Raw genomic sequence first — 53,223 nt, forward strand, 5'->3', positions numbered from 1 at the left:
CTACTCCCCCAGCGTGTCCACAACCTGACCGCCATGGCGCAGGGTGCGGCGGAGACCGACAACCCCGTCACCGCCTCGGCCGTCTACAACCAGGCCGCCCTCCTCGCCTCCGACCTGGGCCTCCCCCAGCTCGCCTCCGAGCTGTGCCACCAGCACGCGCACGCCTACCTGCACGCTGCCCCTCTCAACGCCGAGACCGCGATCCGGGCCCTGGAGCCGGTCGTGAACCTGGCCCGCCTGGAGCTTCGCGCCCAGCAGGGGGACATCGGCCTCGACCTTCTCCTGGGCCTGTTCAACGCGGTCTCCAGCAGCACCGCCCTCGGCTCCGCGGGCGTGATCGTCCCCGCCAACCTCGTCCAGGACGCCACCGCCCGAAAGGAGGTGCGAGCGTGGCTGTGGCGCGTCCTTCTCGCCGACGGCTCCCGCGCCCTCACCGCAGCCGGCCGGTGGAAGGACGCCCTCGACCACGTTCAGGAACACCACGGCATCGGCCGCCGGATGCTCGACGGCCGCCAGATTGCCGTCATCGCCTCGCTCACCAACGGCGAGACCGCCACCGCCGCCGAACTCATCGCCCAAACCGAACCCGGCGACCCCTGGGAACAAGCCGTCACCGCCTGCCTCCGCGCCCTGTGCCTCCGGGCCACCATCGGCCTGGACCAGACCCAGGAGAACGACCTCGTGGATACCGTCCTTTCAGCCCCCAGCGAGCCGGGCACGGTGCTCTTCGGCATCCGACTCGGGCTCGCCGCCCTCAACACCCTCGGCCCCGGCCCGGCCAGCGAGCACCTCGTGCACGCGCTACACCGACGCATCACCAGAGCCCTCGACGGCGCAGCAGCCCGGGAAGCCCATCGCGACGCCGCCTTCAGCGCCCTGGCCACCGACCGGGAGATAGAGAGCTGCCGAGACCTGGTGGAGGCGTGTGGCCTGGGCTCCGGCGAACTCCCGGCGGCCCTGCACCGGGACCTCCTCGGCGCAGTTGAGATCAGCGACCGGGTCATCCGCAGCAGTCTCGCGCTCGCCTGATCTCCCGCTCCGGAAGGTGACCGTCGGCGTTCCCGGGACGCAAGCCGTGCGGAAGGTGTAACGCCTGAGGCCGCCACTCCGTCCATACAGGCGGCCCGGTGCTGAAGCTCCGGCCACGATCTGCCGTCCCGCCCATGGAGGAATCGCCTGTGCCGACCGCCGTAGCCAGCGACCAGCTCTCCTTCGAGGCTTTCGCTGACCTCTTCGCCGAACCCCTGGACGCCGCCCCGCCCGCCACCGCGACCGAAGAAGAGCCCGAGCAGTCGCTCGCCCACGTGTGGATCGTCGCCGCCGAGATCAAGGTCGAGGAGCGGGTGGCGAAGCTCGCGGACTTCCGCGGCAGCTTCACCACGGTGGAGGGCACCCGGATCGACGCCCTTGAGGTCTACTGCCGCAACTGCCGACGCCCCTTTGAGGACGTGGCGGACATCGACTGCGAGGCCCAGGTCGACAACCGGCACCTGATCGGCGGAGACCAGACGGTGCGCGCCAAGCGGAAGATCCCCGAGATGCCGTCCAACGCCCGTCTCATCCCCGGTGGGCAGATCCAGCGCCGCGGAATCAGCGCCTACGTGACCGGGGTGTCCCGACCGCCCCGGTAGGCCGCAAGCAGGCCGAGACGTAAGCGCGGCCGGTTCGTACGGTCCGCCGCGTGAATCCTCCAACGCAGTCCCCGCACCCCGGCCACCGAGCGCCCAAGCGTCGCGTCGTCCGCGACCTCCTCGGCCTTCTCCTGGTCAGTACCGGGACGGTTGGCCTGCTCGGAGCCCTGTACGCCTCCGCTCCGTTGGCCGCCCTTGCCCTGGCCGGCCTGCTCCTCACGGTCGGCGGCGGTGGTGTCCTCTACATCTCCCCGCGTCTACACCCCGCGGTCCGCCTTGTCGGCGGGTACTGCGCCCTGACCGTCGGGCTGTGGATCTTCGTGGGCATCGCCTTCTACCTCGCGCCCTGGTCCCTCCTGTTCGGCCTGCTGCTCGCCCTCGGGGTGTTCCTGAGCAGCGAGGAGGCGTGACATGGCCCGCCGACGCTGGCTCCCCGCACTCCGCTCCCTGGTGACCTCCACGCGCCAAGACACCGAGGCCAAACAGATCACGTGGACCGGCGGCTACACCTCCACCTCCTACGCGGGCACGTCGAACATCTGGAGCACCGAGGGCCGGGCGGACGGGTGGGACGTCGGGCGAGTCGTGACCGAGGGGTACGAGCGAGTCGTCTGGGTGTACAAGGCCATCGACACCATGGGCAAGCACGCTTCCCGCCTGCCCCTGGAGGTCGGTGTCGGACTCACCGAGGACGGCGAGTTCGAGCAGGTCATCGAGGACCACCCGCTGTTGCGCGTGCTCAACGGCCGCGCCAACCCGGTCGAGACCGGCGCCCAGTTCCGCAAGCGGCTGAGTGCCCAGATCCTGCTGTCGAAGCGCGGCGCGTTCGTGGAGGTCACCCGCTCCAACCGGGGCACGATCACCCGTCTCGACCTGCTGCCGCCTGACCGCGTCATGCCGGTCCCGGACCCCCGCGGCGAGTACATCGCCCACTACGAGTTCACCACCCTCCACGGAGAGGTCCGCGAACTCGACCCCGAGCGGGTCCGTTGGATTCGAGACCCGCATCCGACCGACCCCTTCTCCGGCGTCACACCGCTGGAAGCCGCCGGCATCAGCGTCGAACTCGACCACCTCTCGCGGCTGTACAACGTCGCGTTCATCAAGAACGACGCGCGACCTGGCGGCATCGTCGCGGTCGACACCTCCTCCCTCAGCGACAAGGAAATGGACCGCCTGGAGGCGCGGTTCCTGCCCGGCTCCGAGTTCGCGGGCCACGTATCTGTGGTCGGCTCCGGCCCCGGCGGCATGAACTACGTCGACTTGGCGGCCCGGCCTCGCGAGATGGCCTACGAGGCCGCCGCGCAGAACGCGAAGATCGAGATCCTCGGTGCGTTCGGTGTGCCCGAGTCCGTCACCGGCAACGCGGCCGGCCGGACCTTCGACAACGCGGAGCAGGAGGAGTACGGCTTCTGGGTTCACACCGAGCTGCCCCACCTGGAGCTGATCAGTAACGCCTTCGCCTCGGACCTCGGCGGACTGGACAGGGCCATCCGGTTCGACACCAGCACCGTCGAGGCCCTGGAGCTCCCCCGCCGGAAGCGCCGCGCGGAGGCCCGCGAAGAGTGGAACGCGGGCCTGATCTCCGCCGACGAGTACCGTCGGCGAGCCGGACTCCCTGCCTTCGACAACGCTCACACCAGGGCACTGTGGATCTCCCCGCAGAAGGCCCCGGTGCCCGCACGCCCGGAAGACGCAGCCGCCCTGGGCATCGCCGGAGCAGGTGGCCCCGGCCAACTGCCGCCCGGCCAGGCTCCCGCCGACCCGAACGCCCCGCTGCCGCCGGCCACCGACGCCTCCGGGGATGCGGCGGCAGCGGTCGCGCAGGCGCGTGCCGAGTCCGGGCAGGCGGCCGGGGGCCCCGGGGCCGCCGCGGCGGCCGTCGGCGCCGCCCGCTCCGGCGCATCGGCCGAAGGCCAGGCGGGAGCGGCTACCGCAGCAGTCCAAGCCGCGCGCGAGACCGAGGATCAGGTCCCCGGAGACGCTGCGGCGGCCGTGGCGCAGGCCCTCGGCGTAGAGGTGAAGGCCCTTCCCGGGACCTCGTTCGAGGTCACCGAGCAAGACTTCGACCGAGGTCAGGAAGCAGTGGCCGCCGCCCTGGCCCCGCTGTTCGACCGGCAGGAGGGCGTCATCCTCGCTCGGCTCCGGTCGCCGAAGTCCCGCAAGGGCACCAAGTTCTGGAAGGCCGACGGCGCGAGCGACACCCGGGGCGGCGCCGGCCCGCTGGACATCGCCCGAGTCATCGGGACGGATCGCTGGCTGGAGGAGATCGACAGCACGGTCGCCCGGGTCCTGGCCGGAGTCGCCCGTACGACAGCAGAGCGGACGGCCGCCGCCTTCGGTGCGCCCGAACCTCCGCTCCAGGCATCCGGCCCCATCGTCGCCCTGGTGCTGGATGCCGTGGCCGCCGCCGAGCAGACGGCCCACGCCTTCCTGGACACCCTGGCCACCCTCCTGAACCAGGCCCAGGAGTCCACCGACGACGTGGAAGACCTCGTCGCCCTCGTCCGGACCGCGTTCACCGACATGGCGCCGCGCACCGCGGCCTCCATCGCCGAGAGCGCGGCCGTGGCCACCGTCAACGGGGCGGCCGACGCGACCGCGACGTCCCTCGGGCCCGCCATCGTGAGGACCTGGGTGACCCGCCGCGACGACCGGGTCCGTGCCGCCCACTCCGCCGTGGACGGCACAACCTTGCCGGTAGGCGACCCCTTCACCGTGGACGGCTACGCCATGCGCTGGCCCGGGGACCAACTGGCGCCGCTCCACCTGACCATCAACTGCCGCTGCCGCCTGCGCTACCGGCCCGACGGCGGTGAGCTGTGACCTTCACCTACAGCGCGACCGTGATGCGGACCATCGACGGCGACACCCTCGACCTGGACGTCGACCTCGGGTTCGGCATCCACCTGATCCAGAGGGTCCGCCTCCACGGCATCAACACGGCCGAGAAGAGCACCGCCGCCGGCAAGGAAGCGGCGGCCTGGGCCCAGGGCTGGATCGACACGAACGGGCCCGACTTCACCGTCGAGACCCACAGCAAGGAGAAGTACGGCCGCTACCTGGCCACGCTCACCCCCGCCCGCGGCCAGAGCCTCAACGCCGCACTCATCGAGGCCGGGCACGCCGTCGCGTACGACGGGCACGGCCCCCGCCCCGTCCCACCCACCATCAAGGAGACCCCGTGAGACGTGTCGCCCACTTCATCCGAGCCCGCACCAGCGCGATCCTCTGGGGCGCCTGGGTCGGCTTCTTCCTCCTGTACGAGGCGGTCACCCTGCTGAACCAGCGGGACGACGACACCCTCAGCGAGAACACCCGCAAGCTGTTCCGGACCCGGACCTCGAAGGCGGGCCGCGCCGTGTTCACCGTCGCGCTCGCGGGCGGCACCGTCTGGTTTCTGCTGCACATCCTCACCGAGACGATGTAGGCGCCGCCCCGCTTTTCAGCCCGCGACGTTAACCCGTTCGGGTGTGCATGGTCCGCCGCATGCAGATCACGAACGCCGCCGCCCGTATCGCCGCCCGCCTCGAAGCCAAGCGTGCTCGCCGCCCGTGGAACGCCGATCTGCATCCCCGCGACTCGAAGGGCAGGTTCATCGAGACGGGCGGCATCGCCCGTCTCTGGGGCGGTGGCACGGCCCGCGTCCTGCGGGCACTGGGCGGCCGGAACGTGCTCGTGGAGAACCTCACGACCCATGAGCGGTCCACCGTCCACGCCTCCCGGCTGACGATGGTGGCCCGTCCTGACGGCACCGCGCCGACGAAGAGCAAGAAGAAGGTCCGGGACGAGGACGAACGCCGCGGCGCCGACGGCCGGCGGGGCACCGGCCAGGACGCGGAAGACGGCGGCGACCAGGGCGACACCCCCGACGACCCCCACGGCCAGGACGACGAGGGCAACGACATCGGGCAGGACGTCGACGGCGAAGACCTCGGCGCCGGACCGGAGCCGGACGACGACGAGCCGGACGAAGAGCCGCAGCCCGCGCAGAAGCGTGCCCGCCGCGACCCGAAGCGCCGCTTCAAGACCCTGGAGGACGTCCGCGCGCACTGGGCCAGCGGCAAACTCCGCCCCTTCACCGAGGACCGGAAGGCGCAGGAGAGCCACAACCAGTTCATGGCCGGACTGCTGGACCAGCTGGAGAAGCCGCAGCTCTCCCGCAACGGCCACTTCGTCATCGGCCAGATGAAGGTCAGGCGGAACGGCCAGGAGTACACCGGCTGGGGCATCATGCACACCGAGACCGGTGTGCGGCTCTCCCTGCCGGAGCGCAAGGCGGAAGCGCTCGACTTCGCCAACCGCCTGGAGAACGCCGAGCTCGACGGTGAGCCGATCGACTGGAACGACCCCGACTCCTTCGGCCGCCTCGCGACTCCCGAGGGCCGGGCCATGGGTGCCCGCCTCGCCGAGGAGTCCCGGCAGGCATTCGCCCGGCGCGCCGCGAAGAAGCGCGAAGGTGCCACCGCCCGGACGAAGCCGGCCGCCCCTGCCTCCCCGGAACAGCAGGCTGCTCAGCAGGTCGCCGACCGTACCGGCGTGCCCGCGGCGAACGTCGCGGTCGGCCACGTCGGTCCGCAGCAGCCGACCGGCGACGAGCGCGGCCGTCCCCGCAACGACGCCGAGCTGCGCGAGTTCTGGAAGCGCGGCGGCAGCGACGAGACCCCCGCAGCGCAGCGCGACAGCATGCGCGAACTCGCCAACGACCCGAACGTCGTCCTGCACCTGGCCGACCACCGCGGCTTCGCCATCGTGGAGGATCGCCGCGACGGCCGCTCCCGCTTCCAGCTCCGCGCCGTGGGCACCGCGCGCCCGCTCGTCGGGCTCGGCAACGAAGAAGGCGACAATCACCGGTACGGCGAGTTCGAGGACCGCGAGACCGCCAACCGCTTCGCTCTCCACCTCGGCAGCAACCTGCGCGACCAGGACGGTCGTACGGTCGACTGGGGCGCCCCGCGGCTGAACCGCGGCCTGATCCAGTTCCGCGACAAGGACGGGCAGCGGTCCGGCGCGGCCATCTGGCAGATCGCGGGCGAATTCGACCGGCAGCGCGGCGTCAGCGACAGCCCGGCCGCCCGCCTCGGCCGGCGCCCCTCCCCCTCCCGGGAGGACGAGCAGCACCAGGGCGTACCCGAGACTCCCGACACGACGGTGCCGGGCGATGATGTGACCCCGCAGCAGGCCGCTGGCCAGCAGCGCAACGAGCAGGAGGAGCAGGGTGAGCGCGTACACGGCGCTGGTGAAGGCGTACTGGGAGACGTACCGGCCGGAGGCCCTGGCCGCGCTGGCGGAGACGACCCCGCCGGCGACGTTCTTCGCGCAGATCAGCGCGGAGATCGAGGAGCTGATCGCGGACTACAGGGAGGACTTCCGGGAGAAGACGGAGCCGGGAGCGGACTTCCGGGACGCGATCGGGAACGTGAACATGGCGACGATGCGGGCGCGGGAGAAGGCCCTGCACGAGATGGTGTACAGCCTGGAGAAGGAGACGGGCACCGAGGATCTGGAGATGCCGAGGGTCAGCCTGCCGCCGATCGCAGCCGCGTAGCGTTTGGCTCCCGCGAGGAGGAGCAGCGCGCCCCGCAGTACCAGCCGCCGGAGGACGGCCGCAGCCTCGTCCCGAACGGGGTCCTGCCCCGCGTCAAGGCGAACATCGCCGCCATCGAGGTGCTGCGGCGCCTGGAGGACGAGAACCGGCCGGCCACCGCCGCCGAACAGGACACCCTGGCGCGGTGGTCCGGCTGGGGCGCGACCCCGCAGGTCTTCGTTGACGACCCGAAGCCGGAGTTCAAGCCGCTCCAGGACCGGCTTCGGGAGCTCCTGAGCGAGTCCGAGTGGGACGCCGCCAAGGAGAACACCCTCAACGCCCACTACACCGACCCCGCCATCGCGCAGCAGGTGTGGAAGGCCGTACGCGAGCTTGGCTTCGACGGCGGCAACGTCCTGGAGCCCGGCAGCGGCTCCGGCAACTTCATCGGCCACGCCCCCGCCGACGCACACCTGACGGGCGTCGAGCTGGACCCGATCACCGCGGGCATCTCCAAGGCCCTGTACCCGAACGCCGACATCCGCAACGAGGGCTTCGAGCGGACCCGAGCCGCGGACGGCACCTTCGACATGACCGTCGGGAACGTGCCGTTCGGCGACTACCAGGTCGTGGATCTGCGGCACAACAAGGGCGGCCACAACATCCACAACCACTTCATCCTGAAGTCCCTGGATCTGACCCGTCCCGGCGGCCTGGTCGCCGTCGTCACCTCCCGCTACACGATGGACAACGCCACCCCGCGCGGCGAGGACGCCCGCATGGAGATGGCGCGTAAGGCCGACCTCGTGGGCGCCATCCGCCTGCCCACCGGCGCGCACCGCCGCACCGCGGGCACCGACGTGGTCACCGACCTGCTGATCTTCCGCCGCCGGGAACGGGACAAGGACTTCACCTCCGGCCGGCAGCGCAGCGGCGCGATCAAGACGGCCGACCAGCGCAAGAAGGACGACCCGCCGATGTGGGTCCACTCCGTGCGCGTCGAGGACCTGCCTGGCCAGGAGGTAGACGAGGACACCGACCCGCGGACCATGCCGAAGGTCCACGTCAACCCGTACTTCCTCGACAACCCCCGCAACGTCCTTGGCGAGATGGCCGTCGGCCACGGCATGTACGGCCCTGGTGAGCTCCGCGTGGACGGGGACGGACCGCTGGAGGACTCCCTCGCCGGTGCACTGGAGAGGGTCGTGGCCCGCGCGAAGGACTCCGGTCTGTCCTACACCCCCGACACCGGGGAGCGGCGCAAGGTCGAGATGCTGCCCGAGGGCTCCACCCGCACCGACGGACACGTGCAGGTCTCCCCCGACGGCACCTTCACCCAGGTCCGCGACGGCATGGTCGTGCCCTTCGAGGTGCCGCGTACCCAGGTCGAGGAAGCCACCCAGCTCCTCGGCCTGCGCGACGCCATGAAGGCCCTGGTCGCCGAAGAGTCCCGCGCGGACGCCGACGACGCGCTCATCGAGACCCTTCGCGGGGACCTGAAGGCCCGCTACGAGAAGTACCACGCGAAGTTCGGCTCCCTGAACCGCTTCGACTGGGCCACCCGCAAGGGCACCGACCCCACGACCGGCAAGGAAGTCGAGAAGGCGTACCGCAAGCGGCCCCCGATGGGCAGCCTGCTCACCAAGGACCCGACGATGGCCGTCGTCCTGTCCCTGGACTCCTACGACGACCACACCGGCACCAGCACGCCGGCCGCGATCTTCGCCAAGCGTCAGTCCCGGCACCGCACCATCGCCGACCGGGCCAGCAACCCCGAAGACGCCATGGCGATCGTCATGGAGCAGCGCGGCACCCTCGACACCGAGACCCTGTCGAAGGTCATGGGCGTCTCCCCGCAGGTCGCCCGTGAGCGGCTGCTCGCCGCCCGCTCCGTCCACCCGGAGACCGGCCACGAGTACCCGCTCGTCTTCGAACCGCACAACGGCGGCGACCTCATCCCAGCCGCCGACTACCTCAGCGGCAACGTGCGCCAGAAGCTGGAGGAAGCCCAGGCCCTTGCCGGCGAGGACGCCCGCTACGACATCAACGTCAAGCAGCTCGAAGCCGTCCTCCCGCCGGACATCTCCCCCGGCGAGATCGACGCGCCCATGGGTGCCGCCTGGCTCGGCGGCGAGACCGTCCAGTCCTTCCTCCGGGAGCGGCTGAACTCCAACGCGGTCCGCGTCAGCTACCAGGGCGGCTCCCTGTGGAAGGTCGACGCCCCCGACGGCGTCAAGCGCAGCTCGGCGGCCACCGACGTCTGGGGCACCGGCGACTTCAACGCCATCAAGCTCGCCGAGACGATCCTCACCAACGGCCGTATCCGCGTCACCTACCAGGGCGACGACGGCAAGACGTACGTGGACGAGGAAGCCACCGCGGCGGCGCAGACCAAGGCCGAGGAGATGCGCGAGGAGTTCCAGGACTGGCTGTGGGCCAGCCCGGAGCGGGCCGAGCGGATCAAGAAGCTCTACAACGACACTCACAACAACCTGGCGCTGCGCTCGTACGACGGCCAGCGCCGGACCATGCCCGGCCTCGCCGAGTGGTTCAAGCCCCACGCACACCAGCACGCGGCCGTCGCCCGCATGGTCAACGAGCCGGCCGTGCTCCTCGCGCACGAGGTCGGCGCCGGCAAGACGGCCGAGATGACCATGGGCGTGATGGAGCTGCGCCGCCTCGGCCTCATCAACAAGGCCGCCATGGTGGTCCCGAACCACATGCTCCAGCAGTTCCACGACGAGTTCGCGGAGCTGTACCCGGAGTCGGCCGCCAACGGCCGCATCCTCGCCGCGTCCAGCGAAGACCTCCAGGGCCGCAAGCGCAGAGAGTTCATCGCCCGGGTCGCCACCGGCGACTACGACGCGGTGATCCTCACCCAGAACGCCTTCGAGTCGATCCCGATGCGGCCGGAGGTCCAGCTCGAATACATCAAGCGGGAGAAGAAGCACCTCGAAGAGGCCCTTCGCCGCCAGAAGGAGCAGGACGCGCTGGAGGACCCCAGCAAGCGCCGCGACTCCCGGATGGTCAAGGAGATCCAGAACCGGCTGAAGAAGCTGGAAGCGAAGATCACGGCCAAGGTCGAGTCCTCCAAGGACATGGCCGGCCTGTACTTCGAGGACACCGGCATCGACTACGTGGTCGTTGACGAGGCCCACCACTACAAGAACCTGGCCACGAACTCCGGCATCCCCGGCGCCGCGATCGAGGGCTCGAACCGGGCCTCCGACCTCGACATGAAGCTGGAGTACCTCCGGAAGAACACCAAGTCCGGCCGCGTCGTCACCTTCGCCACCGCCACGCCCATCTCCAACAGCGTCACCGAGGCGCACACCATGCTGCGCTACCTGCGGCCCGACCTGCTGGAGGCCGCCAGGGTCCTGAACTTTGACGAGTTCGCGTCGACCTACGGCAAGATCGTCAACGGGATCGAGCTGGCGGCCGACGGCTCCGGCTTCAAGGAGGTCAGCCGCTTCGCGGCCTTCCGGAACATGCCGGAGCTCCTGCGGATCTGGCGGACCGTCGCCGACGTGAAGACGTCGGAGGACCTGGCGGAGTACCTCGACACCCCAGACGTCGCCAGCGGCAAGGCCATCACCGTCTCCGTCGAGCCGACGGAGCAGATGCTCGCGTACCAGCGGGAGCTCGCGGCCCGTGCCCGCGCGGTCAAGCGCGGTGAGGTCGAGCCCACCGAAGACAACATGCTCAAGATCTCTTCGGACGGGCGGAAGGTCAGCCTCGACCCGCGGATGGTCGGCCTGGACGAGCAGGGCAACAAGCTGCCCAAGGCCGCGGACAACATCGCCCGGATCTACGAGGAGACCAAGGACGCGGTCTACCCGACATCGAAGAACAACCCGACGCCGCACGACACTCCTGGCGGCCTTCAGATCGTGTTCCTGGACATGGGCACCCCCCAGGACCCGGGCAAGAAGAAGGGCAAGAAGGGGGACACCGGCCCGACCAGCGTCGAGGAGCTGTCCGCCTCGCGCTTCCCGGCCTACCAGGAGCTGAAAGATCTCCTGATCGAGCGCGGCGTGCCGGCCGAGAAGATTCGTTTCATCCACGAGGCGAAGAACGACGCCGAGAAGGCCCGCCTCTTCAACGATGCCCGTACCGGCAAGATCGCTGTGCTCCTCGGCTCCACGAGCAAGATGGGCACCGGTACCAACGTGCAGCTGCGGGCGACCGCGCTGCACCACCTCGACTGCCCGTGGCGGCCGGCCGACCTGGAGCAGCGCAACGGCCGCATCATCCGCCAGGGCAACTTCAACCCCGAGGTCGCGATCTTCCAGTACGTCACCGAGCAGTCCTTCGACGGCTTCTCGTGGCAGACCGTGGCCCGGAAGGCCAAGTTCATCCGGCAGATCATGAAGGGCAACCTCACCGACCGGACCGTCGAGGACATCCCCGACGGCGTGTTCAACGCCGAGCAGGTCACCGCCATCTCCACGGGCAACCCGTACCTGCTGGAGCAGGCCAACGTGAAGGCGTCCCTCGCAGTCCTCAAGCGAAAGCTCAAGGGCCACCAGCGCACCATCGAGGGCTACAAGTCCACGATCCTCTCCGCCGAGAGGATGAGGCAGGAGACCGACAAGCTCGTCGCCCAGCTCCAGGACGTCATCGGGCGCAGGAAGAACACCCGCGGCGACGACTTCAACGCCACGATCGGCAACAACGACTTCACCAAGCGCGCCGAGGCCGCGAAGGCGCTGTCGACCGCCGCCCAGGCCGTCCTGCGCCAGGGTCAGCAGAACCCGTACCGGGCCGGCGGCCACCCGAAGGTCGTCATCGGCAGGGTCGGCAACATCGAGGTCACCGCTCAGTACCGCACCGCCTGGGGCGACTTCGGGCGCGTCCACCTGGTCGACATCAGCATCCCGGACATCCCTCGGAGCCGGCACTCGTACACCGAAGAGGACATCAAGAAGGACTCCACCCTGCCGATCACCCGGCTGGAGGACTCCCTCGCCGACGTCGACAAGATGATCGTCCGCGCCGAGAGCCGCCTGCGGCAGGAGGAGCGGGCGGCCGACACCGCGCGCGAGCGCGTCGACCGGCCCTTCGAGCAGGGCGCCGAGCTGGAGGCCGCGGAGCGCCGTGCGAAGCTGGTCGGCGCGCTGATCAAGGAGCAGAGCCGCGAGACCAGCAGCCCGGATGCCCAGCGGGAGAAGCACGCCCGCCTGGAGGCCCTTGAGCACCAGCTCCGTGAGGCCCGCCTCGCCGCGGGCGAGGACTCCGCTGACGTGGACGACCCGGCCGCCGCCCAGGACACCGACCTCCTGCCCCGTACCCCGGCCGCTCCGTCCATCAGCACCGACGAGAAGGGGCGCCCCCGCATCGTCTGGCCGGACGCCGAGGCGAAGAAGGCTGCCAAGGAACGGGAGAAGCGCGAGAAGGCGCAGCGTGCCCGGGAGGAGCGCGGCGAGACCACCCTCGACCCCGAGGAGGTCCGCAACGAGCTGGGCTCGCTGCGCGAGGCATCCCCGGCCGAGGACGACGACGGCCAGGAGCAGCGCGAAGAGGACAGCACCGAGGCAGACACCGGGGCATCTGCGGGTGAGAGCGCCCCGGACGGGGAGCCGGACGACTCGGTGCGGCTCGACGCCGAGCAGGTGCGTTCGGAACTCGATGCCCTGGGTGAAGAGGCGGCCGAAAGTGACAAGACGTCCGACTCCCCGGAGCCGGACGCCAACGAGGAATCCCCTGAGGACCGGTCTGACGACGGCGCCTCTGTGGAGGAGCCGGCCGGAGTCCCGGAAGACACGGAGGACTCCGAGCCGGACAACGGCGAGCAGCAGGAACCGGAGGAAGAGCCCGCCGAGGAGTCCACCGGGCCGGGCGTCGACTTCCCCGCCGACGGTGAACAGGTCATCACCCCAGACGGCCCCGGCGAGGTCGTGGCCGTCAACGACGACGGTGCCGTCCTCGTCCGCGGTGAGCAGAGCACCCGCGTGCACGCCCTCAAGGACGTCACCCGGCCCGACGGCACCCCCTTCGGCAAGGAGCAGGGGCAGGAGGCCGAGAAGGCGCGGGAGAACGCCGAGCAGATCGCCAAGGCCGCCACCCCCGAAGGCGTCGAGCTGTCCACCGGCCACCGCCTTCGTGACCTCGACATGGAGGCCGGCCACGGCACCATCGTGGACCAGAACGGCCGGACGGTCGGCTGGGTGCGCGCCCGCACGGGCGATGACGGCCGCCGCTGGTGGTGGGGGCAGGACGCAGACGGCGGGGCTCCTGCCGACATGCAGTGGCACGAGGAGATGGCTGCGCAGGCCGGAGCGGCGCCCCTCCGTGCCGCGTCCATCGTGCGCGACGGCCTCGACTTCATCCGGCAGAAGTACACCGGGCGGTACGACGAGAACGGTCGGCCCGAGCAGGAGCGCCGGCGCCCGGTCACACCGGACCGGGCGATCACCGAGATGACGCTCACCCCGGCACAGGTGCGGGAGCTGGGCAAGCTCACCCTGTCCGGGCAGTACGCCGACGGCACGCCGATCGACACCCTGCCCTGGAATCCTGGGCACCGCCGGTACAGCCCGTACTCCGCTCAGGCCGGCGCTCTGGCCGCTGCGGCACGCGAGGCGGCGGCCGAGATGGACCAGAGCACCCCCGAAGGCCGCCGCAACAGGAGCGTCCTGCTTGGCGCCGCCCGGAAGATGGAGTTCCAGGAGTACGACTCAGCACGTCGGGCCGGGTCGATCCCGCCGCCGGGACAGCCGGACGAGTACGACAAGCCGTACGAGCCCCGCGCAGAGGACGACGAGACCACCGAGCCGGGGTCGGCATCCGAGCCTGAGGGCACCCCCGAGCCGGCCGACGAGTCGCCGACGACGCCCGCCCCGGCCACTGCTGCGGAAGACCCCGCGGACGGCGCCGAGGGTGGCCAGTCCGCCCCCGAGGACGTGGACGACTCCGAGGTGCTCGACCCCGATCAGGTGTCGGAGGGCGACTACGTCCGGGTCGAGACCCAGAACACCGCGGGCAACGCGGTCGTTCGCGAGGGATTCCTCCTGGCCGCCCCAAAGCAGGTCACGGCCAGCCGGGACCGGCAGCGCATCAAGGCGTGGCGCCTCTACGTCGGCAAGGAGGGCGAGCAGCCCACGCCGCGCAATGCAGTAACGATCCTTCTGGACGAGAAGGTCGAACGCCTGCCCGCTCCCTCCCCGGACCTGTCGGCGGACAAGCAGGAGGAAGACGAGCAGCACACGAACACCCTTGGGTGGAAGGGCCCTGAAGAGCAGCGCGAGCAGGTCGGCGAGCACGACGGGAAGCCCTTGGAGGTGGGCGAGCTCCACGTCCGAGGCAACCAGGTCGAACGCGTCGTCTATCTCGACGGCGAGCCCATCGGCCGACTGCACGGCGCCAATGGTGCCTGGGGGGCGATCTCCTCCGGGGGAGGCCGCATCGGCAACGGCTGGTTCTCGGCCTACGGCCACCGCGAGAACCCGACCCGCGCGGCTGCCCTGGCCATTGCCAACGCCCACCAGAGCGGGAACCGCTCCCCTCTCCGCACCGAGTACAGCGACCCCCAGATCCCGCAGGAGCAGGCCGAACGTGCTCTCGCCTCCCACCTCGACCCGAACCTGAGGGCACGCTGGAGCGTCACCGACCACCGCGGTGAGGCCGGCGTCTACGTGGACGACAACTGGGCTGGCGGTATCAAGGCCAATGGGAAGCAGTGGCAGGTCATCGGAGAGGACGGCAAGCCCGGCGGCACGCTCTACCCCACGCGTGAAGCAGCCGCGCAGGCCGTGGCGAAGGACTCGCCGCTGCTCAATGTGACGCCCAACCCCTCCTTCCACTTCCCTCAGCACCCGCGGGAGGTGTCCGAGACCCGGCTCGACCAGTGGATCGCGGAGTCGGAGCGGTGGCTGGCGGAGGACGCCCCGAGCCTCCCCGACACCGCCCGGACCCCCCACTGGGTGCGCAAGAACCTGGAAGAGCTGAAGAAGCACCGCGAGCAGCGTGAGGCAGGACGAGCCCGCGACGCCGAGTCGCTGGGCGGCGAGGAGCGCATCAACGCCCTCGTGGCCCGCGCCACGCTGGAACCGACCGACCGCTCGCAGCCCCAGGCTGATGGCGAGGAGTTCCGTGTCTTGGTCGACGGCGAGGACGCCGGCGAGGTCCACCAGTTTGGCGGCTTCTGGCAGGCATCGGCGAACGGCCGCCATGGGACCGACTTCTACGACCGGAACCAGGCCGTCGCCTTCCTGGTCACGTCCCACGACGAGCAGGCGAACGACGGCGGAACGTCGTCCGATCGAGACGGCGACAGTGAGCAGAACGAGGCTGTTCCCGCGCCCGGACCGGAGGCGACGGGTGAGGACGAGGCGCCGCCGCTGAGCTTCCCCAACGATCGGGCCGGTCGTGCCGATGCGATCCGTGAATGGGCTGGTGTGTGGGCGGAGCCGCAGCCCGCCGGGGTGCGCAACGTGTACCTCGACCGAGCGCTCGCAGAGCACAGCGAAGGGTGGGTCACCACAACCGATCCCTGGGGCGTGAGGCAGTGGATCTCCACGATGGCCGACATCGAACCCCTGGCCCAGTACGACGAGAACGCCCGTCGCATGCTGGAAGAGGCGCCGGAGGAGGCCCGCCAGTTCCTCTCCGACATGGCCGACGAACTGCGCGCGTCCGTTCGACAGATGGGTGAGGAGCTGCGCGCGGACATCCGCCCTGTCCTGGTGGACCACATCGCCACCCGGAACGGTCGCAAGAGGGCCATCGAGCTGCGGAACCGGATGGCCGAGGAGCGTGTGCAGAAGGTCCGCGAAGCGGTGCGAGCACAGATCGCCCGTGCCCGTGCCAGCGCTTCGGAGCACGGCTTGTCCGAGCAGCAGGCCGAGGACTTCATCGTCGGCGTGACCGGCGGCGACAATCCCGGCCAGAAGACGTACGGCATCCGCGGCGAGTTCCCCGAGGCCATTCGTCCCCTCAACGCCGCCATGTCGGACGCCGCGGGCTACTGGTCCGCCTTCGCCGGTTGGGCCACTCAGGACGACAGCAACAACTGGGCCGGCATGCACTGGGCGAACATCAGGCGGGAGAGCGTCGGCGCGCCGATGTCCCCCTCCGCTGATGCTCGCACGGGGACCGGCGAGATGGAGATCGGTACCGCGGAGCTGCCCAAGGGCATGCGGTGGGCGCGCGGTTCCGAACTCCGTGACGGCGACATCTTCCACACGCTGCGCCACCCGAAGGATGACGACGTCTTCAACGGCATGGAGCCGCCGCAGTACGTCATCCACACCCACCGCGACGGCCGCGAAGGGGAAGTCCGCTCGGTGACCCTGGACTCTGACCGCGGGGGCAACACCGTGGCGCGGGACCAGTGGGTCGTGCTCGTGGAGAACCCGGAGCCGGCCGTGCGGAAGAGGGCTCAGCACCGGGCCCGTACGGACGTCTTCACCAACTGGGAGCTCCCGAAGGACGACCAGGCGTACGAGCTCGGCGGCCCCGAGCGGGTGAAGGATCTGGTGGCCCGAGCTGAGGTGACCGCTGACGACGACGACAAGCCGGGCCTGAACCGGGAGTGGACCGTCAGGGTCGACGGTGTGGTGGTCGGCCGGATCGACAACACCAACAAGGACAGGGTGCTGGAGTACGTGAGCGTCACCCCCGACGGGGAGCGTCGCGTGTGGCACGGCAAGGATCTCGCCACAGCTGGCCTCGTGGTCGCGCACGACAAGGCAAGCGGCCGGGATGAGCAGGACGACGAGCCCGAGGACAGCGGGCACGACCCGGAGGGGGAGCAGAGCCAGGACGACGCCCAGTCGGAAGGCGGGAACCGCAGTCGTCGGCGCAGTGACCGTGATGGTGCTGCACCCGACGAAGCAGGCGGTAGCGGCGGCGACGGCGGCACGCCCAGCCCTGACGTCGAGGGCGGTGACGACGAAGGGCGTGACCGCGAGACGGATGGCGTCGGCGAAGATGCCGACAACGAGGACCAGGACGAGCAGGAGTCCGAGCGGGAGGACGACCGTAGGAGCCGGCGCCGTCGTCGTCGCGATCGGGAGCGGGAACGGCCTGAGTCCGGCGGTCCTGGTGCCGGTCTGCCGGGCGTTCCGCACGTGCCCAACCAGCGTGACCGGGACGATCGTGGGAACGATGACGAGGATCGTGCCGGAGACTTCGGCGATGGGCGCCTCAAGGGCCTGAAGGAGCGGTACCGCTCCGGCAAGGCGCCCGCGCCCCGCGGCGCGGACCCCCAGCGTCACGCCGAGTACCTCCGTGGGCTCGCCGGTAACGACAGCCTCACGCTGTCGCCCGGTGGCAGCCTGGTGACCTGGACCAACACCGACGACAACGGGACGTGGAGGTTCGGGCACGCTGCCAGTGGCCTGCATCTCGAAGGGTGGGAGGTCAACGGTGCGGCGATCGGCGGCCGGGAGGGCGCCCGTCGTCTTGCCGGGGCCTACGAGCAGATGCTCGCCGCCGACGGCGACGGCATCGACGTGGCCGCACCGGTGCTCGACCCTGTGCAGATGCGCGCGTGGCGCGACGCCGAAGGCCGGCCGCTGACTGACGCCCTGGCCCGCGTGCGGCAGGAGATGATCGACCAGCACCAGGATGGTTCCCGCCCCTCGGAGCCGCGGGGCTCCAGGGACAGTGCGGACGAGCACGCCACCGAGACCGGTGTCGGTCGGAGCGCCGACGCAGGCGACGAGCGCGCAGCGGACCCGGGGGAGCCCGACCGTATGGACCGCGCCGGCTCGGCCGGTACCACCGTCGGTGCCGACGGCGACAGCGGGTCGGGTGACCAGGGCGACCAGAGCGGTAGGGCCGACACGGCCTCCGGCGAGGCGTCGCAGGGGCTGCGTCCCGTGGACGACGAGGAGCAGCACCGGAAGTACGCCTTCTGGCTCCGGCAGCGGATCAGCCACGCCCGGGTCGTGCTCGGCGATGAGCCTCTGCTGTCGCCTGAGGCCGAGGCCGACGGGATCTCCGTCGAGGAGGTGTTCAGCGACGCGTCCCTGACCGCGGACGACGGCTGGCAGCGCTACGCCTCCGACGCCCTGAAGCAGTTCTTCACGTACGCGCCGGGCCGCCGGGACTTCGACCAGTGGTCCGCGGGCGGCGAGGGCGGAGAGCACGGTGGCGGGGCCTTGGCCACGAACACCCCGCAGGACGGGTACGACCCGACCACGCCCCGGTTCCGAAACCTTGATGCCCTCCGTGAGCACATCCGAGGTCTGCGGTTCGACCCGTACGGACCTCACGATGAACCGTCCTGGTGGGCGGCGGCCCGCGCCATGGGCCAGCCCTGGAAGGAGATCGTCAACAGCGACAAGCTGTTCCTGTCGCCCGGGAAGCGACTCGTCGTCCTGCACAACCCGGAGTCGACCTCGAACACATGGCAGGTCCGAGCCCCGGGCAGCATGAGGCGTCTGATCAACGAGGGCCTCGGCCAGCACGGCAGCGGCGAAGGCTTCAGCTCCAAGAAGGCCGCGATGCGCGCCGCGGTCGCGCTCGAAGGGGTACGCGACTCCGACGGGAATCCGTTCCCCTGGGACGCTCCCGATGTGGTCCAGCGTGCTGCTGAGTTCCGTGACACCGAAGGCCGCAGCCTGTCCGAGGCCATGGCCGTGGCCCTCGCGGAGCACCCGCCCTACCCGCAGTACGCCGGGCGGTACCAGCAGCGCGCTGAACAGATCGGCCGCGAGATCGGCCTTCGCCGCGACGCCGAACAGCAGGCACACGCCGAGGGGTACAGCGTCGCCGTGCGTCCCGGCACCGGCCCTCTCAAGGCCGGTGACGAAGTTCTGGTCGTCGGCAGCAGCCCCGGCGACGACCGGTCGAGCAACCCGAAGTCGAAGGGCATCATCCGGGGCCGGTTGGCCGAGGACGCCCAGGAGACGATTCAGCGAGGCGGCGTGGCCGCGCTCGGCTCGGACACCCGGCGGCGCCTGGTGATTGAGGACGGCGAGTGGACGGGCCCGGACGGGACCACCATGCCCTTCAGCGGCACGGCATTCGTCTCCGCGCCTGATGCCAGCTACCGGAAGCCGCGGCCGGCCGAGGGGGACCTCGCCGACGGCGAGGCGGACGACGAGTCCGGTGGGACTGCCGCGGACGCCGCCTCCGACCGGCCGACGCCCGCCGCCGACGCCGGTGCCGTCGCGCGGCCGACTCAGAGCGGCGAGTTGGCGGGCCAGGGACAGCGCACGGCGGCGCCCCGCCGGCCGCGCGACGGTCAGGCGAGCGAGCCCGGACGCGACAGCGATGAGCCGGAAACGCCCGCCGCGCCCGAGCCGGTGGGCGGCCGACCCGCGGAGTGGGTCAAGGTTGGTGACCTCGGCGTCGGCGACCTGGTCCGCATCGAGGGCATCACGAAGACCGGAACGCCGCGCACCCTCGCCGGGTACGTGGTGGACGGGCCGAGGGAGGTGTCGACCGTCCGGGCCCGCCGCGTGCAGGGCATGTACCGCGCGGTGATCGCTGAGAACCCCGACGGCCGCGGCGAGCGTGGCTCGGTCTGGGTGCTGCCGGACGCCACTGCGGCGCGAGCAACCCGGGACGACGCGGACCAGGTCGACGGCGCGCCGCAGTCCGGCGCGGACTCCGATGTCCTGACCGGCAGGATCTCCGGGCGCGTTCCCACCGACCGCGCCGGCCGCGGCCTGTTCCCGGGTTCCGTTGTCACTGACGACGACGGCCGCGAAGGCGTCGTCACGGGCGCGACCGCGAGCAACGCCCGGGTGCAGTTCGGCGATGACCGTTCCGACGACACTCACGCCCCGACGAGTCTGACCGTCACCGACGGCGGCGCTGCGCGCCCCAGCGGCTGGACGCCGGACGGCAACCGTGTCCGGACCGGCAGCGTGGTGGGAGACCGGAACGGCGCCATGCTCGGCACCGTCGAGGACGTGGATGGCGACACCGCGACCGTCGCCACCCCGCAGGGCATGGAGGAGCTTCCCGCTGCCGACCTCCGAGTCATCGGAGATGTCGAGGAGCCTGCGACCCAGCAGGCCAAGGTCGGTCGACTGGAGCGCGTTCCCGCCTCGGACCTCACGCCGGGCCGCGACTCGATCCTCGTGGACGGGCCGGACGGCATGACCGCGGCGCAGGTGACCGGCAAGGAGGAGGTGTCCGAGACGCACACCCGGATCACCGCCGTGGACACCACCACCGGCGAACTGCACAGCCTCGACGGCGGCCCGAACGCCACGTACACCCGCCTCCTCACCGATGAGGGCGAGCCTGCCGAGCTCGACGCCGCCGACGCTCCCGACAACGCCGGGGAGATCACCAGCCACGAGCCGCTGCCCTCCGTGGACCCGGTTGCCGAACCCACGGTGGAACCTGAGCTCTCCCCTGAAGAGCGCGACGCCATCGCCGACCGCGGCGAAGCGCCGACCGACTCCCCCGAGGCCCAGCAGGCCGCGGCCCGCATCGCCAACGACCTGCCGGTCACCCCCGCGCAGGCCAGCGCGCTCGCCGACGACCTCCGCGAAGGCGCGGACAGCTCGACCCCTGAGGGTCGGGCCGCCCTCCGTGCCGCCGACCACCTCGACGGCGCGGCCGGCAACGACGTGGACGAGGTGGGGCGGCCGGAGCCGGGAACCGTCGGCACCATCGGCGTCGGCGACACCATCACGCTGCCGGGCGAGTTCGACTCCAGCACCATGACCGCGTTCCGGGTCGTGCAGATCCAGGACGCCCCCGGCGGTATCCGGGTCCTGACGATCGAGGACGAGGACGGCATGCGCTTCAAGCGGGCCCTGCCGGCGGGCGAGCCCCTGTACCAGCTCCCCGAGCCGGACGCCCCGGCCGCCGATCCCGACGCCGAACCGCGTGACCCCAACCCGACGCCCGACGCCGACAAGCTCCGCTCGGACTACGCGGACGACGTGGTCCGCGCTGTCATCGACAGCGCCGTGCAGGGCACCACCACCCCGGGCAGCATCCACCAGCTTCGCGAGCAGATCGCGCAGCAGCTCACCCCCGAGAGCCTGCGCGCAGCCATGCGTCGGGCCCGCAACGGGGCGCTCGCCGCGATCACCAATGCCGGGATCGAGGGCGACGAGCGCGACGAGCTGGTGCGCTCCCTGCGCCAGGAGGCCAGCCGCGCCCGGATGGACGCGATCCGCGCGGCCCTGCGTACGGTGGACGACCTCGAACCGCTCGACGGCGAGGCGGAGGAAGACACCGCCCGTCGGGCGGCGGACCTGCTCCGGCTGATCCCCGAGGCCCTGCGCAACCGGCCGGACGGCACCGAGCCTGCGGCCGACGGCAGCCACGTGGACCACGCCGTGGCCCAGCACACGGACGACGCCGTACGCGAAGCACTTCAGGCGGCGGCCGACGGCGGCCCCCTTACCGAGGAGCGGCGCGCCGCGATCGTGGCGCAGCTCGCCGAGCGCATGGCCGCCGCCCGAGAGGGCACCGCACGGCGGATCGCGGCCGGCGTGCCCGAGGGCCGCCGCCCGGGTGTGATCGCGCACATCCTCGCCGGCCTCGTCATGCTGGCGCGCAAGGTCATCGCGCTGGTCGCTGCGTTCCTGAAGGCCCTGGCCCGGATGTGGCAGCGCAGCCGGGAGGGCCTGCGCCGGATGCGCGAGCGCATCGCCCGGTTCCGCCGCAGCCTCATGCAGCGCATCCGGTCGTGGCCTGAGACTCGGCGCCTGCGCCGCCTGGCCGCCGCCGCAGACCTTCCGGAGCAGGCTGACGGCCTGCCGCTCAGCGATCGGATTGCGCACTGGGCGCGGCTGCTCCCCGCTCCGGGCCGCTTCGGGCAGGTCTCCCGCCGGGCCCGCTGGTACCGGCCGACCAACCGGTCCTCGCTGGCCGCCGGACAGCTCCCGCCTGTGCAGGATGGCGTGCGCTGGACGATGGACCGTGCGGTGGACGGTGGCCCCGGCCCGCAGGCCCTGCGGCACCTGGCAGCCGTCCGCGCCGCCGGCCAGGACGTGGACACGGATGTGGTGACCCGGCTCTCTGCCGCCGCACCCGAACTCGGGGACGATCCGCACGGCACCGTTCGCCACGCCTCCACCTACGCCGCTGACGCCGAGCGCCGACTGCGCGATCTCGAAGCGGCAGCCGCTGGTGGAGCTCCGGACGCTGACCTGGAGATCGCCGCGGCCCGCGTGGAGGCGCAGGCCGCACGGCAGGAAGCCGCCCGGCTTCGGCAGGCGTACACAGCAGCGCTTCCCGGCGCTGTGCGGGACAGCCTCGCCGAGGTGCGGGAGATGGGGCCCGGTACCAGCGCCACGCTGGTCACCACCCCGGACAGCTCCCCGGACGCCGTGCGCGCGCTGACGGGCGTCGCCCAGTTCGTGCCCCGGGACTGGCTGTCGCCGACCGAGGCCCGGTTCATCGCGGCTCGTGACGGTGATGCCGGCGCCTACGACCCGGAAAGCCGGACCGCGACGGTCGCGGACCTGGGCGACGGCGGTCAGGGGACGGCGGCGTACGCACTTCTCGCGCACCTTCAGCAGCACTACCCCGATCTGCTGGCGGCCCAGGAGGCGTTCCACTTCACCCGGACCCACACGGGACGGACCGGAGCCCGGCGCCGCACCAGCTTGGACCGGCTCCTCGCCCGGCTCTTCCGCGGCCGTGCCGGGCAGGGCGACACCGGCGGCATCGTGCCCATGGGGCTGTCGACGCTGTTCTCCGGCGACTGGTACGAGGACGACGACCTGCGGGCTTTCCTCCTCGGACTGCTCGCGACCCGGTAGGAGGAGGACAGGATGAGGGTGACGGGGACGCTGGACGACGGCGCCGCCTACGACGTGGAGGTCACCGGTCGCGAAGACCGGCCGGTGACCGGCTCCCGCCGCGTGCGGGCCTTGGTCGACCAGTACAGCGGGCGGCCGGTGCTGCTCGGCCCGCTCGGGCCGCGGCGCGCCCTGACGGGTGCGGACACCGCGGCCGTGGTCGCCCTGCTGCGGCAGCACACGGTCGTGGTGGACGTCAGACCGTGATCGCGAAAACCCACAGATGGGCGTCGGGGCCGGGCAGGATCACGTAGTGGACGATGGCGGTGCGCGTCGTTATGACGCGCACCGAGTCGTCCATCTCGTACTTGTCGGCCTGTGGCCACGACCACGGATCGGAGCAGGCTCGAAGGACTGCCTCGTGGAGCTCCTCGCGCTCAGGCACAGGCAGGTCACGGATCGTCCGGCCGACGTTGGCCGCGAACCGTGCGGGAACAGCGGTCACCGGCCGAAGACCTCGTCCATCGTCATCGCGTCGGTCTCCGGGCGGCCAGCGGTGTTCCACTGCTCGTACGAGCCTCGGGCGAGCTCCAGGGCCAGGACTTCGCGGTCACGGCCGCCAGGCGTCTGGGCGGCGCGCAGCACAGCCGTCACGTAGTCGGGCACGGGCAGCCCGTGCCGTTTGGCCTGCTCTTCGACCTCTCCCGCGAGGGCGTCGTCCATGTTCACCGTCAACACCGTCATGCGTCGAGGGTAGCGACCGGTCGGCCACCGCGGCAGTGGATCGGCCCGAGACGTAAGGGCATCCGCCCTCAGACGCTCCGCGCCGTGGACTACGCATACGCCGTGAAGAAGCTGCCCCAGCCCGACGACCTGGCACCCGAGGAGCCGATCGAGACGCCGCCCGAGCCTGAGCCTCCGCAGCAGGATGACGCACGGCCGTGGGCTGGTGACCTGTACGACGAGGGGGACGAGACCGATCCCGCGCAGGCGTTCGCCGCCTTCTCGGGTCAGGAGGGCGAACAGGCGTGGCTCGACAAGGCTGAGGACGGCACCCTCACCGGGTGGGTTCGCGACGAGACCGGCCAGGTCTGGCGGTACTCAGATCCGGACGCCTGGGCCATCGACGTGGACGACGCCGCCATGGCGCAGACCGGTGGTACGGGCGGCGCTGCTGGCGAGCAGGGCGCTGGCCCGGTTGAAGGCGAACAGCCGCCGACAGTTCCAGGTGCCGCCCCCGCTCCCTCCCCTGTCGATGGCGCTCCCCCGCTGGAGTTCGGGACCGCCGATGAGGTCGTACCGGTGGCCGGCGAGGCCGCTGCTGAAGAGCCGGCCGCGGCTGCGGCCGAGGAAGAGAGCACCGAAGAGGACGCCGCTGCGGAGGACGAGGAAGACGAGGAGGAGCCGGCCGACGGCCAGGGCAAGAAGAACAAGCTCCCCTGGAGCTGACCGTGCGCGAACGCCCTCGGGCCGAAGAGCACGGGACACAAGCCCTCGCGCAGGGGCACGGTGCGGGCCGCCGAGAAGCCCGCCAGGAGGAACAAGCCGTGCCCCGTACGCCGCCGTCGCCCAACTCACCGTCCCGACGCCCCGCGCAGAGCAGGGGGATCGTCCGCGCCATCTATGCCGTGACCGGCGTGGTGGACGAGGTGCAGGACCTCATCGTCCCGGGGGCCTTCTCCCGGACCCTCGCCACCCGTCGGGTGAAGGCGGCGTGGCACCACGAGTGGAAGGACCCCGTGGGCACCGTCGTGGACGTGGAGGAGTGGAGGCCCGGCGACCGCCGCTTCCTCTCGATCCCCGGCGGCGCGGTCTGGCCGCGCGAGGCCGGGGCTCTGGTGGCGACCGTGCAGTACAACCTCCGGACGACGCGGGGTCGGGACACCTACGAGCAGGTCAAGCAGTGGCACGAGAACGGCGAGGCTGCCTTCTCCATCGGCTACAAGGTCGTCGCGGGCGGAGCATCCAAGCGGCACGACGGCGTGCGCGTGATTCACGATCTCGACCTGTACGAGATCAGTCCGGTCCTGCACGGCGCACACCCGATGACGCGCTCGCTGGAGGTCAAGGCTGCCGCCCGCACCAGCACAGACGAGCTGGAGCGGAAGGCGACGTGGTCCGCCGTGGAGCTGAAGGCCGCCGAGGCTCAGACCGGACGGGGCGCGATGATCGCGCTGCGCCTTCCTGCCGATGTCGCCGCCGGGATCGCTCACCCGGAGGGAACTCCGGCTGAGCACCTGCACATCACCCTCGCCTACCTGGGCGACGCAGCAGCCCTCGGCGGGCACCCCGATGACCTCCGCGACATCATCGCGCCGGCCGTCTCCGGCCGTGAACGGCTCCAGGGGACCATCGGCGGAATAGGCCGCTTCCCGGACACCGGAGAGGGCGAACCGACCTGGGTGCCGGTGGACGTGCCCGGCCTGGCCGAACTCCGCCAGAGCATCGTGGATGCTCTAGGCACCTCCGCGTACTCCGACAAGCTGCGGGCCGAGCACGGCTTCACCCCTCACGTCACCCTCGGCTACGCCCTTCCGGACGTCGCCCCGGTCCCGGCCACGCCGGTCACCTTCGACCAAGTCTCAGTCGTCCGCGGCGGCGACACGAAGTTCGTCCCGTTGGGCGAGCCAGCCGCCGCACCCGCGCCGCAACCACCTCCGGCCCTCGTGGAATCGAAGTCCGCGGCCCAGATCGTGGTGGAGGCCAAGTCCGCCGGCCCGGACGCGAACCGCGGGAACGCCGAACACCTGCGGCAGTGGTACGCCGAAGGCGAGGGAGCGGCACAGATCACGTGGGGATCGCCCGGCGACTTCGACCGGTGCGTCGCCATCGCCTCGAAGCACATGTCCCCCGACGACGCCAAGGGCTACTGCAACCTGCGCCACCACGACGCGCTCGGCATCTACCCGGCGACCCATGCAGCCGAGCAGAAGTCGGCCGCACAGGTCGTCCTCGAAGCCAAGTCCGCCCAACCGCTTCCGGAGAACCCGATGCACACACCGATGCCCGTCTCCTACGAACAGCTCCGGGCTCGGCTCGGAGACGCCGCCCGCGCACTCCTGGCGTCCGACGGCGAGGACTGCTTCGTGGCGGTCGAGGCGACCTACCCGGATCACGTCATCGTCTCGCAGCACTCCGGAGTCGACCAGACGACGACGTACGCCATCCCCTACAACGTGGTCGGCCGCGAAGTCGACCTCGGCACCCCCACGCCCGTCGAGCTCACCACGGTGGCGCTACCGGTCACTGGTGACTCCCACGCAGTCGAGGGAGACGAGGCGATCGACGCGCGGTTCGTGCGGCCCACCGCCGTCGCCCTCCAGGACGCCACCGCGCTGATCGAGGTATCCGGCGCACAGGCGGAACACCTCCAGCACCTCAACCCCACCATCACGAACCTGCTCACCAGCCTTGCGAAGAAGGGTCTCCCCATGAGCGACCGCAGCAACGTCCCGGCCGGCTCGTCCCTGAACCTCTGGGACGACGACTACGAGATCACCGACGGCTGGGACGAGGACGACGAGCCGACCGGCGGGACCGAGGAGACCCCGGGCGAGGCTGCGGGCGGGACCGGCACCGCGCCTGTTCCCACTGGGAACACCGGCGGAGCCAACACCGAGACGGTGCCCGCCGAGGACGACCAGGAGGACGAGCAAGTCCGCCTCGACGCCGACGAAGTGAAGGCGATGCTGGCCGCGCTAACTCTTTGACCTGCGAAAACCACGGGCTCCTGGGCGCACGCGACTTCCGTGCCCGGGAGCCCGAGACGGTAGCCCTGCGGCTCCCATTCCATGCGCCTCGCGTTGAGGCGTCCCGGTGCTGGCCGGGCGAGCGACGCACGCCATCGCCCGTCCAGCACAGGAGAGTGCATCCCCACCATGGCTACCGCCACCGACCAGAGCCTCATCCGGTCCCTGAAGTCGCAGCTCGCCGAGAAGTCGGCGGAGGCCGAGCGCATCGCCGGCACCTTCAAGGAGGAGAACGGCGCCTTCGTCGTCTCCACCGAGCAGCGCAACGCGTATGTCAAGGCCGTCAAGGACGCCCAGGAGATCAAGGGCCTTCTCGATGCCGCCCAGGGCGCCGACAACCTGATCGGCTTCCTCGATGCCCCTGACGGCGGTTCGGCCGCCGCGGCGTTCTACGGATCGCGCGGCGGCTCAATGGAGGCCAAGAGCCTCGGCGACATGTTCGTGGAGTCCGAGGCGTACAAGCGGGCCGCAGCCGCCGACTTCAAGGACCGCCCCTTCATCCGCGCCGAGATGGAGGGCAAGTCGATCTTCTCGCTCTCCGCCGGCACCCACACCCACCAGGCCCTCGGCGGCGTCCAGGACCTCGGCATCACCGAGGCCCAGCGCCGGAAGTGGCACATCCGCGACCTCTTCCCCTCCGCCAAGACGAAGAACGCGGTGCTCCTGGGCATCCGCGAGACCGGCTGGGTCAACAACGCGGCGCAGGTCGCGGAGCGCAGGGCCGCCGACGGCGTGTCCGCGCCGACGGGGCTGGACAGCGACGTGTTCGGCCGGGCCCCGCGCTCGAAGCTGAAGCTGGAGCCCGTGGCCTTCCCGATCGCCGAGATCGCGCACATGATCGACGGCCACAAGAACATCCTCAGCGACGAGCCGCGCCTCAAGCAGTTCATCAACTCCCGGCTCATCGAGGGCATCAAGTTTGCCGAGGACTACGACCTGCTGCACAGCGTCGGCGGCGACGGCACCTCCATCACCGGGCTTTTCAACACCCCCGGTGTCCAGACCTACACCGGCAAGAGCACCGACAAGTACTCGATCCAGATGCGCCGGGCCATGACCAAGGCCCTCCTGGCCGAGTACGAGCCGACGGGCGTCGTCCTCTCCCCGACCATGTGGGAGGAGGTCGAGGTCGAGACCGACGACCAGGGAGCCTTCCGGGTGGCACTCCAGGTCGCCGTCGGCGCGCAGAAGAAGGTCTGGCGGATCAACGTGGTCGAGACCACGGCGATGCCGGATGGCCAGTACCTGCTCGGCGCGTTCGGAATGGGCGCCCAGCTGTACGACCGAGAGAACGTCTCCGTCACCGTATCGAGTGAGAACTCGGACAACTTCGAGCGCGGCGTCTTGACTTTCCGCGCCGACGAGCGCCTGGCCCTGGAGGTCAGCCGGCCTGAGTCGTTCGTGATCGGCAACTGGACCACCCCCACGGTCTGACCGCCGCCCTGAGCGCAGACACAAAGCGGGGCCGGGCCGTACGGTCCGGCCCCGCCCCCATTGCAGAGAGCGAGGACTGCCGTGGCAGACACCAGCGGGCTGATCACGGCCCTCACCCAACTCGTCGAAGCCCCGGCCGGCCCGCGTGGGCCCCGGTGCACGGTCGGCACGATTCTCGACACGCTCGACGCGGACACCACCCGGAAGGTCCGCGAAGTGCTCGATAACCCGGGGATCTCTTCCACCCAGATCGCCGACGTCCTGACCGGCAGCGGCCACCGTGTGCAGGCTCCCGCAGTTGCCCGGCACCGACGCCGAGGCGGCTCCAACGGATGCAGGTGCCCGCGATGAGCCTCACCGACGATCTCAACGCCCTGCTCGCGCCCGCCTCCCCAGGGCAGAGCGCACCGCCGGAGACCACCCGCCCTGCCTCGACGGCACCGAAGGGCTGGGAGCCCGGTATCCGCTACGAGCCCGGCGGCAGCATGCTCGTCACCGCCCCGGCCGCCGACGCCCCACCCCAGGACGAGACCGGATGGCGGGCCCGCGTCGAGGCCCTGGGCCTGGCCGTACCGGACGGCTACCGGGTCCGCCTGGTGGAGGCGCGCCACGACCCGGCCGCGTGGCACCGTGACGCCCAGGGCGAGGACGCCGTCACCCGGCCCGTGTGGCGCTGCCGCTTCCTCATCGAACCCACGGTTCCTGGCTGGGCCTCCGCCGACGACCTCAACACCTTGGTCCGTGACGTGATGCGGCGCCGTCGCCAGCCACGCACTTCCCCAGAGCAGTCAGCTCGCGCCCTCGCGGTCGTGTACGCCGACCCGCAGGCCGGGAAGGTGGGCAGGGACGGCGGCACGAAGGAGCTCGTCGGCCGGGTCGCCGAGCGGTTCGACCGCCTGGATGACCACCTTCGCGACCTGGCCAAGATCGGACGTGCTCCGGACTCGGCGTACTGGCTCGACGCCGGCGACTGCGTGGAAGGGTTCGAGAACGTCGCCAGCCAGGCGTTCACCAACGACTTGACCCTCACGCAGCAGGTTCGCGTCCACCGGCGCCTCACCTTCGAGGGCCTCGATCGGCTTGCCACGGCCTTCCCCCGCGTCGTCGCGGCGACCTGCGGCAGCAACCACGCCAGGGTGCGCCGCGGTAAGGACGCCGTCGGCCCGCCGGAGGACGACTGGGGCATCGAAGTCATGTCGCAGATCGCAGACGCCTACGCCAGGAACGCTGACGCCTACGGGCACGTCTCCTTCGTCACCCCGGAACCGTGGCGTGACACCGTCTCCCTCGACATGGCCGGGACGATCGTGGGCCTGAATCACGGCCATCAGTACGCCCGCCCGGAGAAGGCCGCGGACTGGTGGCGGGGGCAGACCTTCGGCCGCCAGCCGATCGCCGACGCGAAGATCCTGGTCTCCGGCCACTTCCACCACTTCCGCGCCCAGCAGCTCGGCGCCGGACGGCTGTGGGTGCAGGCCCCCACCCTCGACAACGGCAGTGACTGGTACGCCATGCGCTCCGGAGAGGTGTCCCAGCCGGGCCTGCTCGTCTTCTCCGTCACCGCAGACGGCTGGGACGACCTCCGCATCCTGTGACCGCGACCCAAGCCGTTCCCGTCCGCCAACCTGCCCACCCGAACACCGAGAAGGAGCGAACCCCATGGGCCTGTACAACGCGGCTGGCACTCGAATCACGAAGGCCGGCTTCCCCGCCAGCGCCGTCAGCGACCCCCTGCTGAAGGTCACCGCGGACGTGTACGCGACGCGTACGCACGACGAGGGCACCCGCCCCAACGACAGCCGGGACTCCGTACCCGAGGGGTCGATCAAGACCCTGAAGTTCAAGGCGGGCGCGATCCTGCGACAGTCGCAGATTGACGCGCTCTTTCCCCCGGCGACGATCGCCTCGGTGACTCCGGCCACCGGGCCGGTCGCCGGCGGCACCGTCGTCACCATCACCGGGTCGAACCTGGACGGGGTGGCCGACGTCAAGTTCGGCGCCACCGCCGGAACCGGTCTCAAGGTGCTCTCGTCCGGCCGCCTTCAGGTCACCACCCCGGCGGCCACGGCCGGGGCCGTGAACGTCGTCGTCGGCGACGAGGCCGGCGCCGTCACCAAGACCGCGGGCTTCACCTACGCCTGATCCGCAGCGCCGCGCGCCGTTGCTGCCCGAGCGGGCGGCAACGGCGCGACCTAAGCCTCCTCGCCGGTCCACAGTCTCCGCCCACGCCCCCAGATGGCAGGAGGAACTGTGCCGCCCCGCACCCGCAAGACCACCTCGGACGACGCCGAGCCGACACCCGAGATCATCCCGGTCACCGACGAGACCGCCGAGGCCCCCGAGAACAAGGCCGTCCCCGCTCCCGCGGAGACGAAGATCCCGGACGTCGCTCCGCTCGAACCGCCCGCGGAACCCGAGCCCCTTCCCGAGCGCGACCCGCTGACCACCGCGCAGCAGCTGCTGCCGGCCGAGCTCGGCGACCGCATCGTGGACGACGCCACCGGGGAGCCGCCCGCCGACCCGGACAGCGTGTTCGTGCCCGTGATGCCCCACGGCAGCACGCTGCGCTGCACCGTCCGCCTCATCGAGCACGTGGGCCTGGGGGCGTACCGGACGCCCACCACCCGCCTGCTCGTCCCGATCGGTGCCGAGCTGAAGCGCGGCCAGGCCGCCCGCGTCGTCGCCAGGCTGCGCGACCAGCTCAGCCCGACCCCGGCGTCGGAGTAGGGAGCCCGGTGGCGGTGTACACCCACACGACGGCCCCGCGGCCCGTCGGCCCGACGGCTGAGGGGGCGGGCACATGACGATCCCCTCAGGCATCGCAGCCGTACGGGTCACCGGGCGCTTCCGGCGCCCGGACGGAACCCCCTATCAGGGCACGGTCACGTTCCAGGCGCCGGTCATGGTCGAGCTGGAGCAAGCGCTCACGGTCATCGCCGGCCGGGCCACCGCCGACCTCGACCACAACGGCGAGTTCTCGCTGCTGCTCGTGGCGACGGACAACCCGGGTATGGACCCCACCGGCTGGGTGTACACCGTCACCGTCGTCCTGGACGACGGCACCGCCCGCACCGGCTCCGTGGCACTCTCCTCCTCGGTCACCGAGGTCGACATCACCAAGCTGTTGCCCGCCGACCCTGCCCAGCTCAACTACGTGCCGGTCAAGGGAGCGCCCGGGGCCAGCATCCTGTCCGGACCCGCGAAGCCCACCATGGCGGAGGGTGCCGCAGGCGACTACTGGATCGACACCACCAAGACCGACGGGTGGCTGCTCTACGGCCCCAAGACGGCTTCCGGCTGGCCCCAGTCCAGCCTGCCCCTCGGGCCCGTGACCACCTGGCGGGTCCGCGACCTGCCGGACCCCGTCACCGCGGACGCGGTCCACGCCGGGCCCCCGCCCACCATCAGCGCCGCCCAGACCAGCACCCCCACCCCTGGGCACATCAAGTACGCCCCGGCGCCCGTCGCCCTCGCCGGCACCGACCGCCGCGGCACCTTCACCTGGGCCGGCGCCGGGAACTTCGCCATCGGCGTCGGCACCCCGGACAACACCTACGTGCTGCCGCTGTCGAGGTTCCCGAACACGTACACGTCCGGCCAAGGCAACTGGTCGTGCGAGTTCGCCACCGACAGCCAGGTGCTCCAGCTGCGCTTCAAGCACATCTCCCCGTCCACGATGTTCCGGCTGTCCATCGACGGTCGGAAGGTGACCGACCTGATGCAGCCCTCTGGTGGGGCAGTCGCTGGCCAGGGCCTCTCCCACCTGCTGACCATCGACTTCGGCAGTGCCGCTCCTCGGCGGCTGCGGTTCGACTTCGCGACCATGCCCTTCGGCGGGATCTACCTTCCGCCCACCGCCAACATGTGGGAGGTGCCGCTCCAGGGCGGCCGGTTCATGGTCCTCGGAGACTCCCTGTCCGACGGCTCGGCCCACAACGCGGGCGCCGGATGCGGAACGTGGGTCGACCGCGTGGGCCGGATGCTCGGCTGTACCGACGTCTGGCGCGAGAGCCGCGGCAGCACGGGCTACGTGGCCGCGGGCACGTTCGCCAACTTCGGCACCCGCGCCGAGGTGGACGTGATCCCCTGGGCGCCGGATCGGCTCGTGATCTGGGGCGGCTACAACGACGCTTCCTCCAACCAGGCCCAGATCGCTGCGGCAGCGGCCACCCTGTTCGACCGCATCAAAACCGCGCTGCCGCGCTGCCAGGTCTTCGTCATCGGCTGCTGGTCCCCCACCGGCAACCCTGCGGCGTCCCTCGTCAACACGACCAACACGCTGCGCACCGCAGCAGCGAACGCCCGCTTCCCCTTCGTCTCCCCACAGACCGGCCAGATCTACGACGCCTCGGGCACCCTCGTGGCCACCCACGGCCCGTGGATCACCGGCACCGGCAACACGGGGGCGCTCCAGGCCGACGGCAACGCGGACCTCTACATCGGCAGCGACGGCGTCCACGCCACGGACGCCGGCCACATCTACCTCGCCCGTCGCATCCTCGGCTTCCTTCGCGCCGCGATGCCCGCCTGAAAGGGGGCCCCATGGGCACCTACACCTACCAGCCGGTTCACGCCGGCCTCGTGTGCGATCCCGAGTCCGACGGAGGCCAAGTCGTCAGCCTCGTGCTGTACCCCGGGCCCGAGCGCGAGGGGGCACCGACGGCCGTGTCGACAGGCGTGTCCCGCCTTGCGGACGGCTCGTACGCCTTTGCGCTGCCGGACGGACTGCCCGACGGCCGGTACTGGGGTGTGGCCTCCTTCATCCCCGCCCAGGGCGCGCCGCCCGTCACCGACCGGACCGTCCGGCTCGATCTCCCTACCGGTGGCGGCCTGCTCGTCTCCCCGGAGCAGGTGGCCGACGAGCTGGGCGTGCCTCTGCCCCTGACCGCAGCGCAGCGCGAGGCGTTCCGCACCGACATCGCGAAGGCGCAGGCCGACGTCTCCGGCTACCTCGGGCGCCCGATCATCCCCCGGCCGGAGCGTCTGCGGTCCGTCCTTCCGCTCTTCGGCTACGCCCTCTCGGATGCCCGAGCGTGGCCCGCCGCCTCCTACGACGACATCACCACCGTGCTCTCCTACGCCCCGGCGGCCGACGGCCGGTACGACGTACGGCTTCTGATCGGTCTTCACGCAGCGCAGGAGGAGCCCATCGTGCGGTACGTCCTGGCGCACGCCGCCGAGACGATCCGGAACAAGCCCGGCGCGAACAGCGAGCGGAGGGTCACGTCCGTCTCAGCGGAAGGCCAGTCGATCAGCTACGACACGGCCCCCGTGGCCGGGCAGGCCGGTGCACTGCCCGCCCTGGATTCGCTGGCCGGGTACAAGAAGCGGCTGTACCGCCCGATCGTCGGCGCGCCGGCCGTGGCCTGGCCGTACGGCCGCGGTCGCCGGTACAGCCGGTGGTGAGGTGACCATGGCCGTTCTGCTGCCCGACCGGGTCGTCACCGCGTACGTCCTCGCGCACCCGTGGGGCCGGGATGCCCACGGGGTGCCCGTTCCTCCCCCGCCGGACGCCCGGCCGGCAGCCCGCGGAGCGTGGCCGGGCGCCGCGAACGAGCAGGCGGACGGATCGTGGACGCTGCGCGTCGACCCGGCCGCCTGGCCGCTCGAAGCGGGCGACGTCCTCGGCGATGGCACCCGCATCTGGACCGTCGTGTCCGCACTGCTCAAGCAGGTCCCCGGCTACGGCGCCGCCGACTACATCGCCGTGGTCGCCACCCTCAACCCGCCGGAGGTCCCCTGATGGCCAAGTTCCACGTCGAACCGGGTTTGGAGGAGAAGCTGGCCGCACTCATCGCGCCGAAGATCTACGAGATCGCGCGCGAGGTGGAGCGGCAGGCGAAGGTCTTCGCGCCCCCCACCAAGAAGTGGGTGACGGTCGCTGACGACAAGGTCCGCCCCACACACATCGCCGCGCACGGGCAAGAGGTACCCGCCAACCTCCGCTTCAAGATCAACTCAATGCAGTGGGACCGCGACCACCGCGGCGTCGGCCCGCTTACCTACATGAAGGCGCCCCGAGACGAGTCATCGCGGGCCGTCGCCAACCTGAAGAACTGCCGGTGCCACGCCCGCACGATCCCGGACGGCATCTCGCGGCACATCAACACCCGGCCGCCGGTCGTCACCGGAAGCACCGTCACCGTGAAGGTCGTCGCTGTCGGCGAGTGGGTGATCCCCGCCGAGATCGGCACCGTCTACCCCGGCAACCTGGAGGCGAAGGGCGCCTACTACATGGCCCGCGCCGCCGCGGCCGTGGCCGCCCGGCACTGACTGTTCCCACTGGGAACACCACTGGGGACACCACGCGACACAAGCCGTCTGCTCCTGCACTGTTCGGCCCCATGACGAACACCAGGAAGACCAGCACCCCGACCACCGAGGCGGAGATCGAGGCCACCACGGCGGCCGAGCCCGTTCTCGGCCCGCCTCTCCGCGACGGCCAGGCGCCGGAGAAGGTGACCTTCGCCCACCACCTTCGGATCGGCGGTCGCGACTGCCTGCCGGGCGAGACCGCTCTCCTGTCCCCCGACTACGCCCGCCAGCTCCGCGGCAACGGCTACCTCGCCCGCGGGCGCGGCTGACGATGAGCGACGCCTACGCCATCGCGGACGCTGACCCGGTGGCCGTTGTCCTCGCGTGGCTCGCCAAGCACCCCAAGGTGACTGAGGTGCTTGGCGGGCCCGGCCGCGTCTCCGGCGCCCGAGAGGCTCCGTGGCCACACCTCCGCGTCGCCCTCGGCCCCGGCGGCAGCCTGGGCGATCTGACGTGGCTCACCGAGCCCGAGGTGACCTTGGAGGTGTACGGCGACCCTGGTGGCTGGCCGGGCCCGGCTGCCCTCGGCCGCATCCTCAAGATCTGCGCCGTGGCCGCCGCCGAACTCCCCTCCGCGCCGACTGCCGGCGGGCACCCCGTCGTCAGCGGGGTGCGCCCCTCGGGCGCCCTGATCGAATCCCCTCTGGAGACCGGCCAGCCCCGATGGGTCATGGGCCTGCTCGTCTCCCTCCACCCCAACCCGGAGACCACGTGAACTTCACCGGCCACGCCACCGTGTCCCTCGCTCCTGTCGGCACCCACCCGGATGACGGCGACGCCTGGACGACAGTCGGCACCGTCACCGACGTCCAACTCGACAACGGACCGAACAGCACCCCGGAGGCCGGGCAGTGGGAGTGGCCGGCAGCGACCAGCGTCACCCGACCGGTTCGGCTGCTGCGGGCGTACGTGCCCGCCGACTACTTCCTCCCGAAGCCGTGCCTGAGCACCTGGGCCGAGATCGAACAACACGCTCAGCGAGCCCGCGTCGGCCGCCTCCTCGCCGACGCCCGCAGCCGGCCCGCGCTCCTCCCGTGCCCACGCCCGATGTGAGCCCGGGACGGTAGACGGACGCCCTCCCCATCGTGGCCCGGCCTTATCCCCTGGCCACGAGGAGCACACCGCCATGGCTGGCGAGATCACCAACGCCACACAGATCGTCGTTCCCGCACGTACCCGCATCTGGCTCGCGCCGGTGGGCACCACAGCACCTGCTGATGCCACCGTGGCGATGCCGTCGGGCTGGTACTCGGTTGGCCTGACGACCGAGGACTCCTTGAAGTTCAACGAGGAGCCGCAGTTCGAACAGGTCAAGAGCGCCCAGACCGACTTCCCCTCCCGCACCTTCCAGACCTCGGACAGCGCCACCATCGAGGTCGATCTCCAGCAGTGGAACTCGAAGAACTTCAAGGCCGTCTTCGGCGGCGGCACGATCACCGAGATCACCCCGACCGGAGGCGCGGCCGGGGCCAAGCACTACAAGTTCGCGCCGCCGCGGATCGGTGGCCGGTCGGAGGTCGCCGGCTGCATCGAGGTCATCGACGGCGAGAAGGTGTACCGGTACGTCATCCCGCGCGCGATGCAGATGGAGGGCGTGCAGACCGACCTCCAGAAGTCGAAGGAGGCCGTGTTGCCGCTGCGCCTGGCCGTCCAGGGTGGTGACGACGCGGACGCCTGGTACCTGATCACCAACGACCCGGCCTTCGCGAACGCCGCGTAGTCTGAGCAGGTACGACAGAAGGCCCGTACCGGGCGCGGGAGCTGAGGACTTCCACGGACAGTACGGGCCTTCGCTGTCGCCTAGCGACCCTACGCGGGTTCGAGGTCGTTGAAGCCCAGCGCGGTCGCCAGCTTCTTGTAGTCCTCCATCGGCGCCGAGGACGGGGCGAAGGCGGGGACCGTCGCCTGCAACCGGTGCTGTCGCGGGATGACGTCCGTGTACCGGATCTTGTGCAGGCTGAAGTTCTCGCCGTACTGCCGCTCGATGGCCTCGACCGTCTCGGCGTACTCGATGCCCTTCTTCTGCGAGGTCGGGGTCGAGCACATCACGATGTTCTTGATCGTCGGCGCCGGCCGTCGGCTGCGGGTGGTCATGTTCTCCACCATCTCGGCCAACTCCTCGAAGGTGTAGCCGAGGTCTTCCTCCTCCTTGTTGGTGACGAGGACGGGCGGCAGGACCTCGTCGTCCTCCGTCAGCGGGAGCAGCGCGGAGACGGTCAGCTTGCTCAGGCTCGCCGGCAGGTCGAGCAGCCACACGTCGTCTTCGCCGTCGTACTCCCGGCAAACCTTCTCGAACCAGCCCACAAGCATGCGCTCGGGTGCGACCGCAGCCTCGGTGTCGAAGTTCTTCACGTGCCGGGAGCCGCGAACGAGCATGAGGTTGGGGATCTCTGCGAAGGCGTCGTCGTCCCAGCCGTCGCCCACGCGGAACCGCGCGGGCACACTGGCCTCTTCGAGGCTGGCCTCGTCCCGGATCAGGTCCCAGATCGTCGGGAACTGAGCGTCGTCCAGATGCTTGGCGCAGAGGATGTGGCTCAGGTTTCGCTGCTGGTCGAAGTCGAAGACCCGCACCTTGTAGCCGCGAAGAGCCAAGATGGTGGCCAGGATGCTGATGGTCGTGGTCTTCGCACTGCCGCCCGAGATGATGAGCGCGGCGATGATGAGGGGCCAGTTGCGGCCGTGGGGGCGCAGGTTGCGCCGGGGCAGGGTTTTCGAGGACAAAGTGTGCTCCAGTCAGGTTCAGACAGAGGCCATGTCGGCGGCTTCGTCGGTCGGGTACGCCACGGAGAACTTGTCGAGCTGGTCGCGTTCCCACTGGGTCTGCGGCCGGTAGCCAGCAGCCTGGATCAGGAGCTCGACGTGCGCGGCATCGTTGCGGTCCCACTGCCGACGGTTGTCCTTGGCCCGGATCTCGCTCGCCGCGAGAGCCGTCACGAAGGTCGCGAGCTGGATCAGCCCGTCGTTGCCGGATGAGAGTACGGCCTGGAAGTAGCTGTCGCTATCGCTCACCCCAAGAACTTCACGACCGGCTTCGCGGAGCCACGCGTGGCCCCGAGTCTTGGCCGGCCCCTGCTGGATCGGCGAGAGGAGGGTGCGCGCGAACAGGGCGGCAAGCTGCTTGTCGTCCGGGGTGAATCCGCTGCGGATCAGGTGCAGGCATGCCTCGGTCCGGTCTGCTGCGGCGTTGTTCCGCTCCCGGGCGGAGCGATCGGCGGCCGAAATGACGGGGGCCGGTGCGCTGGCCGTCTTTCGCGGCGCCGGCTGCTTCGGTGCTTCACCGGTGCCGTCCGCGTCCTGCCCCTGCGTGGACTGCGGTTCCTCCTCCCCGGCTGCATCGGCAGCAGCACGCTGCGTACCCGCCGCGGTCTCGGACCGCTGCTCGGGAACGTCGGCCGCCTCGCGATCCGGTGCAACCTGGACAACGTGACCGTCGGGTGTGTAACCGGAGGTGATGGCTTGGATGGCCGCCTTGACCGTGAGGGATCGCTCAGGATCGCTCATGAGGCGCCAGGCCGCCTCCCGTTCCTCCGGCGTCTCCAGGTTGTCGAGGAGCTGGGTGGCGTTGGACGCGGCGAGCTCGCCGGCGTCGACCTGGAGCTGGAGTTCCTCCGGGAGGTTCAGCAGCTTCATCCGGCGGCTCACCTGCGAGATGGCAACCTTGATGGCCTCCGAGATTTCCCGGTAGGAAAGTCCCTCTTCGGTGTTCAGGCGGTGGTAGTTCCGGGCCTCCTCCATCGGCGTGTATCCGACGCGCTGGAGGTTCTCGATGAGCAGGACCCTTCGGATCTTCTCTGCCACCGAGTTGTTCAGGACGGCGCGGATCTTGGACAGCTCCGCCTTGGCTGTGGCGCGCCACCTGCGCTCTCCAAAGGCGATGACGTACTTGGTGGTGATGCTCTCGGCCTGTTCCGGCCAGACCTTGGCGAACTCCGTGGTGTGCATGACCACGATGTCTTGGAGGAGTCCGTCTTCCTTGATACTCCGGGCAAGGCTGTCCAAGTCGCCCATCGAGCGGAGGTCGTTGAAGGGGTTCGGCGAGATGTCCGAAAGCGCGATTTCGAGCGCGGCACCGTCCTCTTCCAGGCGGCTGTAGAACTCCTGGGAGGGCTTCGGACTTGCCGGGGCGGTTCCCTGGCCGCCTACGCCTGCCCCCCTCCGGTTCTGGGGCGCGCCCTTGAGTGGCTTCATGAATGCGTCTCCGATGCTCGGACGATAGGTGCGAGATAGAGACTAGCCGTCAGCCCCCAGGGGGCTGGTGACACATGCGCGTTTTGCGCACCCACGGTGTTCCCACTGGGAACAGCTCTGGAGCCGGACCCTGGGTATCAAGGTTGATTGCAAGGGCCCGGCTCGCGGGCGGTGCCCGGCAGCCCGAGACGCAAGCAAGGCGGACTTCCTACCTTCCCGGGGCTTCGTCACCCACCGGGAGGACCACCCCCATGAGTTTCGCCATCGACCTCGACGCCGAGCGCCGCGAGGTGCAGTACCCGAACGGCATCCCCGTGCAGCTGCGCGGTGAGCAGTTCATCTTCCCGGCCGAGGTACCGGCGGACGCGCTCGATCCGCTCTTCTCGCCTGAGCTGGACCTGATGGGCATCCTCGGCGACATCGTCAACGTCCAGGGCACCACGACGACCGGCGAGATCATCGACCTGCTCTTCCGGCGGCCGTCCCTGCCGATGCGGTTCGTCGCCGCGGTGAAGGACATCTACCGCGCCCTGCTCGGCGACGACGCGTTCGCCGCCTTCGCCTCAGCCCGCCCGTCCATCGGGGACTACGTCCGCCTGTCCAAGCGCCTCGTCGCCATCTACGGGGTGGACCTGGGAAAGCTCTACAGTTCGGCCGGCTCCTCCGCGAGCGGTGGGCCGACGTCGAATCCGACCTCTCCCGATATCACCAGCTCGACGCCCGAGGCGTCTGGCTCCGCCCCGGACAGCCGGGGTTCATCGGCCTCCGCCGACTGATCGTCCTCCTCGACGGCCTGCCCGAGCAGTCCCGGGTCGCGTCCTCGCCGATCAACGGCTGGACGGTGCACACCGAGCTGTTGGTGCAGCTCATCGAGGAAGTCTCACTGATCGCCGCTGACCGGCGCCGTGAAGCACCTCGGACGATCAACCGCCCGTACGACACGGCCGCGGCTGTTCCCACCGGGAACACCGAACCGGCGCAGCAGCCCGCCCCCATGAACGGGCACCGCAAGATGCTCGCGGCTGCCGCCCGGAGAGGAATGGTTCGCCCCGATGTCTGAGGGTTTGCAGGCCGGCCGCCTCGAAGTCACGGTCGTCTCGGTGCTCGACGGGTTCGCCCGCGAGCTCCGGACGAAGGTGGAGACGGCCGCCGAGGGCCTGGCCGCGAAGGTCAAGATCGAGGTAGACGACAAGGGTCTGCGCCGGCGGCTGAAGAACGCGGTCAAGGAGGCGTCGAAGGGCCTCACCGCCAAGGTGAAGGTTCGCGTCGATCACGACGGTCTTCGCGGCGAGTTGGACGAGGTCGCCCGCCGCGCTGCGGACAGCGACATCCGCGTGCCGGTACGGCCGGACGACGAGGAAGGCGGCGGGGGCGGCCTGCTCGACCGCATCCGTCGGCTGTTCAGGCGCGCCCAGAGCGAGGCGGACGAGACACCGGTCAACGTGCCGGTGCAGTTCAACATGCCGGGACGGGGCCGGGGCCGCCGCGGCATGTTCCGCTCGCTGGCCCTGGGGGCGATCGTCTCGCTGGCCCAACCGGCCATCGCCGCGATCACCCAGTACGCCGCGGGACTGACCGCGATGGTCGGCGCGGCGGCGCCCGCCGTCGGTGTCCTCGGCGCCCTCCCGGGTCTGATCGCCGCGACGGGCACGGCGGCCATCGCCACCAAGGTCGCCTTCGGCGGCTTCGGGGAGGCCCTGAAACAGACCCTCAAGGCGCAGAGCCAGCTCGCCGACGGCACCAAGCTCACCAAGGCGCAGCAGGCCGCCCTCGATCGGTCCCTTCAAGGCTTGTCGACGTCGGCCCGCGCGACGGTGAAGACGGTCGCCAGCCTGAGCGGTGAGTGGCGCAAGATGCGCCAGTCGGTGCAGGAACGGTTCTTCTCGCAGGTCAAGGACGAGATCGAGCCGCTTTCCTCGGCCGTCCTGCCGCTCCTTCGGGACTCGCTCGGGGACGCCGCCGGCCAGATGGGCAACCTGGCGAAGCGGGGCGCCCAGGCGATGCGCAGCGGGCCGTTCGCCAAGGACTTCAAGACGGTCGCCGCGTCCAACTCCAAGGTCATCGGCAACGTCAGCGACGGCGTCGCCAACCTCGCCGCGGCCACGGGGCACTTCTTGGTCGCCTCCGGCCCGTTCGTTGAGCGGGTAGCCGAAGGCGGCGAGCGGTTCACGCGGTGGATTCGTGCTTCGGCGCAGGCCGGCCGCGAAACCGGATCGCTGGCGCGCTTCTTCGACCACGCCGCCGAGAAGGCCAAGCTCCTCGGCCGTACGACCCTGAACCTCGGCAAGGGGCTGGCCGGGGTCGCGCGCGCCGGAATGGACACCGGCAACGCCCTGCTTACCGGGCTCGAAGCGTCCATGCTGCGGTTCAACCGCTGGGCCAACTCCGGTGAGGGCCAGAAGTCGATGAAGAAGTTCTTCAGCGACGCGGCCCCCACCTTCCACGAGCTGAACAAGCTCGTCGGAGACTTCGTCCGCGGGCTGGGCCGGATGTCCAAGGACAACGGCATCCGGGACCTCATCGTCCAGATCCGGACCGAGCTGATGCCCGCCGTCGGGCGCTTCCTGGACGCCATCGGCGGAACGATCGGTCCGGCGATCATCGGGCTGATCTCCAACATCGCCAGCCTCTTCGCATCCTTGTCGTCGGCCGGGTCCGGGCTCGGCGTCATCCTGGGCTCACTGAACGGCCTGCTCAACATCGTCAACGGCCTGCTGAACGTGGTGCCCGGCGCCGGAACCGCGATTGGCGTCTTCCTCGGAGCGATCCTCGCCTTCCGGGTGGTCAGCGGTGTCGCGAACCTGCTCACCGGCCTCGGCACGTCTATCCGCAACGTGGGCACCATCTCCACGACCACGGCGGCCGGCGCAGCCACGCAGACCACCCTGTGGCAGCGGATGGGCACCGCCTACACGACCGCGGCGGCCGGCGGAGGCCGCCTGTCCGGGGCGATGCGCGGCGTCCAGGGCGCCGCCCGCGTCATGGGCGGCGCGATGACCGGCCTCATGGGAGCCCTGGGCGGCCCGTGGGGCGCGGCCATCGCCGCCATCACCATCGGCATCGGCCTGCTCGCGAACCAGCACGAGAAGGCCGCGCGGGCGGCCGAGCAGCAGCAGAACCGGATCAGCTCCCTCACGCAGGCCCTGCGCGACTCCAACGGCGCCATCGACGCCAACGTGCGCGCCCAGGCGGTGCAGCTGCTCCAGGAGTCCAAGCTCGGTGACGGGAAGACCAAGCTCGTGGACAAGCTCCGCGACGTCGGCGTGGGCCTGACGGATCTGACGAACGCCTACCTCGACCAGGGCAAGGGCCTGGACGACCTGGAGGGCAAGCTCCGGAAGCTCGCCGACGCCAAGCAGCAGTACATCGAGAAGGGCCGCGACGTCTGGGTGAAGGGCGACGGCCCGGAATCAACGAAGTACCGCCAGGCGGCCGACGCGCTGAAGAGCCTCAACGGCGAGCTGAAGACGAGCATGCGGGACGCCAAGGAGGGCGCCGCGGCGATGAACGACGTCGGGAACAAGGGCACCGACTCGTTCTCCCGGCTCAAGACGGCAGTCGAAGGGATGTCGAGCTCGACCGCGACCGCCGACGACCGGGTGAACAAGCTCAAGGTCGCCCTCGACGCCTTGACCGGCGGCACCCAGTCCTTCCACGACGCCCAGACCCGGGTCAACGCCGCGGTCCTCTCGGTGAACGACGCCATCGCCAACAACACCGACAAGCTGAAGGACGCCAACGCCGAGCTGATCAACCAGGACGGCTCCCTGCGCACCGTGACCCGCGCCGGCCAGGACTACAACTCCCACCTGACCGAGCTGCGGGACTCCTCCCTGGGCGCAGCCAACGCCGCCTTCGAGATGGCCCGCGCCAACGACATCACCCTCCCCGAGGCGATGAAGAAGGCCGAGGCCGAGGTGCAGAAGGCGCGCGATGCCGCGATCCAGTACGGCATGGACCTGGGCCTGACCAAGGACCAGGCCGCCGGCCTGGCGAACCAGATGGGCCTCATCCCCTCCTCGGTCTCCGTGCTGCTCCAGTCCAACGGCATGGAGAAGGTGACCGCCGACCTCCTCAGCCTGTCCACCAAGCTCCTCAACCTGCCCAAGAACGAGACCATCACGGTCGACGCGCCCACCGGCGCTGCCGTCACCGCCTTGCAGAACCTCGGCTTCCAGGTCCAGATGCTGCCCGGCGGCAAGCAGGTCACCATCTCCGCCCCGACCGACTCGGCGCGCGCGAACCTCGGCGCCCTCGTCGGCGACCTGGCCGCCACCCCCGGCAGCAAGACGGTCACCGTGCAGACCCTCGTGCAGCAGGCCACGACCGACCTCACGAACGTGCAGAACCAGGTCGCCGGCATGAAGGGCAAGACCATCGAGGTCGACGCGCCCACCGCCCTGGCGCGCCAGGAGCTGGAGAACCTCGGCTTCAAGATCCGCGACCTCAAGGACAGCAAGAAGGTCGAGATCACCGCCCCGACCGGCACAGCCATCAGCCAAGTCCAGTCGATCCAGGGCAGCATCAACTCCCTGACCGGCAAGACCGTCAACGTCACCATCAAGTACTCGACCGTCGGCCAGCCCTACGTCTCGCCGCAGGCCGACGGCGGCATCGTGCGCTTCGCCAACGGCGGCATCCACCGCGCCACCGAGCGCATCAAGGCGTTCGCGAACGGCGCCGAGCGGCACATCGCACAGATCGCCCGACCCGGTGAGTGGCGGCTGTGGGCAGAGCCCGAAACCGGCGGCGAGGCGTACATCCCCCTCGCTCCCAACAAGCGGAAACGCAGCGCGGCCATCCTCGACGAGGTCGCCCGCATGTTCGGCGGCCGAGTCGTGTACTTCGCCAACGGCGCGCTGCGCCAGTACGCCCAGGGCGCGGTCTCCATGCACAGCAGCTCCACCCGGACCTCTGCCGCCCGCCGGGCGACTGTTCCCAGTGGGAACACCCCTGCGCTCGTCGGCGGCGACCTGAACCTGACCATGACCGGCGCCCCGATGAGCCCGAGCGAAGCACTGGGCGACGCCCTCTTCGAGCTGCGCCGCATCCGCCGAGGAGGTGCCCACGTTGGATGAGGGCGAGTGGAACCTGTCGTACGGCTCGAACGGCATCTACCCGGGGGCCAACTTCACCTTCGGGACTGTCCGGAGCGGGTTCTTCCTCGTGGACCCCTACGAGATCAGCACCGGGGACACCGACACGGGCGACACTCCCATGCCCCGGCAGGACGGCATCCGCTTCGGCCAGGACTTCAAGCCGGCGGCCACGGTCACCTTCGAGCTGGCCGTGGACACGGTGGGGGCCGGGATGACGAACGCCACCCGGCACCGCGAGAACCTGGCGGCGCTGTCGGTGATGAAGCAGGCGTGGGACGCCGAAGCGATCCGCCGCCGCTTCGCCGCCCCCGCGGTTCTGCGCACCGTCCAGGGCGGCCGGGCACGCAGGTTCTACGGCCGCCCGAGGAAGTTCGCGCCAGCGGCTTCGCGCCTGACCCGCAAGGGCCACACCCCGGTCGTCGCGACCTTCGCGTGCCTGGATGACACGGCGTACGACGACGTCGAGCAGACCGTGCGCGTCGACCTGGTCCCGCCGCCCCACCGGGGGCTTGTCGGCCCGCTGACGACTCCGCTCACCATGACTGGTACCTCGACCTCCCGGGCGCCGGGGCAGGTGACCGTGGGCGGAACGAAGCCGACGTGGCCCGTCATCACGATCTACGGCCCGATCAGCCAGCCGGTGTGCGAGGTGATGGGGAAGTGGAAGGTCAGCCTGGACCTCTCCCTCGGCGAGAACGAGCGGGTGATCATCGACCCGCGGCCCTGGGCCAGGACGGTGCTGCGCAACGGCAACGCCTCGGTCGCGGGCTCCCTCTACCGCAGCTCCCCGCTCCTGCCCGAGCTGAGGCTGCCGCTCGGCACTCAGGACTTCGTACTCCGCGGCATCGACTCGACCGGCAGCGCCTTCATGACGGTCGCGTGGAGGGACGCCTACGCCTACCTCTGACCGTCGGCCCGGGACACAAGCACCACGGCGCCTACAACCTCCCGCTCGTCGTAGCGCAAGAGCAGCGGAGGGATCAGTTCAATGCCTTGGGACAGCGTTCCGTGGTTCACCGAAGGCGGCGCCGAGCACAGCTCGGAGGTGGCCCGCCTCCTCGCATACAGCGCCTTCGGCGGTGCCGAGGGCATCGTCGGGGCCGGTGACCTCCAGGTGCGCGCCCTGTCGTCGCCGGCCGCCGCGATCCGGGTCACCACGGGGGCCTGCGCCATCCTCAACCGGGCGCCCGGAGCCTCCTACCAGGCGTACGCCGGCCGCATGCCGACCTCGGACCAGGTGTCGATCGCCGCGACCGGGGTGTCGGCTCGCTCCGACCTGATCATCGCGCGCATCGAGAATCCGTACGCGGCCGGGGAGCCGTGGGCGAACCCGTCGAACCCGAAGGTCGGCCCCTACATCTACACGCGGGTCATCTCCAACGTGCCGAAGACCACGACCTCCGTGAGACAGGTCCGTCCGAACGACAGCGCCATCACCTTGGCCCGGATCGACATCCCCGCGAACACCAGCAGCATCACTCAGGCGATGATCAAGGACTTGCGGGAGATGGGCCGCCCGCGGCGCGACCGCCGCCTCTATACCGCTTCCCCGTCGGGAGACGAGAACTGGGGCGGCAACGGCGGCTCCTGGGTGAAGTGGCCGCCGTCTGCCCGCTGGTCAGTGGAGGTGCCCTCGTGGGCCACGAAGGCACGGATCGTGATGAACGTGGCCGGCACCCAGGTCCTCAACGGGGGCATCTGGTGCGCGAGCGCCTGGCAGCTCGGCAGTTCCATCCAAGGTCAGTCCGTCCAGATCGACACCGGAGCCTCGGACCGCTCCGAGCGCATCCACATGATCTCGGCGGACACGCGCGCCCTGCCGAGTTCGTACCGGGGCACCGTGCAGGAGCTAAGCGCGCTGATCTGGCTCGAATCCTCCGAGCCCGGCGTGCTTCAAGCCGACGTCGCCACCACCGCCATCGCCGACGTGGAGTGGGTTGAGGACCCGTACGAGGACGAGACCTGATGCCGGCCGGCTGGCGGTTCATCGCCCAGCGCGCCTTGCCCACCGAGGTCATCCTCGACTGGGACGTCCCCTTCGCGCTCACCTCCAACCCGGTACGGGACCTGAGCGGACCTGGCTCGATGACCGCGACGATCGAGCCCGAGTACGCCCGGATGCTCGGGGCGGACGGCGAACCGATCCTTCAGGAGTGGGGCACCAAGGTCTACCTGGAGGTGGACGGGGACATCCGCTGGGGCGGCATCGTCACCAAGACGTCGTACGACGGGCCGAAGGCCACGGTGGTGTGCGAGGGGCTGAGCAGCTATCCCCACGGCATCCCGTACGAGGACTACATGGTCTCGGGCCCTCTCATCACCCCAAAGGACCCATATGAGGGAAAAGATAAAAATCATGACGGCTGGGTGGACGGCCAGAAGGGCAAGGTGAAGGTCCCCCCACCGCCCAAGCCGTACGGCGGTCCGCGGTTCGACACCTACCACGCGGTCCGCAAGATCTGGGAGCACGTCCAGAGCCGCCCCTACGGCAACATCGGCCTGAAGATCGACGGCCACAACCACGGCGAACTCCTCGGCGCGCAAGACGGGAGCGACCCGTGGGAGTTGGCCTGGTGGAACAACCCGGACTGTGGGCAGGTCCTCGACACGTTGGCGCGCAACGCCCCGTTCGACTGGATCGAGACCCATGCGTGGAGCGGCGGCGGCAACGCGATCGAGCACCGCATCCGACTGGGCACCCCGCGGCTTGGCCGGAAGCGGACCGACCTCCGCTTCGCGGACGGCGAGAACCTCGCCGCCATCGCGAAGCCGGAGGGCATGGGCGACGACTTCGCCAACGAGGTCATCGTCCTGGGCAAGGGAGAGGGCAGGAAGATGGCCCGCGCCCAGGTCCACCGGTACGAGGGCAACCGGCTCCGCCGGGTCACCACCGTCACCGATAAGACCCTGTCGTCGGCTGCGGCGCTGACTCTGCGCGGCAACCGCGAGCTCGCGGGGCGCACCCAGGCCCTCCAGATTCCCGCGATCCAGGTGATCGACCATCGGAACGCTGAGTTCGGCTCCTGGGCGTTGGGAGACGACATCCGCGTCCAGGTCCACGTTCCCTGGGTCGGAGATGTCGACGTGTGGCACCGGATCGTGAGCGACGAGGTGAGCGCTGACGGCACGTGCGTCCTCAAGTTGAAGCGGTCCGACTCCTTCCACTACTGACCTGGCTCGCGGGTGTTCCCAGTGGGAACACCCGCTGCCCCGGTGCCCGGGACGCAAGGGGCGCCGGCCGCACAGCCTCCGCGGATGGTCAACTTCCTCGACACGGGCTCGGACGCGGAGAAGGTCGCTCAGCTCCTTGCGGACTACGACCGGCGCCTCCAGGCCCTTGAGCGGTCCACGCAGGCGTCGTACACGTCCATCGAGGGCGGGTCCATCGACATCTACGACGCCGATGGCCAGCGCAAGGGCAGCGTCGGCGTGCAGCCCGACGGTGGCGTCGCCCTGGTGCCGATCAACACGGCCCCACCCCCGACGCCGACCGCCCCAACCGTGCAGCCCGTACTCGCCGGGCTGCTCGTCGGGTGGGACGGGCTCTGGGACGACTCGTACACCACGCCCACCGACTTCTCGCTGATCCAGGTCCACGTCGGGCCCGCCGCGGACTTCACCCCCGGGCTGTCCACCCTCGTCGCCACGATCACCGCCCGCCTCGGCGGCACCGTCACCATCGCGATCGAGGGCTACGCCCCGGCGTGGGTCCGGCTTGTGGGCGCGAACACCGCGGCAATCACCGGCCCTCCGTCGGTCGCCACGCAAGGAACGCCCCGCCAGGCCGTCCCGAAGGACCTGATCGACGGGATCGTCACCGAGACCAAGCTGGCCCAGAACGCGGTCACCGAGGCGAAGATCGCCCTCGGCGCGGTCGGCTCCACCGCCCTGGCGGCCGGCGCGGTCCTGGAGGACAAGCTCGCCAAAGCCGCCGTGACGCTCGACAAGATCGCCAACGGCGCCGTCCGCATGAACGCCCTCGGCGGCGCGCTCTCCGACTCCGCGGCCCAGCGGTACGTCGACGCGATGGGCGATCCCGCCGCCTGGCAGGTACTGGCCACCGGCACCGGCGCCACCTGGGAGCACCTGTCGGGCATAGCCGACGCGCCCACGGGCCGGACCGTCGGCCAGGCCACCGGGTTCGTCCGGGCACGCGGCACCGCCGTGATCCCGTACGAGCCCGGCACGCTCTACCGGATCAGCGCCCGTGTACGCATGACCGGCCCGCCCGCGGCCACGGACTCCTTCTACGTCGGCGCGCTCGGCCTGGCCGCGGACAAGACCACGTTCGTCAACCGCACGGGCGACCCCTCGGGCAGCAGCCACTACTACGCCGCCGCCTCGAACCAGCCCATCACCACGGCGGACGGCTGGGTGACCGTCGTCGGCTACCTCAAGGGCCGCGCCGCCCCGGGAGCAAGCGGCTCAGGCGGCCCGAACCCCGACCCCCGGGCGGCTGGCTTGGTCCACGACGGCGTCCGCTTCATCTCGCCCTACCTGTGGCTGAACTACACCTCGGCCGCCGCCCCGACCCCGTCCAGCGTGATGCAGGTCGACGCCTTCACCATCGAGGCCCTGAAGACCGGCCTGGTCGACAGCACCAACCTCGTCGTCGGGTCCGTCACCACCGCCGCACTGGCCACCGACGCGGTCACCGCGGGCAAGATCGCCGCGGACGCGATCGGCGCCCGCGAGATCCAGGCCGGCGCCGTCACCGCGATCGAGATCGCTGCCGGGTCCATCACCGCGGACAAGCTGACCATCGCCGGCGGCGCCAATATCCTCTCCGACCCTTCCTTCGAGGGGGCGTACACCGCGGCGGTCGCCGAGCGCTTCAACGCATTCGCGACCCAGGACAAGACCTTCGGCAACGGCTCGTCGTCCAGCCTGAAGATCGACTCGACTTCGGCCACGGCCGCCTGGCGGGCGGTGGAGCTGAGCCTGCTGCCCGTCTCCCCGGGCGATCAGCTCTACATCGCGGCGGACAGCTTCGTACCGGCGGCGTGGGCCGGCACCGAGGTCAACATGCACGTCCGCTGGGAGGCCGCGGACTCCACCGTCCTCGGCTTCGGCAAGGCCGCGGCCACCAACCCGGTCCGGGACGCCTGGACGCGGCTGTCCGCCACCGTCACAGCCCCGGCCGGAGCCTGGCGGGGCCGCGTCCGCGTCGAGGCGAACGGCACGGCCGGGGCGGTCTGGTGGGACAACGCCGTGTGCAGGCCCGTGATCGCCGGGGTGCAGATCGCGGACGGCGCTGTGACGGCGCCCAAGATCGTGGCCGGTTCCATCACCTCGGACAAGCTCGTCGCCCTGGCCGTCACCGCGGAGAAGATCGCCGCCCTGGCCGTCACCACGGACAAGCTCAGCGCCCTGTCGGTCACCGCCGACAAGCTGGCCGTCAACAGCGTCACCGCCTCGAAGATCGAGGCCGGAGCGATCGAGACCAACCACCTCAAGGCCGGGTCCATCACCGCGGACAAGCTCTCGCTCGGCACCGACGGCAACATCATCGCCGACCCCGGGTTTGAGGGCCCGGTCACCGACCAGCGGCTTACCGGCCTGACGTACTGGGCGGCCGTCACTCCCGGGAACGGTTCGCCCCGCGCGATCCAGGTAAACGCCTCCGCTGCAACCGCCACCACCCGCACACACACCCTCGCCTTGGCCCCGGCCGTTCCTGGTCAGCGGATGTTCTTCGCCGTCGACTACCTGGCCACCAGCGACTGGAACGGCGACCGCATCAGCATCTACGCCCGCTGGGAGGACTCTGCCGGCGCCAGCCTCGGCTACAGCACCGTGACAACCGGGACCGGGAAGGCCATCAAGGGCTCGTGGCAGAGACTCCAAGGGGTCGCCGACGACGCGGCGCCCCTGAACACCGTGCGCGCCCGGGTCACCATCTCCACCGTCGATTCCACGGCCGGAGCGGTCACGTACGACAACGCGGTGGCCCGCCACGTCATCGGGGCGGACCACGCCGGCGGGCGGGCGGAGCTCTCCCCGCTCGGCCTGACCCTGTACAACGGCGACGGCGAGGAGGCCGTGGCTCTCGTCACCGGCCGTCCGAACTACCTCACGTTCTCCAGCAACGGGCAGGCCGTCGCCACGATCGACCAGAAGGGCAATGCTGGCTTCGGAGACGTCGCCGTCGCTGGAACCCTCACCGTCGGCGGGGACTCGCTCAACCACCTCATCTCCGACGTCGCCCGTGGCATCGTCGCCGTCGGCTTCCAGAGCACCGCGGTCACCGGCGCGACCACCGAGTACGGCTTCTACGAACTCCCCTTCACCGCCGACCCCACCCGGATGTACCGGGTCGTCCTCGACTGCTACGCCGACGCCTCGACCTCCGGCGGCGAAGTCGTGGTGATTCTCCGGGACGGCGGCAACGGCACCCCCAGCATCAGCTCGCCGCAGATCCAGAGCCGCATCTTCCCCGTCGGCGGCGGGTGGCAGCCCATCCGCCTGGAACTGGTCAAGGCGGGCTCGGCCTTCGGAGCTGGCACGCGCCGCCTGCTCACCTCCTTCTGGGTACAGAACGGGCCCGCAGGCCAGACCGTGCGCCTCTTCGGCGCCGGCCACTACCCGGCCTTCATGTACGTCGAGGACATCGGGCCCGCGATCAGCGGAACCGGCCAGTTCAACACCGGTGGCGGCAGCACCACACCGCCCGTGCAGCAGTACACCAAGACCTACGCCGCCTCCTGGTCGGGCTCCTACGCCAACCGCGGGTCGTACAACTCGTACTACGGCAACCAGATGATGTGCGGCTACTACAGCTCCACCAACGGCATGCAGGCGTCCTTGGTGGGCTTCCCCGCGGCTCTCGGCTCAGACCTGGCCGGAGCCACGATCAACAAAGCGGAGATTTATCTCTATTTCGACCATTGGTACGCAAATACGGGTGGAACGGCCGTCATCAAGGCGCACGGCCACGGCTCACGGCCCGGGTCCTTCTCCTGCGACTCCGAGGCCACGTCCATCTCCTGGGCCCGCAACCAGGGGAAATGGGTGGACATCACCAGCGTCTTCGACTCCACCTCGTGGCGCGGCATCGCCCTTGACCCCAACAACAGCAGCTCGACCTACTACGGCAGCGCCCGCGGCGTCGGCGAGGACTACCCACCCCAGCTTCGCGTCACCTACACCAAGTAGCCCAGGAGGCCACGATGCCCGTATCCACCCTGCTGAACGAGCACGAGCTGATGCGCGACACCAAGTTCGCCGCCCGAGTCCGTGCCGCCTTCATCCGAGAGGCCCGCGTCGTCCTCGAAGAAGACCCCGCCACCCCTGGGAACCCCTTGCGTGTGGCACTCGCCCGGCAGGTCCTCAATCCCGGTGACTGGACCACCCCGGGCCTCGCACCGGTGATCGCCACCGACAGCGAGGTCGCAGCCGCAGCCGCAACCGGGTCCACCGGCACGGCGGAGAGCGCCCAGGCCGCAGTCACCGACGACCTGATCCTCAGCGCCGTCCGCCGGGCCTGGAACGTCACTGCCGGCGTCAGCCCGAGTCCGGCTCCGTAGTCCGGGCCGCCGAGCCCGAGACGGTAGCCGCCGCGGCCTGCACCGTACGACGCGCGGGGGCCGGAGCCACTCGGCCCGGCCCCGCGCAGCCCAGCAAACCATCACGAGGAGGCGCCATGGACTGGCTCACTTCCGCGGCGCCGATCATCGCTCCCGCCTTCGGCGCCCTCGCCGTCACCATCGGTGCCGTCTTCAGCTACCGGCAGGTCAAGCGCAAAGGCGACGCCGACGAGCGCGTGGCTGCCGTCACGGCCAAGGCCAGCGCCGAGGCCGCAGAGGGGCAGACATACGTCGAGGCGATGAAGACCGTCACCGCCGGATTCAGCTCGCTCCTCGATCAGCAGCGCGGCATGCTCGACCAGCAGCGCGTCCTCTTGGACCAGGAGCGCACGATGCACGCGCAGACCGTGGAGCGCGTGGCCATGCTGGAGGCCGGACAGCTGGAGCTGACCCGGGAGGTGCGCCAGCTCCAGGAGGAGCAGCGCAAGGACCGCCGGTGGAAGGCCGCCGCCCTCGACTACATCCGCGACCTTCGGGGCCTGGTCGCGAAGGCGCTCGGTCGGCCCGCCCCCGAGCCCCCGGAGGAGATCGCCGCGGACATCGAGGCCACCGACCGGTGACCGGCGCCCCGGGACGCAAGCAGCGCTCGGGGTGCACAGTCCCGCCGTCTCATCACCGACAGACGGGATCACCACCATGTCCACGCTCGACTCCATCGCCGCCGGCTCGGCCGTCGGCGCTCTCCTCCCGCTGCTAACTGCCGTCGTACAGCGCCCACAGTGGTCCGTGCGTACGAAGAAGATCGTCGCGGTCGTCACGGCCCTGTTCGCCGGCGTCGTGACCGTCGCCTCCATCGGCGGCCCGGAGCAGTTTCAGCAGGGTCTGCCGACCCTCGGCACGCTCGCCGCGGTCCTGGCCGCCTCCCAGAGCGCCTACGACCTCGTCTGGAAGCCAAGCACGATCGCCCCGGCCATCGAGTCCGCCACGAGTCCGAAAGTCGCCCCAACGGCCGGATAGGGCCGGTGCGTAGCCGCTAGGCGGCGCAGCGCGGGTATCATCCGCACTGAGGTGGCCACCGTGCTGCCGATCTCACCGTAGTAGGAAGTCACCCTCCGCGGTTCTTTTCCTCCCCGGCCTCGCGCCGGGTTGAGAAGGGAGCGTTGGCGCGGGGGCGCGTGAGCCAAGACAGGCCGGGTACTGGCTGCTACCCGGGATGATCCGGCCCACGGGGGGATCGGTCGCAGGGTGGCCACCTCAGCCCGTACGTCCTGCCGGCAACGACCGGCCACGAGCGACTCCAGGAGGGCCAGCCTTCATGGCGGCAACGCAGCAGAACGGCCCGGACGAACCGGGCTCGCGCCAAAGCCGCTGGACGGAGCCGGACCCGGACTCGGTCGCGAGCAGGATCGCAGCCTTCCTCAAGCTCACCAACCGCGAGTTCGCCGCGGAGCTGGCAGCCTTCATCGCGTCCTCGGAGGACGATCGCGTCACGGCATACGCCGTTCGGTCTCCCGAGCTGGCCCGCAAGGCTCGTCGGCTGGTCGCCGAGCTCATTCAGAACCCCGACAAGTACCTTGCGGCGCCCGCCGGGGAGAGCAAAAACCACCACCGGGAACGCCTCCGTCGGTTCCGGCTGGACGCGGAGCACGAGGCTCAGCTGCTCCACAACGTGACGGCCGGGATCATCGCCCGGCGTGGGCACCTGCCGCCAGAGGCCAACCCGCGAGCTCGGGCACGTCGCCGCCTCGCCGACGAGTTCCCAGAGCGCTACCTGGAGCTCGTACGCGAGGAGCAGGAAGCCGACGTCGCGCGCGCCGAGAAGGAACGGGAGACGCGGGCCGCAGAGAGGGCGGCCAGCAGGTAGCCACCACTTCCTTCGAGTCGAGGGCGTACCCCAAGAGGGTGCGCCCTCCCTGCTTTCCCGTCGGGGTTCGCGGCCCGGGTTCGCCGACTCCGCGCACGAGGTACGGGGTGCGGCGTCCGGGCAGGTTCGGGTGCGGGGGTTCGCCCGCCGCGGGGGTTCGAGTCCTCCGGCGTTCGCCCGCCGCGGCGGTCCTCAGGGGTTCGGAGGTACGGGGTTCGGGGG

The 53,223-nt window shown here is 70.6% G+C and carries 37 protein-coding genes; 33 read left to right on the forward strand and 4 right to left on the reverse strand.

Features of this window, described 5'->3' with window-relative positions:
- The 8 genes from EF903_RS01565 to EF903_RS01600 form a co-directional block, all read left to right on the forward strand.
- Positions 1-1,029: hypothetical protein (locus EF903_RS01565; protein ID WP_312845875.1), on the forward strand; the 1,029-nt coding region annotated here is incomplete at its 5' end.
- A gap of 149 nt (positions 1,030-1,178) precedes the next feature.
- Entirely contained in the window at positions 1,179-1,631 is a 453-nt protein-coding gene (locus EF903_RS01570; protein ID WP_260614698.1) for a hypothetical protein, read from the forward strand.
- Positions 1,632-1,681: 50 nt separating this feature from the next.
- Positions 1,682-2,041: a hypothetical protein gene (locus EF903_RS01575; protein WP_125540790.1), complete on the forward strand. Its 360-nt coding sequence runs from the start codon at positions 1,682-1,684 to the stop codon at positions 2,039-2,041.
- Position 2,042: 1 nt separating this feature from the next.
- Positions 2,043-4,457 carry a phage portal protein gene (locus tag EF903_RS01580; RefSeq protein WP_125540791.1) on the forward strand — a complete coding sequence of 805 codons (2,415 nt, stop codon included), beginning with the start codon at positions 2,043-2,045 and terminating at the stop codon, positions 4,455-4,457.
- Complete coding sequence (locus EF903_RS01585; RefSeq protein ID WP_125540792.1) at positions 4,454-4,819, forward strand: thermonuclease family protein; 366 nt, start codon at positions 4,454-4,456, stop codon at positions 4,817-4,819. The genes EF903_RS01580 and EF903_RS01585 overlap by 4 nt, the downstream gene beginning before the upstream one ends.
- Positions 4,816-5,061, forward strand: a complete 246-nt coding sequence (locus EF903_RS01590; protein WP_260614699.1) for a hypothetical protein — start codon at positions 4,816-4,818, stop codon at positions 5,059-5,061. Before EF903_RS01585 ends, EF903_RS01590 begins: the two co-directional genes overlap by 4 nt.
- 59 nt (positions 5,062-5,120) lie before the next feature.
- On the forward strand, positions 5,121-22,847 hold the full coding sequence (locus EF903_RS01595) for a helicase-related protein (protein ID WP_125540793.1): 17,727 nt from the start codon (positions 5,121-5,123) through the stop codon (positions 22,845-22,847).
- Between the two features lie 12 nt (positions 22,848-22,859).
- Positions 22,860-23,093, forward strand: coding sequence for a hypothetical protein (locus EF903_RS01600; RefSeq protein ID WP_125540794.1), 234 nt, complete (start codon positions 22,860-22,862; stop codon positions 23,091-23,093).
- Here the strand turns inward: EF903_RS01600 and EF903_RS01605 are convergent.
- A complete protein-coding gene (locus EF903_RS01605) occupies positions 23,083-23,271 on the reverse strand; it encodes a hypothetical protein (protein WP_125540795.1) in 189 nt (62 codons plus the stop codon). The two genes, EF903_RS01600 and EF903_RS01605, sit on opposite strands and share 11 nt — an antisense overlap.
- A gap of 56 nt (positions 23,272-23,327) precedes the next feature.
- A complete protein-coding gene (locus EF903_RS01610; RefSeq protein ID WP_125540796.1) occupies positions 23,328-23,570 on the reverse strand; it encodes a hypothetical protein in 243 nt (80 codons plus the stop codon).
- 84 nt (positions 23,571-23,654) lie between these two features.
- Here EF903_RS01610 and EF903_RS01615 point away from each other — a divergent pair, with 84 nt between their 5' ends.
- From EF903_RS01615 to EF903_RS01685, 14 genes are all read left to right on the forward strand, one after another.
- Positions 23,655-24,275, forward strand: a complete 621-nt coding sequence (locus tag EF903_RS01615) for a hypothetical protein (protein ID WP_125540797.1) — start codon at positions 23,655-23,657, stop codon at positions 24,273-24,275.
- A gap of 179 nt (positions 24,276-24,454) precedes the next feature.
- On the forward strand, positions 24,455-26,536 hold the full coding sequence (locus EF903_RS01620) for a 2'-5' RNA ligase family protein (RefSeq protein WP_125540798.1): 2,082 nt from the start codon (positions 24,455-24,457) through the stop codon (positions 26,534-26,536).
- Between the two features lie 168 nt (positions 26,537-26,704).
- A complete protein-coding gene (locus EF903_RS01625; protein WP_125540799.1) occupies positions 26,705-28,009 on the forward strand; it encodes a phage major capsid protein in 1,305 nt (434 codons plus the stop codon).
- A 347-nt stretch (positions 28,010-28,356) separates the two neighbouring features.
- Positions 28,357-29,604 (forward strand): hypothetical protein, encoded by a 1,248-nt coding sequence (locus EF903_RS01635; RefSeq protein ID WP_125540800.1) that lies wholly within the window; start codon positions 28,357-28,359, stop codon positions 29,602-29,604.
- A gap of 64 nt (positions 29,605-29,668) precedes the next feature.
- The gene (locus EF903_RS01640; protein ID WP_125540801.1) at positions 29,669-30,151 is read left to right on the forward strand and encodes an IPT/TIG domain-containing protein; all 483 of its coding nucleotides are present in this window, start codon (positions 29,669-29,671) and stop codon (positions 30,149-30,151) included.
- A gap of 108 nt (positions 30,152-30,259) precedes the next feature.
- Positions 30,260-30,736, forward strand: coding sequence for a hypothetical protein (locus EF903_RS01645; protein ID WP_125540802.1), 477 nt, complete (start codon positions 30,260-30,262; stop codon positions 30,734-30,736).
- A gap of 73 nt (positions 30,737-30,809) precedes the next feature.
- Positions 30,810-32,540 (forward strand): SGNH/GDSL hydrolase family protein, encoded by a 1,731-nt coding sequence (locus EF903_RS01650; RefSeq protein WP_125540803.1) that lies wholly within the window; start codon positions 30,810-30,812, stop codon positions 32,538-32,540.
- Between the two features lie 11 nt (positions 32,541-32,551).
- A complete protein-coding gene (locus EF903_RS01655) occupies positions 32,552-33,415 on the forward strand; it encodes a hypothetical protein (RefSeq protein WP_125540804.1) in 864 nt (287 codons plus the stop codon).
- A gap of 7 nt (positions 33,416-33,422) precedes the next feature.
- The gene (locus tag EF903_RS01660; RefSeq protein WP_125540825.1) at positions 33,423-33,752 is read left to right on the forward strand and encodes a hypothetical protein; all 330 of its coding nucleotides are present in this window, start codon (positions 33,423-33,425) and stop codon (positions 33,750-33,752) included.
- Positions 33,752-34,282 carry a hypothetical protein gene (locus EF903_RS01665; protein WP_125540805.1) on the forward strand — a complete coding sequence of 177 codons (531 nt, stop codon included), beginning with the start codon at positions 33,752-33,754 and terminating at the stop codon, positions 34,280-34,282. Before EF903_RS01660 ends, EF903_RS01665 begins: the two co-directional genes overlap by 1 nt.
- 71 nt (positions 34,283-34,353) lie before the next feature.
- On the forward strand, positions 34,354-34,593 hold the full coding sequence (locus tag EF903_RS01670; RefSeq protein WP_125540806.1) for a hypothetical protein: 240 nt from the start codon (positions 34,354-34,356) through the stop codon (positions 34,591-34,593).
- Positions 34,594-34,595: 2 nt separating this feature from the next.
- Positions 34,596-35,039, forward strand: a complete 444-nt coding sequence (locus EF903_RS01675; RefSeq protein ID WP_125540807.1) for a hypothetical protein — start codon at positions 34,596-34,598, stop codon at positions 35,037-35,039.
- Positions 35,036-35,377 (forward strand): hypothetical protein, encoded by a 342-nt coding sequence (locus EF903_RS01680; protein ID WP_125540808.1) that lies wholly within the window; start codon positions 35,036-35,038, stop codon positions 35,375-35,377. Before EF903_RS01675 ends, EF903_RS01680 begins: the two co-directional genes overlap by 4 nt.
- Before the next feature lie 73 nt (positions 35,378-35,450).
- Positions 35,451-36,044: a hypothetical protein gene (locus tag EF903_RS01685; RefSeq protein ID WP_125540809.1), complete on the forward strand. Its 594-nt coding sequence runs from the start codon at positions 35,451-35,453 to the stop codon at positions 36,042-36,044.
- Between the two features lie 89 nt (positions 36,045-36,133).
- Here EF903_RS01685 and EF903_RS01690 read toward each other — a convergent pair whose 3' ends face one another.
- Positions 36,134-37,045 (reverse strand): ParA family protein, encoded by a 912-nt coding sequence (locus EF903_RS01690; protein WP_185902492.1) that lies wholly within the window; start codon positions 37,043-37,045, stop codon positions 36,134-36,136.
- 18 nt (positions 37,046-37,063) lie between these two features.
- Positions 37,064-38,512 carry a ParB/RepB/Spo0J family partition protein gene (locus EF903_RS01695; RefSeq protein WP_125540811.1) on the reverse strand — a complete coding sequence of 483 codons (1,449 nt, stop codon included), beginning with the start codon at positions 38,510-38,512 and terminating at the stop codon, positions 37,064-37,066.
- A 251-nt stretch (positions 38,513-38,763) separates the two neighbouring features.
- Here EF903_RS01695 and EF903_RS01700 point away from each other — a divergent pair, with 251 nt between their 5' ends.
- The 11 genes from EF903_RS01700 (at position 38,764) to EF903_RS01750 (ending at position 53,001) form a co-directional block, all read left to right on the forward strand.
- Positions 38,764-39,288 carry a hypothetical protein gene (locus tag EF903_RS01700; protein WP_125540812.1) on the forward strand — a complete coding sequence of 175 codons (525 nt, stop codon included), beginning with the start codon at positions 38,764-38,766 and terminating at the stop codon, positions 39,286-39,288.
- Positions 39,289-39,353: 65 nt separating this feature from the next.
- Complete coding sequence (locus tag EF903_RS01705) at positions 39,354-39,572, forward strand: hypothetical protein (protein WP_125540813.1); 219 nt, start codon at positions 39,354-39,356, stop codon at positions 39,570-39,572.
- Positions 39,565-43,590, forward strand: a complete 4,026-nt coding sequence (locus EF903_RS01710; RefSeq protein WP_125540814.1) for a hypothetical protein — start codon at positions 39,565-39,567, stop codon at positions 43,588-43,590. The genes EF903_RS01705 and EF903_RS01710 overlap by 8 nt, the downstream gene beginning before the upstream one ends.
- Positions 43,574-44,518, forward strand: coding sequence for a hypothetical protein (locus EF903_RS01715; protein ID WP_260614700.1), 945 nt, complete (start codon positions 43,574-43,576; stop codon positions 44,516-44,518). Before EF903_RS01710 ends, EF903_RS01715 begins: the two co-directional genes overlap by 17 nt.
- An 81-nt stretch (positions 44,519-44,599) precedes the next feature.
- Positions 44,600-45,577, forward strand: coding sequence for a hypothetical protein (locus tag EF903_RS01720; protein WP_125540815.1), 978 nt, complete (start codon positions 44,600-44,602; stop codon positions 45,575-45,577).
- Complete coding sequence (locus EF903_RS01725; RefSeq protein ID WP_125540816.1) at positions 45,577-46,782, forward strand: hypothetical protein; 1,206 nt, start codon at positions 45,577-45,579, stop codon at positions 46,780-46,782. The genes EF903_RS01720 and EF903_RS01725 overlap by 1 nt, the downstream gene beginning before the upstream one ends.
- Before the next feature lie 84 nt (positions 46,783-46,866).
- Complete coding sequence (locus EF903_RS01730; protein WP_125540817.1) at positions 46,867-50,766, forward strand: hypothetical protein; 3,900 nt, start codon at positions 46,867-46,869, stop codon at positions 50,764-50,766.
- Between the two features lie 14 nt (positions 50,767-50,780).
- A complete protein-coding gene (locus EF903_RS01735) occupies positions 50,781-51,137 on the forward strand; it encodes a hypothetical protein (protein ID WP_125540818.1) in 357 nt (118 codons plus the stop codon).
- 116 nt (positions 51,138-51,253) lie between these two features.
- On the forward strand, positions 51,254-51,757 hold the full coding sequence (locus EF903_RS01740; protein ID WP_125540819.1) for a hypothetical protein: 504 nt from the start codon (positions 51,254-51,256) through the stop codon (positions 51,755-51,757).
- Between the two features lie 76 nt (positions 51,758-51,833).
- On the forward strand, positions 51,834-52,154 hold the full coding sequence (locus EF903_RS01745) for a hypothetical protein (protein ID WP_125540820.1): 321 nt from the start codon (positions 51,834-51,836) through the stop codon (positions 52,152-52,154).
- A gap of 298 nt (positions 52,155-52,452) precedes the next feature.
- Positions 52,453-53,001: a hypothetical protein gene (locus EF903_RS01750; protein WP_125540821.1), complete on the forward strand. Its 549-nt coding sequence runs from the start codon at positions 52,453-52,455 to the stop codon at positions 52,999-53,001.
- Positions 53,002-53,223: the final 222 nt, after the last annotated feature.

The organism is Streptomyces sp. WAC05292 (assembly GCF_003949955.1).
In the GTDB taxonomy this organism is placed as follows: Bacteria; Actinomycetota; Actinomycetes; order Streptomycetales; family Streptomycetaceae; genus Streptomyces; species Streptomyces globosus.

Bases quoted from the DNA above. Each gene is read 5' to 3' on its own strand.
- EF903_RS01580 (WP_125540791.1), top strand. From the start codon at position 2,043: ATGGCCCGCCGACGCTGGCTCCCCGCACTCCGCTCCCTGGTGACCTCC.
- EF903_RS01595 (WP_125540793.1), top strand. From the start codon at position 5,121: ATGCAGATCACGAACGCCGCCGCCCGTATCGCCGCCCGCCTCGAAGCC.
- EF903_RS01600 (WP_125540794.1), top strand. From the start codon at position 22,860: ATGAGGGTGACGGGGACGCTGGACGACGGCGCCGCCTACGACGTGGAG.
- EF903_RS01610 (WP_125540796.1), bottom strand. From the start codon at position 23,570: ATGACGGTGTTGACGGTGAACATGGACGACGCCCTCGCGGGAGAGGTC.
- EF903_RS01625 (WP_125540799.1), top strand. From the start codon at position 26,705: ATGGCTACCGCCACCGACCAGAGCCTCATCCGGTCCCTGAAGTCGCAG.
- EF903_RS01635 (WP_125540800.1), top strand. From the start codon at position 28,357: ATGAGCCTCACCGACGATCTCAACGCCCTGCTCGCGCCCGCCTCCCCA.
- EF903_RS01640 (WP_125540801.1), top strand. From the start codon at position 29,669: ATGGGCCTGTACAACGCGGCTGGCACTCGAATCACGAAGGCCGGCTTC.
- EF903_RS01650 (WP_125540803.1), top strand. From the start codon at position 30,810: ATGACGATCCCCTCAGGCATCGCAGCCGTACGGGTCACCGGGCGCTTC.
- EF903_RS01655 (WP_125540804.1), top strand. From the start codon at position 32,552: ATGGGCACCTACACCTACCAGCCGGTTCACGCCGGCCTCGTGTGCGAT.
- EF903_RS01660 (WP_125540825.1), top strand. From the start codon at position 33,423: ATGGCCGTTCTGCTGCCCGACCGGGTCGTCACCGCGTACGTCCTCGCG.
- EF903_RS01665 (WP_125540805.1), top strand. From the start codon at position 33,752: ATGGCCAAGTTCCACGTCGAACCGGGTTTGGAGGAGAAGCTGGCCGCA.
- EF903_RS01670 (WP_125540806.1), top strand. From the start codon at position 34,354: ATGACGAACACCAGGAAGACCAGCACCCCGACCACCGAGGCGGAGATC.
- EF903_RS01675 (WP_125540807.1), top strand. From the start codon at position 34,596: ATGAGCGACGCCTACGCCATCGCGGACGCTGACCCGGTGGCCGTTGTC.
- EF903_RS01685 (WP_125540809.1), top strand. From the start codon at position 35,451: ATGGCTGGCGAGATCACCAACGCCACACAGATCGTCGTTCCCGCACGT.
- EF903_RS01695 (WP_125540811.1), bottom strand. From the start codon at position 38,512: ATGAAGCCACTCAAGGGCGCGCCCCAGAACCGGAGGGGGGCAGGCGTA.
- EF903_RS01700 (WP_125540812.1), top strand. From the start codon at position 38,764: ATGAGTTTCGCCATCGACCTCGACGCCGAGCGCCGCGAGGTGCAGTAC.
- EF903_RS01710 (WP_125540814.1), top strand. From the start codon at position 39,565: ATGTCTGAGGGTTTGCAGGCCGGCCGCCTCGAAGTCACGGTCGTCTCG.
- EF903_RS01720 (WP_125540815.1), top strand. From the start codon at position 44,600: ATGCCTTGGGACAGCGTTCCGTGGTTCACCGAAGGCGGCGCCGAGCAC.
- EF903_RS01725 (WP_125540816.1), top strand. From the start codon at position 45,577: ATGCCGGCCGGCTGGCGGTTCATCGCCCAGCGCGCCTTGCCCACCGAG.
- EF903_RS01730 (WP_125540817.1), top strand. From the start codon at position 46,867: ATGGTCAACTTCCTCGACACGGGCTCGGACGCGGAGAAGGTCGCTCAG.
- EF903_RS01735 (WP_125540818.1), top strand. From the start codon at position 50,781: ATGCCCGTATCCACCCTGCTGAACGAGCACGAGCTGATGCGCGACACC.
- EF903_RS01740 (WP_125540819.1), top strand. From the start codon at position 51,254: ATGGACTGGCTCACTTCCGCGGCGCCGATCATCGCTCCCGCCTTCGGC.
- EF903_RS01745 (WP_125540820.1), top strand. From the start codon at position 51,834: ATGTCCACGCTCGACTCCATCGCCGCCGGCTCGGCCGTCGGCGCTCTC.
- EF903_RS01750 (WP_125540821.1), top strand. From the start codon at position 52,453: ATGGCGGCAACGCAGCAGAACGGCCCGGACGAACCGGGCTCGCGCCAA.